The 56,581-nt window shown below is 71.1% G+C and carries 53 protein-coding genes, 3 tRNA genes and 1 pseudogene; 33 read left to right on the forward strand and 24 right to left on the reverse strand.

Going from position 1 to position 56,581, the window contains the following annotated elements; genetic code table 11:
* The 12 genes and pseudogenes from dnaA (at nt 1) to BN6_RS00055 (ending at nt 13,102) form a co-directional block, all read left to right on the forward strand.
* Nucleotides 1-1,557, forward strand: coding sequence for a chromosomal replication initiator protein DnaA (gene dnaA, locus BN6_RS00005; RefSeq protein ID WP_015097449.1), 1,557 nt, complete (start codon nt 1-3; stop codon nt 1,555-1,557).
* Nucleotides 1,558-2,532: 975 nt separating this feature from the next.
* A complete protein-coding gene (dnaN, locus tag BN6_RS00010) occupies nt 2,533-3,669 on the forward strand; it encodes a DNA polymerase III subunit beta (RefSeq protein WP_015097450.1) in 1,137 nt (378 codons plus the stop codon).
* A gap of 47 nt (nt 3,670-3,716) precedes the next feature.
* Entirely contained in the window at nt 3,717-4,631 is a 915-nt protein-coding gene (gnd, locus tag BN6_RS00015; RefSeq protein WP_015097451.1) for a phosphogluconate dehydrogenase (NAD(+)-dependent, decarboxylating), read from the forward strand.
* A gap of 3 nt (nt 4,632-4,634) precedes the next feature.
* The gene (gene recF / locus BN6_RS00020) at nt 4,635-5,750 is read left to right on the forward strand and encodes a DNA replication/repair protein RecF (RefSeq protein WP_015097452.1); all 1,116 of its coding nucleotides are present in this window, start codon (nt 4,635-4,637) and stop codon (nt 5,748-5,750) included.
* Nucleotides 5,743-6,369, forward strand: coding sequence for a DUF721 domain-containing protein (locus BN6_RS00025; RefSeq protein WP_015097453.1), 627 nt, complete (start codon nt 5,743-5,745; stop codon nt 6,367-6,369). Before recF ends, BN6_RS00025 begins: the two co-directional genes overlap by 8 nt.
* Nucleotides 6,370-6,608: 239 nt before the next feature.
* Complete coding sequence (gene gyrB, locus BN6_RS00030; protein ID WP_015097454.1) at nt 6,609-8,579, forward strand: DNA topoisomerase (ATP-hydrolyzing) subunit B; 1,971 nt, start codon at nt 6,609-6,611, stop codon at nt 8,577-8,579.
* Between the two features lie 76 nt (nt 8,580-8,655).
* A complete protein-coding gene (gene gyrA / locus BN6_RS00035; RefSeq protein WP_015097455.1) occupies nt 8,656-11,175 on the forward strand; it encodes a DNA gyrase subunit A in 2,520 nt (839 codons plus the stop codon).
* 28 nt (nt 11,176-11,203) lie between these two features.
* Entirely contained in the window at nt 11,204-12,037 is an 834-nt protein-coding gene (locus BN6_RS00040) for a DUF3566 domain-containing protein (RefSeq protein WP_015097456.1), read from the forward strand.
* A gap of 55 nt (nt 12,038-12,092) precedes the next feature.
* Nucleotides 12,093-12,166: transfer RNA gene (locus BN6_RS00045), tRNA-Ile, on the forward strand.
* 35 nt (nt 12,167-12,201) lie between these two features.
* Nucleotides 12,202-12,318 (forward strand): annotated as a pseudogene (locus tag BN6_RS48300) (DLW-39 family protein); the annotation flags it as partial.
* A 38-nt stretch (nt 12,319-12,356) separates the two neighbouring features.
* A tRNA-Ala gene (locus tag BN6_RS00050) sits at nt 12,357-12,429 on the forward strand.
* 76 nt (nt 12,430-12,505) lie between these two features.
* On the forward strand, nt 12,506-13,102 hold the full coding sequence (locus BN6_RS00055) for a dihydrofolate reductase family protein (protein ID WP_015097458.1): 597 nt from the start codon (nt 12,506-12,508) through the stop codon (nt 13,100-13,102).
* 125 nt (nt 13,103-13,227) lie between these two features.
* Here BN6_RS00055 and BN6_RS00060 read toward each other — a convergent pair whose 3' ends face one another.
* The gene (locus BN6_RS00060; protein WP_015097459.1) at nt 13,228-13,653 is read right to left on the reverse strand and encodes a DoxX family protein; all 426 of its coding nucleotides are present in this window, start codon (nt 13,651-13,653) and stop codon (nt 13,228-13,230) included.
* A gap of 128 nt (nt 13,654-13,781) precedes the next feature.
* Between BN6_RS00060 and BN6_RS00065 the strand changes: the two genes are divergently transcribed.
* Complete coding sequence (locus BN6_RS00065) at nt 13,782-14,336, forward strand: DUF2020 domain-containing protein (RefSeq protein WP_084672550.1); 555 nt, start codon at nt 13,782-13,784, stop codon at nt 14,334-14,336.
* Nucleotides 14,337-14,442: 106 nt separating this feature from the next.
* Here the strand turns inward: BN6_RS00065 and BN6_RS00070 are convergent, their stop codons facing one another.
* Nucleotides 14,443-15,087, reverse strand: coding sequence for a hypothetical protein (locus BN6_RS00070; RefSeq protein ID WP_148302662.1), 645 nt, complete (start codon nt 15,085-15,087; stop codon nt 14,443-14,445).
* A gap of 86 nt (nt 15,088-15,173) precedes the next feature.
* Here BN6_RS00070 and BN6_RS00075 point away from each other — a divergent pair, with 86 nt between their 5' ends.
* Together BN6_RS00075 and BN6_RS00080 are read left to right on the forward strand one after the other, a co-directional pair.
* On the forward strand, nt 15,174-15,731 hold the full coding sequence (locus tag BN6_RS00075; RefSeq protein WP_015097462.1) for a peptidylprolyl isomerase: 558 nt from the start codon (nt 15,174-15,176) through the stop codon (nt 15,729-15,731).
* Between the two features lie 3 nt (nt 15,732-15,734).
* Complete coding sequence (locus BN6_RS00080; protein ID WP_015097463.1) at nt 15,735-16,595, forward strand: rhomboid family intramembrane serine protease; 861 nt, start codon at nt 15,735-15,737, stop codon at nt 16,593-16,595.
* A gap of 66 nt (nt 16,596-16,661) precedes the next feature.
* Here the strand turns inward: BN6_RS00080 and BN6_RS00085 are convergent, their stop codons facing one another.
* Both BN6_RS00085 and crgA read right to left on the reverse strand, forming a co-directional pair.
* Nucleotides 16,662-17,075, reverse strand: a complete 414-nt coding sequence (locus BN6_RS00085; protein ID WP_041311483.1) for a PH domain-containing protein — start codon at nt 17,073-17,075, stop codon at nt 16,662-16,664.
* A gap of 214 nt (nt 17,076-17,289) precedes the next feature.
* A complete protein-coding gene (gene crgA, locus BN6_RS00090) occupies nt 17,290-17,556 on the reverse strand; it encodes a cell division protein CrgA (RefSeq protein WP_015097465.1) in 267 nt (88 codons plus the stop codon).
* Between the two features lie 141 nt (nt 17,557-17,697).
* On the opposite strand from crgA, the gene BN6_RS49905 reads away from it, so the two are divergent.
* Both BN6_RS49905 and BN6_RS47320 read left to right on the forward strand, forming a co-directional pair.
* Nucleotides 17,698-19,260 carry a class E sortase gene (locus BN6_RS49905; protein ID WP_015097466.1) on the forward strand — a complete coding sequence of 521 codons (1,563 nt, stop codon included), beginning with the start codon at nt 17,698-17,700 and terminating at the stop codon, nt 19,258-19,260.
* The gene (locus tag BN6_RS47320; protein WP_015097467.1) at nt 19,260-19,418 is read left to right on the forward strand and encodes a hypothetical protein; all 159 of its coding nucleotides are present in this window, start codon (nt 19,260-19,262) and stop codon (nt 19,416-19,418) included. The genes BN6_RS49905 and BN6_RS47320 overlap by 1 nt, the downstream gene beginning before the upstream one ends.
* A 110-nt stretch (nt 19,419-19,528) precedes the next feature.
* Here BN6_RS47320 and BN6_RS00100 read toward each other — a convergent pair whose 3' ends face one another.
* A complete protein-coding gene (locus tag BN6_RS00100; protein ID WP_015097468.1) occupies nt 19,529-20,875 on the reverse strand; it encodes an FAD-dependent oxidoreductase in 1,347 nt (448 codons plus the stop codon).
* A gap of 66 nt (nt 20,876-20,941) precedes the next feature.
* On the opposite strand from BN6_RS00100, the gene BN6_RS00105 reads away from it, so the two are divergent.
* Nucleotides 20,942-21,586: an aminodeoxychorismate/anthranilate synthase component II gene (locus BN6_RS00105; RefSeq protein ID WP_015097469.1), complete on the forward strand. Its 645-nt coding sequence runs from the start codon at nt 20,942-20,944 to the stop codon at nt 21,584-21,586.
* A gap of 68 nt (nt 21,587-21,654) precedes the next feature.
* On the opposite strand, the gene pknB is transcribed toward BN6_RS00105, so the two are convergent.
* The 7 genes from pknB to BN6_RS49440 all read right to left on the reverse strand — a co-directional run bounded on the left by pknB (nt 21,655) and on the right by BN6_RS49440 (nt 31,273).
* Nucleotides 21,655-23,640, reverse strand: a complete 1,986-nt coding sequence (gene pknB, locus BN6_RS00110; RefSeq protein ID WP_015097470.1) for a Stk1 family PASTA domain-containing Ser/Thr kinase — start codon at nt 23,638-23,640, stop codon at nt 21,655-21,657.
* A 69-nt stretch (nt 23,641-23,709) separates the two neighbouring features.
* Nucleotides 23,710-25,209 carry a serine/threonine-protein kinase gene (locus BN6_RS00115; RefSeq protein ID WP_015097471.1) on the reverse strand — a complete coding sequence of 500 codons (1,500 nt, stop codon included), beginning with the start codon at nt 25,207-25,209 and terminating at the stop codon, nt 23,710-23,712.
* Nucleotides 25,209-26,672, reverse strand: coding sequence for a peptidoglycan D,D-transpeptidase FtsI family protein (locus BN6_RS00120; RefSeq protein WP_015097472.1), 1,464 nt, complete (start codon nt 26,670-26,672; stop codon nt 25,209-25,211). The genes BN6_RS00115 and BN6_RS00120 overlap by 1 nt, the downstream gene beginning before the upstream one ends.
* Entirely contained in the window at nt 26,669-28,153 is a 1,485-nt protein-coding gene (locus BN6_RS00125; RefSeq protein ID WP_015097473.1) for an FtsW/RodA/SpoVE family cell cycle protein, read from the reverse strand. The genes BN6_RS00120 and BN6_RS00125 overlap by 4 nt, the downstream gene beginning before the upstream one ends.
* 4 nt (nt 28,154-28,157) lie before the next feature.
* Nucleotides 28,158-29,558, reverse strand: coding sequence for a PP2C family protein-serine/threonine phosphatase (locus BN6_RS00130; protein WP_015097474.1), 1,401 nt, complete (start codon nt 29,556-29,558; stop codon nt 28,158-28,160).
* On the reverse strand, nt 29,555-30,019 hold the full coding sequence (locus BN6_RS00135; protein WP_015097475.1) for an FHA domain-containing protein FhaB/FipA: 465 nt from the start codon (nt 30,017-30,019) through the stop codon (nt 29,555-29,557). The genes BN6_RS00130 and BN6_RS00135 overlap by 4 nt, the downstream gene beginning before the upstream one ends.
* 54 nt (nt 30,020-30,073) lie before the next feature.
* Nucleotides 30,074-31,273 (reverse strand): DUF3662 and FHA domain-containing protein, encoded by a 1,200-nt coding sequence (locus BN6_RS49440; protein ID WP_015097476.1) that lies wholly within the window; start codon nt 31,271-31,273, stop codon nt 30,074-30,076.
* Nucleotides 31,274-31,390: 117 nt separating this feature from the next.
* Here BN6_RS49440 and BN6_RS00145 point away from each other — a divergent pair.
* The 4 genes from BN6_RS00145 (at nt 31,391) to BN6_RS00160 (ending at nt 34,188) form a co-directional block, all read left to right on the forward strand.
* A tRNA-Leu gene (locus BN6_RS00145) sits at nt 31,391-31,473 on the forward strand.
* 446 nt (nt 31,474-31,919) lie between these two features.
* The gene (locus BN6_RS00150; RefSeq protein ID WP_015097477.1) at nt 31,920-32,201 is read left to right on the forward strand and encodes a hypothetical protein; all 282 of its coding nucleotides are present in this window, start codon (nt 31,920-31,922) and stop codon (nt 32,199-32,201) included.
* Between the two features lie 703 nt (nt 32,202-32,904).
* Complete coding sequence (locus tag BN6_RS00155; protein ID WP_015097478.1) at nt 32,905-33,522, forward strand: hypothetical protein; 618 nt, start codon at nt 32,905-32,907, stop codon at nt 33,520-33,522.
* Nucleotides 33,523-33,537: 15 nt separating this feature from the next.
* On the forward strand, nt 33,538-34,188 hold the full coding sequence (locus BN6_RS00160) for an NAD(P)H-binding protein (RefSeq protein WP_015097479.1): 651 nt from the start codon (nt 33,538-33,540) through the stop codon (nt 34,186-34,188).
* Here the strand turns inward: BN6_RS00160 and BN6_RS00165 are convergent.
* Nucleotides 34,125-35,441, reverse strand: a complete 1,317-nt coding sequence (locus tag BN6_RS00165; RefSeq protein WP_148302666.1) for a D-arabinono-1,4-lactone oxidase — start codon at nt 35,439-35,441, stop codon at nt 34,125-34,127. The two genes, BN6_RS00160 and BN6_RS00165, sit on opposite strands and share 64 nt — an antisense overlap.
* A gap of 70 nt (nt 35,442-35,511) precedes the next feature.
* Here BN6_RS00165 and BN6_RS00170 point away from each other — a divergent pair, with 70 nt between their 5' ends.
* Complete coding sequence (locus BN6_RS00170) at nt 35,512-36,699, forward strand: amino acid deaminase/aldolase (RefSeq protein ID WP_015097481.1); 1,188 nt, start codon at nt 35,512-35,514, stop codon at nt 36,697-36,699.
* Between the two features lie 73 nt (nt 36,700-36,772).
* Here BN6_RS00170 and BN6_RS00175 read toward each other — a convergent pair whose 3' ends face one another.
* A complete protein-coding gene (locus BN6_RS00175) occupies nt 36,773-37,387 on the reverse strand; it encodes a TetR/AcrR family transcriptional regulator (protein WP_015097482.1) in 615 nt (204 codons plus the stop codon).
* Nucleotides 37,388-37,507: 120 nt separating this feature from the next.
* Here BN6_RS00175 and BN6_RS00180 point away from each other — a divergent pair, with 120 nt between their 5' ends.
* The 3 genes from BN6_RS00180 to BN6_RS00190 are packed head-to-tail and all read left to right on the forward strand — an operon-like array spanning nt 37,508 to nt 40,785.
* Nucleotides 37,508-38,725, forward strand: a complete 1,218-nt coding sequence (locus BN6_RS00180) for a glycoside hydrolase family 1 protein (RefSeq protein ID WP_015097483.1) — start codon at nt 37,508-37,510, stop codon at nt 38,723-38,725.
* Complete coding sequence (locus tag BN6_RS00185; RefSeq protein WP_015097484.1) at nt 38,722-39,978, forward strand: MFS transporter; 1,257 nt, start codon at nt 38,722-38,724, stop codon at nt 39,976-39,978. The genes BN6_RS00180 and BN6_RS00185 overlap by 4 nt, the downstream gene beginning before the upstream one ends.
* 15 nt (nt 39,979-39,993) lie before the next feature.
* The gene (locus BN6_RS00190) at nt 39,994-40,785 is read left to right on the forward strand and encodes an SDR family NAD(P)-dependent oxidoreductase (protein WP_015097485.1); all 792 of its coding nucleotides are present in this window, start codon (nt 39,994-39,996) and stop codon (nt 40,783-40,785) included.
* A gap of 332 nt (nt 40,786-41,117) precedes the next feature.
* Here BN6_RS00190 and BN6_RS00195 read toward each other — a convergent pair whose 3' ends face one another.
* Nucleotides 41,118-41,480, reverse strand: coding sequence for a hypothetical protein (locus BN6_RS00195; RefSeq protein WP_041311488.1), 363 nt, complete (start codon nt 41,478-41,480; stop codon nt 41,118-41,120).
* A gap of 13 nt (nt 41,481-41,493) precedes the next feature.
* Nucleotides 41,494-41,841, reverse strand: coding sequence for a hypothetical protein (locus BN6_RS00200; RefSeq protein ID WP_015097487.1), 348 nt, complete (start codon nt 41,839-41,841; stop codon nt 41,494-41,496).
* A gap of 252 nt (nt 41,842-42,093) precedes the next feature.
* On the opposite strand from BN6_RS00200, the gene BN6_RS00205 reads away from it, so the two are divergent.
* From BN6_RS00205 to BN6_RS00215, 3 genes are all read left to right on the forward strand, one after another.
* The gene (locus tag BN6_RS00205) at nt 42,094-43,419 is read left to right on the forward strand and encodes a helix-turn-helix domain-containing protein (RefSeq protein ID WP_041311494.1); all 1,326 of its coding nucleotides are present in this window, start codon (nt 42,094-42,096) and stop codon (nt 43,417-43,419) included.
* Between the two features lie 50 nt (nt 43,420-43,469).
* Nucleotides 43,470-44,324, forward strand: a complete 855-nt coding sequence (locus tag BN6_RS00210) for an aminoglycoside phosphotransferase family protein (protein ID WP_015097489.1) — start codon at nt 43,470-43,472, stop codon at nt 44,322-44,324.
* A gap of 93 nt (nt 44,325-44,417) precedes the next feature.
* Nucleotides 44,418-44,711 (forward strand): hypothetical protein, encoded by a 294-nt coding sequence (locus tag BN6_RS00215; RefSeq protein WP_015097490.1) that lies wholly within the window; start codon nt 44,418-44,420, stop codon nt 44,709-44,711.
* Nucleotides 44,712-44,747: 36 nt separating this feature from the next.
* Here BN6_RS00215 and BN6_RS00220 read toward each other — a convergent pair whose 3' ends face one another.
* Nucleotides 44,748-45,545 (reverse strand): SDR family oxidoreductase, encoded by a 798-nt coding sequence (locus BN6_RS00220; protein WP_041311500.1) that lies wholly within the window; start codon nt 45,543-45,545, stop codon nt 44,748-44,750.
* A gap of 32 nt (nt 45,546-45,577) precedes the next feature.
* Here BN6_RS00220 and BN6_RS00225 point away from each other — a divergent pair, with 32 nt between their 5' ends.
* Together BN6_RS00225 and BN6_RS44710 are read left to right on the forward strand one after the other, a co-directional pair.
* A complete protein-coding gene (locus BN6_RS00225) occupies nt 45,578-47,575 on the forward strand; it encodes an NACHT domain-containing protein (RefSeq protein WP_015097492.1) in 1,998 nt (665 codons plus the stop codon).
* A gap of 137 nt (nt 47,576-47,712) precedes the next feature.
* Entirely contained in the window at nt 47,713-48,528 is an 816-nt protein-coding gene (locus tag BN6_RS44710) for a hypothetical protein (protein ID WP_015097493.1), read from the forward strand.
* Here BN6_RS44710 and BN6_RS00230 read toward each other — a convergent pair.
* The 4 genes from BN6_RS00230 to BN6_RS00245 are packed head-to-tail and all read right to left on the reverse strand — an operon-like array spanning nt 48,525 to nt 51,452.
* Nucleotides 48,525-49,547 (reverse strand): copper resistance D family protein, encoded by a 1,023-nt coding sequence (locus BN6_RS00230; protein ID WP_015097494.1) that lies wholly within the window; start codon nt 49,545-49,547, stop codon nt 48,525-48,527. The genes BN6_RS44710 and BN6_RS00230 overlap by 4 nt on opposite strands.
* The gene (locus BN6_RS00235) at nt 49,544-50,119 is read right to left on the reverse strand and encodes a copper resistance CopC family protein (protein WP_015097495.1); all 576 of its coding nucleotides are present in this window, start codon (nt 50,117-50,119) and stop codon (nt 49,544-49,546) included. Before BN6_RS00235 ends, BN6_RS00230 begins: the two co-directional genes overlap by 4 nt.
* Nucleotides 50,116-50,874 carry a YcnI family copper-binding membrane protein gene (locus BN6_RS00240; protein ID WP_015097496.1) on the reverse strand — a complete coding sequence of 253 codons (759 nt, stop codon included), beginning with the start codon at nt 50,872-50,874 and terminating at the stop codon, nt 50,116-50,118. The genes BN6_RS00235 and BN6_RS00240 overlap by 4 nt, the downstream gene beginning before the upstream one ends.
* 35 nt (nt 50,875-50,909) lie before the next feature.
* Nucleotides 50,910-51,452, reverse strand: coding sequence for a hypothetical protein (locus BN6_RS00245; RefSeq protein ID WP_041311503.1), 543 nt, complete (start codon nt 51,450-51,452; stop codon nt 50,910-50,912).
* A 100-nt stretch (nt 51,453-51,552) separates the two neighbouring features.
* Here BN6_RS00245 and BN6_RS00250 point away from each other — a divergent pair, with 100 nt between their 5' ends.
* Nucleotides 51,553-53,205 (forward strand): BCCT family transporter, encoded by a 1,653-nt coding sequence (locus BN6_RS00250; protein ID WP_051075913.1) that lies wholly within the window; start codon nt 51,553-51,555, stop codon nt 53,203-53,205.
* Here BN6_RS00250 and BN6_RS00255 read toward each other — a convergent pair.
* Nucleotides 53,183-53,617 (reverse strand): DUF6474 family protein, encoded by a 435-nt coding sequence (locus BN6_RS00255; RefSeq protein ID WP_015097499.1) that lies wholly within the window; start codon nt 53,615-53,617, stop codon nt 53,183-53,185. The genes BN6_RS00250 and BN6_RS00255 overlap by 23 nt on opposite strands.
* 114 nt (nt 53,618-53,731) lie before the next feature.
* On the opposite strand from BN6_RS00255, the gene BN6_RS00260 reads away from it, so the two are divergent.
* Nucleotides 53,732-55,369, forward strand: a complete 1,638-nt coding sequence (locus tag BN6_RS00260; protein WP_041311506.1) for a TM0106 family RecB-like putative nuclease — start codon at nt 53,732-53,734, stop codon at nt 55,367-55,369.
* Nucleotides 55,370-55,850: 481 nt separating this feature from the next.
* Here the strand turns inward: BN6_RS00260 and BN6_RS00265 are convergent, their stop codons facing one another.
* Both BN6_RS00265 and BN6_RS00270 read right to left on the reverse strand, forming a co-directional pair.
* Complete coding sequence (locus tag BN6_RS00265) at nt 55,851-56,159, reverse strand: hypothetical protein (protein ID WP_015097502.1); 309 nt, start codon at nt 56,157-56,159, stop codon at nt 55,851-55,853.
* Nucleotides 56,156-56,452, reverse strand: coding sequence for a hypothetical protein (locus BN6_RS00270; protein WP_015097503.1), 297 nt, complete (start codon nt 56,450-56,452; stop codon nt 56,156-56,158). The genes BN6_RS00265 and BN6_RS00270 overlap by 4 nt, the downstream gene beginning before the upstream one ends.
* Nucleotides 56,453-56,581: the final 129 nt, after the last annotated feature.

Consider the following 56,581-nt stretch of genomic DNA (forward strand, 5'->3'; position numbering starts at 1 on the left):
TTGTCCGACCACCAGGCCGACCTGGGTCGCGTGTGGGAGCAGGTCGTGCAGGAGCTGGCCGCCAGCACGTTGTCCCCGCAGCAGCGCGCCTGGATGCGCGTGACCCGCCCCATCGGTCTGCTCGACGGGACCGCGTTGCTGGCCGCGCCGTCCGATTTCGCGAAAGAGGCGATCGAGCGGGCGTTGCGCGAGCCGATCACGGCCGCGCTGTCGCGCCGGCTGGGCCGCGCGGTGTCCCTGGCGGTGAAGGTCGACTCACCCGAACCGGTGAACGGCCCGCCGACCACGCCGATCCCGGTGCCCGGCATCAAGCCGATGCCGATGCCCGTGCCGGGTCCGCCGACCAACGGCCTCGGCCCCGCCGAGCTCCCGCTCGGGTCCGAGGACTCCGAGACCGACGAAGAGGTGGACGAGGAGGGCGACGCGCTCGCCGCCGTCACCGAGATCTGGCCCACGTTCAGCGGCGGTGCGCCGAGCGGCACGCCGTTCACCCGGCCCGCGAACCCGGCCTCGTCGCAGACCCGGCTCAACGAGAAGTACAACTTCGACACCTTCGTGATCGGCGCGTCCAACCGGTTCGCCCACGCGGCGGCGGTCGCGGTCGCCGAGGCACCCGCCCGCGCCTACAACCCGCTGTTCATCTGGGGCGAGTCCGGGCTGGGCAAGACCCACCTGCTGCACGCGGTCGGGCACTACGCCCAGCGGCTGTTCCCCGGCATGCGGGTGCGGTACGTGTCGACCGAGGAGTTCACGAACGACTTCATCAACTCGCTGCGCGACGACCGGAAGGTCGCGTTCCAGCGGCGGTACCGGGACATCGACGTGCTGCTGGTGGACGACATCCAGTTCCTGGAGGGCAAGGAAGGCACCCAGGAGGAGTTCTTCCACACCTTCAACACGCTGCACAACTCGAACAAGCAGATCGTGGTCTCCTCCGACCGGCCGCCCAAGCGGCTGGAGACGCTGGAGGACCGGCTGCGCACCCGGTTCGAGTGGGGCCTGATCACCGACATCCAGCCGCCCGAGCTGGAGACCCGGATCGCGATCCTGCGCAAGAAGGCCGCCCAGGACCGGCTGGCCGCGCCCGCCGACGTGCTGGAGTTCATCGCCTCGCGGATCGAGCGCAACATCCGCGAGCTGGAGGGCGCGCTCATCCGGGTCACCGCGTTCGCGTCGCTGAACCGGCAGCCGGTGGACATCCAGCTGGCCGAGATCGTGCTGCGCGACCTCATCCCGGACTCGCACGCGCCGGAGATCACCGCGCCGACGATCATGGCCGTCACCGCCGAGTTCTTCAGCGTGTCCATGGACGACCTGTGCGGGCCCGGCAAGACGAAGGTGCTCGCCCAGGCCCGGCAGATCTCCATGTACCTGTGCCGCGAGCTGACCGACCTGTCGCTGCCGAAGATCGGCCAGACGTTCGGCGGCCGTGACCACACGACGGTCATGCACGCGGACAAGAAGATCCGCAAGGAGATGGCCGAGCGCCGCCGGGTGTACGAACAGGTGCAGGAGCTGACGTCGCGCATCAAGCAGCGCGCCCGCCACACCCCCTGAGTCGTCCCCACCGCCTCACCGACGGCCACCGCGGCCCGCCGCACCGCCCGGCGAGTCCGCACCGGACACCACCGACAGCCCCGCCTCCGACCCGGAGGCGGGGCTGTTCGCCGTCCGCCCGCGCCGCACCCGGGTGCGGCGTCCGGCACCCGGCTGCGGCCCGCGCGGACCCGTCCGGCACCCGGGTGCGGCCGGCGGTCGATCGCGGCGCACCCGGGTGCGGCCGGCGCGGATCGGTCCCGCACCCGGGTGCGGCCGGCCCGCGCACGGCTCGCACCCGGGTGCCGGACGGACCGGGCCGGGCCCGCCGCGGGGGTCCGGAAGGCGCTCGCGGAGGGCCGGATCCGGGCCCGCGACGGCCGTCCGGAGGGCCCGGGAACGGGCTGGGCGGCGGCTCGAACCCGGGGCGGAACCCGGGTGGCGGCGGGTGTTGCGCGGGTGAACCGGCGGCTTCGACGTTGTCCACAGGCCTGGAAAAGCACTGATCGGGCGAGATCCAGGCCACGATCACCCTGTGCAGCACCCGGGTACAACTCGGCCCACACCCGGGGATACACCCGGGGACAACTCGGCTCAACTGTGGACCGAACGGAGCACCGCCGTAGTTCTCCCCGGGTGCGGCGATCTGTCCCCGGGTGACAACCCGTGTTCGTCCACACCTCCATGGGGGTGACAAGCTGCGAGAACGCCTGTTGTCCACACAATCCACAGCCCCTACTGCTGTTGCTGTTGTCTTCCCTTGAAGAGAAGAACAAAGAAAAAACAGCGGGGGTCGGGCCCGGGGACAGCGCCCCGTCCCCGGGGGAACCCGGGTGTGGCCCCGAGGTGACGAACCGCGCCCCGACGCTCTACGGTTGAGCCTCCGCGCCGATGGTCGGAACGATCCGGCGAGGGACGCGGCTCCCCAACCCCCACCGCAACGCTCGCTGTTGTCGTGGACCATGCCGACTTGAGGACTTTGAGAGAGGACGCCTCATGAAGATCCGCGTCGAGCGCGACGGCCTGGCCGACGCCGTCGCCTGGGTCGCGCGCAGCCTGCCGTCCCGGCCGCCGGTCCCGGTGCTCGGTGGTGTTCTGCTCGACGCCGGGGCGGAGGACGGCTCCGGCGAGGCGCTCACCGTCTCCGGGTTCGACTACGAGGTCTCGGCGCAGTGCGGCGTGCCGGCCACGATCGCGGACGGCGGCAAGGCGCTGGTCTCCGGCCGGCTGCTCGCGGACATCACCAAGGCGCTGCCCAACCACCCGGTCGAGATCGCGGTGGACGGCTCCCGGATGACGATCAGCTGCGGCTCGGCGCGCTTCTCGCTGCCGACCATGCCGGTCGAGGACTACCCCCAGCTGCCGTCCATGCCGCAGGTCGCGGGCCAGCTCCCCGGCGAGGTGTTCGGCGAGGCCGTGTCGCAGGTCGCCGTCGCGGCGGGCAAGGACGACACGCTGCCGATGCTGACCGGTGTCCGGCTGGAGATCGGCGAGGGCAAGGTGACCCTGGTCGCCACCGACCGGTTCCGGCTCGCGATGCGCGAGTTCGACTGGCAGCCCGACGAGTCGCTCGGCGAGGTCGCCGTCCTCGTCCCGGCCAAGACGCTCAACGACGCCGCGAAGACGCTCGGCGCGTCCGGCGCGAAGATCGAGCTCTCGCTCGCCGCCAACGACGGCCTGCTCGGCCTGTCCGGCACCGGCCGGCGGACCACCACCCGGCTGCTCGACGCCGACTTCCCGAAGTACCGCCAGCTGCTGCCGACCGAGCACTCGGCGGCCGCGGTGATCGAGGTCGACTCGCTGGTGCAGGCGATCAAGCGGGTCTCGCTGGTCGCCGAGCGCGGCACGCAGGTCCGGCTGGAGTTCGCCGACTCGGCGCTCAAGCTCTCCGCCGGCGGTGACGACGAGGGCAGCGCCGAGGAGGAGCTCCCGGTCGACTACACCGGCGACGCGGTCACCATCGCGTTCAACCCGACCTACCTGCACGAGGGCCTCCAGGCCGTGCGCACCCCCAAGGCGCACCTGTCGTTCACCACCCCCAGCCGCCCGGCGCTGCTCAAGCCGGTGGACGAGGATGGCAACGTGGCGCCCGGCTACCTGTACCTGCTCATGCCCGTGCGCCTGCCCGGCTGATCACCCAGATCCGCTGATCACCCAAGACCCCAGGGGAGAACACGACCGTGCAGCTCGGACTCGTCGGCCTCGGCAAGATGGGCTTCAACATGCGCGAGCGGATCCGCCGCGCGGGGCACGAGGTGGTGGGCTACGACCGCAACCCGGACGTGACCGACGCCGACTCGCTGGCCGACATGGTGGACCGGCTCGCCGCGCCGCGCGTGGTGTGGGTGATGGTGCCGGCCGGTGACATCACCCGGCAGACCATCGCCGAGCTCGGCGACCTGCTGGCGCCCGGCGACCTGGTGATCGACGGCGGCAACTCGCGGTTCACCGACGACTCGAAGAACGCCGAGGCGCTGGACGCCAAGGGGGTCGCCTACGTCGACGCCGGCGTGTCCGGCGGCGTGTGGGGGCTGGAGAACGGCTACGGCCTGATGGTCGGCGGCGAGGCCGAGCACGTCGAGCGGGCGATGCCGATCTTCGACGCGCTGCGCCCGGAGGGTCCGCGCGAGGAGGGCTTCGCGCACGCCGGCAAGGTCGGCGCGGGCCACTTCGCGAAGATGGTGCACAACGGCATCGAGTACGGCCTGATGCAGGCCTACGCCGAGGGCTTCGAACTGCTGGAGGCCTCGAAGCTGGTCGAGGACGTGCCGGCGACGATCAAGGCGTGGCAGCGCGGCACCGTGGTCCGGTCCTGGCTGCTCGACCTGCTGGTCCGCGCGCTGGACTCGGACCCGGAGCTGGACGACCTGCGCGGCCACGTGGAGGACTCGGGCGAGGGCCGGTGGACCGTCGAGGAGGCGATCAACCACGCGGTGCCCGCGCCGGTGATCTCCGCCGCGCTGTTCGCCCGGTTCGCGTCCCGCCAGGACGACTCGCCCGCCATGCGCGCGGTCGCCGCGTTGCGCAACCAGTTCGGCGGCCACGCCGTGCAGGCTGCCGGTCCCTCTTCCGGTTCCGGCAGCACACAGAGCTGAGCCTTGTACGTCCGACACCTGCAAGTCGCGGACTTCAGATCGTGGGAGCAGGCGGACCTGGCGTTCGAGCCGGGGGTGAGCGTGCTCGTCGGGCGCAACGGCCAGGGCAAGACGAACCTGGTCGAGGCGCTCGGCTACGTGGCCACCCTCGGGTCGCACCGGGTCGCGACGGACGCCCCGCTGATCCGGCACGGCGCGCCGCGCGCGGTGGTGCGCGTGGCGGTGGTCAACGAGGGCCGCGAGCTGCTGGTCGAGCTGGAGATCACGGCGGGCAAGGCGAACCGGGCGCGGATCAACCGCGGTCCGGTGCCGCGGCCGCGCGACGTGCTCGGCATCCTGCGCACCGTGCTGTTCGCGCCGGAGGACCTGGCGCTGGTGCGCGGCGACCCCGGTGAGCGGCGGCGGTTCCTCGACGAGCTGCTCACCAGCCGGTCGCCTCGGTACGCCGGCGTGCGCAGCGACTACGAGCGGGTGCTCAAGCAGCGCGGCGCGCTGCTCAAGAGCATCCGGTCGGTGCGGTCGGCGGACGTGGGCACGCTCGACGTGTGGGACGGGCACCTGGCCCGGCACGGCGCGGAGCTGCTGGCGGGCCGGCTGGACCTGGTGGCCGACATCGCGCCGCACGTGGCGCGGTCCTACGCGGAGGTGGCCCCGGAGTCGCGGCCGGCGGTGATCGGCTACCGGTCGAGCCTGGGCGAGGCGTTCCCGGGCACGCACGACCGGGCGGAGCTGGAGGAGGCGTTGCTGGCCGAGCTGGGCCGGGTGCGCGGGCAGGAGATCGACCGGGGCGTGTGCCTGGTCGGTCCGCACCGCGACGACCTGGAGCTGGCGCTCGGCGAGCTGCCCGCGAAGGGCTACGCCAGTCACGGGGAGTCATGGTCCTTCGCCTTGGCGCTCCGGCTCGGCGGCTACGAGATGCTGCGTGTCGAGGGCGCCGAGCCGGTGCTCGTGCTGGACGATGTGTTCGCCGAGCTCGACCGGGGTCGGCGGCGGCAACTGGCGAAGGTGGCGGCGGCGGCGGAGCAGGTCTTCATCACCGCGGCGGTCGCCGAGGACGTGCCCGAGGAGCTCGTCGGCGCGCGTTTCGAGGTTCGCCACGGGGAGGTGCACCGTGCCTGACGAGATCCGCCAATCGGGTGTGATTGGACGCACATCTGGGGACAACCCTGTGGATGGTGTGGATAACTCGGCCACAGAAGGGCACCTGTCCACACCTGAAGTCGCACAAGAGGGTGGATTGAAGGGGTCCGACCTCGCTCGGGCTGCCTTGGAGGCCGCTCGGGCCTCGGCCAAGGAGCGCGGCACGCGGACCGTCCGCAAGGGCGGCGCCGGGGGTGCGGCCCGTCGCCGGCGGCGGCGCTGGTCGGGCGCGGGCCCGGACGACCGGGACCCCCAGCCGCTGGGCCGGCTGGCCTCGCGGATCGCCGCGGACCGGGGGTGGACCGAGCGGCTCGCCGGCGGCCAGGTGTTCGCCCGGTGGCCGAAGCTGGTCGGCGAGGACGTGGCCGAGCACGCGCAGCCCGTTGCGTTCAGTGACGGTGAGTTGACCGTGCAGGCCGACTCCACGGCGTGGGCCACCCAGCTCCGGCTGCTCCAGCGGGAGCTGTTGAAGCGCATCGCCGCCGGTGTCGGCAACGGCGTGGTGCACAAGCTCAAGGTGCAGGGGCCGGCGGCCCCCAGCTGGCGTTACGGCCCCAGGCACGTCCCGGGTCGCGGACCACGTGACACCTACGGGTGAGCTTCGCGAGGGCGTCAGCGGCGATTCTACGGCGCGGTGAGCGCTCAGCAGCCGATTCGCACCCCGGCAACCGCCGCGCGGACCCTTCCGTCTTCACTTTGGGCCGTCTGTGAGCAAACCAGAGGTGTCCTTGGTGGGTTTCTGGACGTCTCGCCCAGTAGAATCGAGGGGTATAGCGTGACCGCAGCGTCGCACCCTTCGGTGGCGAGTCGCTTGACGTCCGAGGAGACACCAGGCCCGTGGCAGCCAAGAAGAATGAGTACAGCGCGTCTTCGATCACCGTCCTAGAGGGTCTGGAGGCGGTCCGCAAGCGGCCCGGCATGTACATCGGGTCCACCGGCGAGCGCGGTCTGCACCACCTCATCTGGGAGGTCGTGGACAACTCGGTCGACGAGGCCATGGCCGGGTACGCGACCAAGGTCGACGTCACCCTGCTGGCCAACGGCGGCGTCCGGGTGATCGACGACGGCCGCGGCATCCCGGTCGGCATGCACCCCGTGGAGCAGAAGCCCACCCTGGAGGTGGTGCTGACCAAGCTGCACGCGGGCGGCAAGTTCGACAGCGACTCCTACGCGGTGTCCGGCGGCCTGCACGGCGTCGGCATCTCCGTGGTGAACGCGCTGTCGACCGCGATCGACGTGGAGATCAAGACCGACGGTTTCACGTGGAACCAGCGCTACGAGGCGACCAAGCCCGCGCACGAGCTGCGCCAGGGCGAGGCGACCGAGGAGACCGGGACGACCATCACGTACTGGGCGGACCCGGACATCTTCGAGACCACCGAGTACAACATCGAGACCATCTCGCGCCGGTTGCAGGAGATGGCGTTCCTGAACAAGGGCCTCACCATCATCCTGCGCGACGAGCGCGTGCAGGACGCCGACGTCGAGGCCGACGCCGAGGGCCACGTGGCGGCGGTGAAGGAGCGCAGGTTCCACTACCCCGGTGGGCTGGAGGACTTCGTCCGCCACATCAACCACACCCGCGAGGCCGTGCACGAGAAGGTCATCTCGTTCGAGGCCAAGGGCGAGGACCTCGAGGTCGAGGTCGCGATGCAGTGGAACACCGGCTACACGCCGTCGGTGTACACCTTCGCCAACACGATCAACACGCACGAGGGCGGCACCCACGAAGAGGGCTTCCGCGCCGCGCTGACCCGCGTGGTCAACGAGTACGCGCGCGAGAAGAAGCTGCTCAAGGAGAAGGACACCAACCTCACCGGCGACGACATCCGCGAGGGCCTGGCCGCGATCATCTCGGTCAAGCTCAAGGAGCCCCAGTTCGAGGGGCAGACGAAGACCAAGCTGGGCAACAGCGAGGCCAAGTCGTTCGTGCAGAAGTCGGCCAACGAGCACCTGGCCGACTGGTTCGAGCGCCACCCGAACGAGACCAAGACCATCGTCACCAAGGCGGTCTCGTCCGCGCAGGCCCGGATCGCCGCGCGCAAGGCCCGCGAACTGGTCCGCCGCAAGGGCGCGCTGGACATCGGCGGCCTGCCCGGCAAGCTCAAGGACTGCCGCTCCACCAACCCGGAGGAGTGCGAGCTCTACGTCGTGGAGGGCGACTCCGCGGGCGGCTCGGCCAAGGAGGGCCGGGACTCCATGTTCCAGGCGATCCTGCCGATCCGCGGCAAGATCATCAACGTGGAGAAGGCGCGCATCGACCGCGTGCTGAAGAACAACGAGGTCCAGTCGCTGATCACCGCGCTGGGCACCGGCATCCACGACGAGTTCGACCTGAGCAAGCTGCGCTACCACAAGATCGTGCTGATGGCCGACGCCGACGTCGACGGCCAGCACATCCGCACCCTGCTGCTCACCCTGCTGTTCCGCTTCATGCGCCCGCTGCTGGAAACCGGTCACGTCTACCTCGCGCAGCCGCCGCTGTACAAGATCAAGTGGCAGCGGCAGGAGCCGGAGTACGCCTACTCCGACCGCGAGCGCGACGGCCTGATGCAGCAGGGCCTGGCCGCGGGCAAGAGGATCGGCAAGGACGACAACATCCAGCGCTACAAGGGTCTCGGCGAGATGAACGCCGAGGAGCTGTGGGAGACCACGATGGACCCGGCCAACCGGGTGCTGCTCCAGGTGACCATGGACGACGCGGCGACGGCCGACGAGCTGTTCAGCGTGCTGATGGGCGAGGACGTCGAGGCACGCCGCTCGTTCATCACCCGCAACGCCAAGGGCGTGCGGTTCCTGGACGTCTGAGCGTCCGCGTTAGCCCACTTCGGGTCAGCCCACTCCGGGTCAGCCCACCCCGGCCGGCGAACAGGAAAGAAGAACCGTGACTGAGACGACGCTGCCTCCTGGCGGTGGTGACCGCACCGAGCCGCGCGATCTCCAGCAGGAGATGCAGAACTCGTACATCGACTACGCCATGAGCGTGATCGTCGGACGAGCGCTGCCCGACGTGCGCGACGGCCTCAAGCCGGTGCACGTCCGCGTCCTGTACTCGATGTACGACTCGGGCTTCCGCCCGGACCGCAGCTACAACAAGTGCGCCCGCGTCGTCGGCGACGTGATGGGCAACTACCACCCGCACGGCGACTCGGCGATCTACGACGCGCTGGTCCGCCTCGCCCAGCCGTGGGCGCTGCGCTACCCGCTGATCGACGGCCAGGGCAACTTCGGCTCCCAGGGCAACGACCCGGCAGCCGCCATGCGCTACACAGAATGCCGCCTCACGCCGTTGGCCATGCAGATGCTGGCCGACATCGAAGAGGACACGGTCGACTTCCGGGACAACTACGACGGGCGGATCCAGGAGCCGACCGTCCTGCCGTCGCGGGTGCCGAACCTGCTGATCAACGGGTCGTCCGGGATCGCGGTCGGGATGGCCACCAACATCCCGCCGCACAACCTGCGCGAGGTCGCGGACGGCGTGGTGTGGGCGCTGGACAACCCGGAGGCTCCCGACGAGGAGACCCTGGAGGCGATGATCGCCCGGATCAAGGGGCCGGACTTCCCGACCCACGGGCAGATCCTGGGCACCTCGGGCATCGAGGACGCCTACCGCACCGGGCGCGGCTCGGTGAAGATGCGCGCGGTGGTGGAGATCGACGAGGACGGCAAGGGGCGGACCATCCTGGTCGTCACCGAGCTGCCCTACCAGGTGAACCCGGACAACCTGGTGGAGAACATCGCGAACCTGGTCCGCGACCAGAAGCTGACCGGCATCGCGAACATCGCCGACGAGTCGAACAAGCGCATCGGCATGCGGATCGTGGTCACGCTCAAGCGGGACGCGGTCGCCAAGGTCGTGCTGAACAACCTCTACAAGCACACCCAGCTCCAGTACTCGTTCGGTGTGAACATGCTGTCGCTGGTCGACGGGGTGCCGCGCACGCTGCGCCTGGACCAGATGATCCGGCACTACGTGAAGCACCAGATCGAGGTCATCGTCCGGCGCACGCGCTACCGGCTGCGCAAGGCCGAGGAGCGCGCTCACATCCTGCGCGGCCTGGTCAAGGCGCTCGACCACCTGGACGAGGTCATCGCGCTGATCCGCCGGTCGCAGACGCCGGACATCGCGCGCACCGGCCTGATCGAGCTGCTCGACGTGGACGAGATCCAGGCCAACGCGATCCTGGAGATGCAGCTGCGCCGGCTGGCCGCGCTGGAGCGGCAGAAGATCATCGACCAGTTGGCCGAGATCGAGGTCGAGATCGCGGACCTCAAGGACATCCTGGACAAGCCGGAGCGGCAGCGCGCGATCGTGCGCGAGGAGCTGCTGGCGATCGTGGAGAAGCACGGCGACGACCGGCGCACGAAGATCGTGCCGTTCGACGGCGACGTGTCGATGGAAGACCTGATCGCGGTCGAGGACGTCGTCGTCACGATCACCCGCACGGGCTACGCCAAGCGCACCAAGACCGACCTGTACCGCTCGCAGAAGCGCGGCGGCAAGGGCGTGCAGGGCGCGCAGCTCAAGCAGGACGACATCGTGCAGCACTTCTTCGTGTGCTCCACGCACGACTGGATCCTGTTCTTCACCAACAAGGGCCGGGTGTACCGGGCCAAGGCCTACGAGCTGCCCGAGGCGAACCGCAACGCCCGCGGCCAGCACGTGGCGAACCTGCTGGCGTTCCAGCCGGACGAGGAGATCGCGCAGGTCATCCAGATCAAGAACTACGGCGTCGCGCCGTACCTGGTGCTGGCCACCAAGAAGGGGTTGGTGAAGAAGTCGAAGCTGTCCGACTTCGACTCCAACCGATCGGGTGGTCTTATCGGCATCAACCTGCGCGACGACGACGAGCTGGTGGGTGCGGTGCTCTGCTCGGCGGAGGACGACCTGCTGCTGGTGTCGGCGGACGGCCAGTCCATCCGGTTCCACGCCGGCGACGAGGCGCTGCGGCCGATGGGCCGCGCGACCTCGGGCGTCCTGGGGATGCGGTTCAACTCCGGTGACGAGCTGCTGTCGATGGGCGTGGTGCAGGAGGGCCTGTTTGTTTTGGTGGCCACCGATGGTGGGTACGCCAAGCGCACGCCGATCGAGGACTACCCGGTCCAGGGTCGCGGCGGCAAGGGCGTGCTGACCATCCAGCACGACCGCCGGCGTGGGAGGCTTGTCGGCGCGCTCATCGTCGACGTCGACGACGAGCTGTACGCCATCACCTCCTCCGGCGGGGTCATCCGGACCAGCGCCGTGGAGGTGCGCAAAGCGGGCAGGCAGACGAAGGGCGTCCGGTTGATGAACCTCGGTGAAGGCACCACTCTCATCGCGGTGGCACGCAACGCGGAAGAGGCCGGAGACGTCCCCAGTGGTGACGGCGGGGAACCGGTCGACGGCGACCCCGCCAACTAGCGCGCGAACGAGAGGTTGAGGACTGCTCGTGAGTTCACCCGAGAAGCCAGAGGACAAGACCGCGGTGATCACCCGGCCCAGTGCCGAGTCGACACCGGAGCAACCGACGGTGCAGGCCTCATCGGGTGGGTCCGCCGCGCCGCCCGCCACCCCGCCCGCCACGCCGGCGGGCGGGACCCCGGCGGCGGAGCCCGCGGCGGCCGAGCAGGAGGCACCGGCCGCGCCGCCGCCCTGGCAGCGCGTGACCAGCGACGCCCGCTACGGCGAGGCGCAGCAGGTCGGACCGGGTGACGTCGCGCCCGAGCAGGCCACGGTGGAGGTCGGGTCGCAGCCCGCGTACCCGGCCTCCGACCCGGACACGGTGGCGGTGGCCCGCCCGGCGGTGGGCGGGGCGGGCGCGCCGGGCGGGCTGCTCGGCTCGGCCCGCACGTCGGTGAACCTCGGTGCGGCGAACGGCCGGCCGGCGCAGTCCGGGCCGTCGACCCGCCGCCCCGGTCGGGGTCCGCGCCGGGCGAGTTTGCAGGTCAAGCGGGTCGACCCGTGGTCGGTGCTGAAGCTGGCGCTGGTGCTGAGCGTGGCGCTGTTCTTCGTCTGGCTGGTCGCGGTGGGCGTGCTCTACGGCGTGCTGAACGGCATGGGCGTGTGGGACAAGATCAACAACACCGCGAACGACCTGTTGCAGGGCAACGAGGCCACCGGTGACCCGTTGATCAGCGCGGGCCGGGTGTTCGGCGTGGCGGCGATCGTCGGCGCGGTCAACATCGTGCTGTTCACCGCACTGGCCACGGTCGGCGCGTTCGTCTACAACGTGTCGGCGGATCTCGCGGGCGGACTGGAAGTGACCTTGTCCGAACGCGAGTGACCCCGGATTTGGGGCCACGACAGTGGATCGTGTACTGTTGCGGTCGTTGCCCCGAGGGCCTATAGCTCAGGCGGTTAGAGCGCTTCACTGATAATGAAGAGGTCGGAGGTTCAAGTCCTCCTAGGCCCACCGGAAGTTCCGCAGGATTGCAGAGGGGAAATGCTGTGAAGAAGATCATCGCACTTGTCGCCGTCGCCGGTGCGGTCCTGTTCTTCGTCAAGCGCAACCGCTCGGCCAAGGCCGACGCGGACCTGTGGCGCGAGGCCACCGCTCCGACCGACTGAACCCGCGCCGGGCGGAGTGCTGCCGCTCCTCGCGAGGGGACGTAGCTCAATTGGCAGAGCACCGCCTTTGCAAGGCGGGGGTTAGGGGTTCGATTCCCCTCGTCTCCACGTACTCAAGGCTCGCGTACCGCGCGGGCCTTTTGTCGTTTTTGCCGGTTGCCGTGGAATTCACCCGGGAGTGCCCATGGGCTTGGTCACGTGCGGTGTCGCGGTGTCGGTGGACGGCTACGTCGCCGGTCCGGGCCAGTCGTTCGACACCCCGCTCGGCGCGGGCGGCGAGCAGCTGCACCGCTGGATGTTCGAGCAGGGCGACCGGCACCCCGCCGAGCTGCGCGCGTTGACGTCGGCCGGCGCGTACGTCATGGGCCGCAACATGTTCACGTCCGGCCGTGGCGAGTGGGACCTGGACTGGCGCGGCTGGTGGGGCGACGAACCGCCGTACCACGGGCCGGTGTTCGTGCTGACCCACTTCCCGCGCGAGCCGGTGGAGATGCTCGGCGGGACCACGTTCCACTTCGTCACCGACGGCATCGGGTCGGCGCTGCGCCAGGCCCGCGCGGCGGCGGGCGACCGGGACGTGTCGATCGCGGGCGGCGCGGCCACCGTGAACCAGTACCTGGCCGCCGGTCTGCTCGACGAGCTGTGGCTGCACATCGCGCCGGTCGTCCTCGGATCGGGTGAGCGGCTGTTCACCGACGTCGGCGACCTGGCGCTGGAACCGGTCGAGGTGCGCGGCACCGACCTCGTGACGCACGTGCGCTACCGGATCGGGCAGAAGTAACCGGCCGGGAGAGCTAAGGCCGCCGGGGCAGCGACGCCGGCCGGGAGCAGGTGGGCGGGCCGAGGTCCGCCGGACGCGGAAGGGGCGGGCGTCCGGTGACGCCCGCCCCTTCCGCGTTCAGCAGGTCAGGCGTTGGCCAGCGTGGCCGAGCGGTTGTCCTGCTTGCGCGAGGCGATCACCTTGTCCAGCGCCCAGGAGCCGGGGCCGGTGAACACCAGGAGCAGGAAGACCCAGGCGTACACGGCGGCGAGTTCGCCGTGGTTCTGGATCGGCAGCAGCCCCTCGGGCTGGTGCACCACGAAGTAGGCGTACGCCATCGCGCCGGACGAGATCAGCGCGGCGATCCGCGTGCCCAGCCCGAGCACGATCAGCGCGCCGCCGACGAGTTCGATCAGCCCGGCCGGACCCGCCGGCCAGGAGGTGATGGACACGCTTCCCTTCGAGCCCAGCACACCGAACAACTTCTGTGCCCCGTGACACACGAACAACACGCCGACGACGATCCGGAACACAGCAAGGGCGTGGTCACGACCGCGGTCAATGACGTTCATCAGGGTCAGTCCTCACATCGCAGGGCGGCCTTGGCAGGGGTAAGGACAAGCTAACCCTCCTAACGTTGCGTGCCTAGGTCGTCACCCTGTCGATTCGCTGTTGGGATTGATGATTGACTGGCAGCCCTATGAACCAAGCGCTGCGCATTGCCCTGCCATCCCTGCTGGTCCTCGGCGCGCTGACCGCGTGCGGCTCCGGGGAACCGGCCAAGACCACCTCGCCCGCCCCGCCGGCCACGTCGGTTGCGCACTCCTCCGCGCCCGCGCCGGCCGGCCCGCCGCCGGTTCCGGAACCGGCCGCGGCCGGAACGTGCCCCTACCTGGAGAAGTCGTTCGTCGCCGAGGCCAACGGCCAGTTGGTGCGCGAGGTCCGGCTGTCGGCCGACCAGCCGCGACCGGCGTGCTTCTTCTACGCGAACGCGACCGACGTCCAGCTCTCCGTCTGGGTGTTCGAGGGCGACGCGAAGACCGCGAAGGCGGTGGTCGACCGGGCCGCGCCGGTCGCCGACTCCAGCCCCGCGTCCGCGCCCGCCGGCTGGGCGGGCGGCTCGCTGAGCGGTGCGCAGGGCGCGGTGTACGCGGTCGCGAAGGACGGCGCCGCGGTGGTCGTGACCAGCAACCAGCAGCAGAGCATCAAGGCGAAGCGGATCGCCGAGACCGTGATCGGGAACCTGGGCCTGTGACCCGAGCGACCGCGCCGGCCGCCTCGGGGTGAGGTGGTCGGCGCGGTGCGGGGGACCGGCGTCCGCGCCGGTCGGGTGCTTTCGGCGGACGTCCGCGACCGGCGCGTCAGTGCCGGTCGGAGACGCCCTGGTCGGCCGGGCGGCCGTTGCGGGCGGCGTGCTCGGCGGTCGTGCGGTCGGCGGTCGTGCGGTCGGTGCTCGTGCGGTCGGTCACGGGCGGCTCGACCTGCTCGTCGACCTCCTCCAGGTGGACCTCCTCCGGGCGGCGGGTCAGCGCCACGTACCCGGCGACGGCCACCGCGGCCACCAGCCCGAGCAGCCACGGCCACTTGCGGCTCTTCTTCGGCCGCTGGGCGGCCGCGAAGTCCTTGCGGGCCTGCTTGGCGGCCTTGCGCACGTCCTTGGCCCGGATCCTGGTCTCCTTGCGGGCCCGGTCGGCGACCTTGGCCACGTCCTTGCGGACGCCCTTGGCCTTCTTCGCCAACCGCTTGCGGCTCTTGCGGGTCGACTTCTCGACCTCCTCGGCCTTCTCCACCAGCGCGCCGGCGCGGTCCGCGACCACGCCGCGCACGTGCTCGGCGGTGACGCCGCGTTCGGCGAGCTTGCCCTCCGCCCGTTCGGCCCACGTGACGGCGGCATCGGCACCGGCGTGACCAGCGCGGACCGCACCGCGGCGAACGGCGCGCAGGCCTGTGCCGACCGCCTTGCCCACCGACTCCCCGGCTCGGGCCATTGCGTCCACCTCGTCCATGTCGCGCTCCACAAGCTGTCGGTCAGTCACCCTCCGGCAATACCCATCCTGCCCCTTCCCGAACCTTCCCGCTCCCGGATGGCACGATGGTGTGCGTGGCAGACAGCAACGACTCGCTCGTCGGGACCAAGTTGACGGCCACCCTGCACACCTCGCAGGGTGACATCAAGATCAACCTCTTCCCCGACCACGCGCCCAAGACCGTGGCCAACTTCGTCGGCCTGGCCGAGGGGACCAAGGACTACACCGAGCCCAACGCACGGGGCGAGAACTCCGGCCCGTTCTACGACGGCTCGGTCTTCCACCGCGTCATCGCGGGCTTCATGCTCCAGGGCGGCGACCCGACCGGTACCGGCCGCGGCGGTCCCGGCTACAAGTTCGCCGACGAGTTCCACCCGGAGCTCCAGTTCAGCAAGCCGTACCTGCTGGCGATGGCGAACGCCGGGCCCAACTCCAACGGCTCCCAGTTCTTCGTCACGGTCGCGCCGACCACGTGGCTGAACTTCAAGCACACGATCTTCGGCGAGGTGGCCGACCAGGACTCGGTCAACGTGGTGAACGCGATCGGCAACGCGCCGACCGGTTCCGGTGACCGCCCGGTCACCGACGTGGTGATCGAGAAGGTCTCGATCGAGCGCGCCTGAGCGATGACCTCGCCTGCTGCCCCCGGTGACCCGGTCGGTGCCGCCGCCTGCGTGCGGCACCCGGACCGGGCCACCGGGTTGCGGTGCGCCCGGTGCGACCGCCCGGCGTGCCCGGAGTGCCTGCGGGAGGCCTCGGTCGGCTTCCACTGCGTCGACTGCGTCGCCGAGGGCCGCAGCACGGTCCGCCGCGGCCGGACGTTCGTCGGGGCGGAGTTCTCCCCGAAGCTGATCGCCACCCCGGTGCTGATCGTGCTCAACGTGCTGGCCTACGCGGTGACGGCGGTCCAGGCGGGCAGCGTGTCGAACAACGCGGCCTCGCCGCTGTTCGCGGACTTCGTGCTGTGGCCGGTCGGCATCTTCTACGGCGAGTGGTGGCGGCTGCTCACCTCGGGGTTCCTGCACTACGGGCCCGCGCACCTCGGGCTGAACATGATCGCCCTGTACGTGCTGGGGCGTGAGCTGGAACCGACGTTCGGCAAGATCCGGTTCCTGGCCCTCTACCTGGTCTCGCTGCTCGGCGGCGGGGTCGCGGTGTACCTGTTCGGCCACGTCAACACGCCCGTGGCCGGTGCGTCCGGCGCGGTGTACGGCCTGATGGGCGCGATGCTGGTGGCGGTGCTCAAGCTCAAGCTCAACCCCGGTTCGGCGCTCGGCGTGATCGGCCTGAACCTGGTGCTGAGCTTCACGCTGCCGGGCATCTCGCTGCTCGGCCACCTCGGCGGGCTGCTGGTCGGCGCGGCGGTGGCCGCCGGGCTGGTCTACGCGCCGGCCGCCAACCGCGACCGGTACCAGATCATCGCCGTGGTCGGCGCGGTCGTGCTGCTCGTCGTGATGGCGTACGTGCGGACCGGCCAGCTGGGCTGACCGGTCCGCACGGACCACCACGCAAACGCTTGGCCCTGTGGGCTCAGGTCGGGGTCGTGGTCGACCTCACGGCCTGAGGGCGTGCAGCACGTCGGCCACGTCCCGCGGGTCCGCGCCCAGGTCGGTGATGGTCAGCACGTAGAGCTGCTCGTCCTCGCCGCGCTCCCAGTCCAGCTCCAGCGTGGTCATCTCGCGACCGAGCCGGCGGGTGTGCGCGAGCTTGACCTTCACCTCGTGCCACGGCAGGTGGCGCGGTCCGGTGACGGTGCGGACGGTCAGCCCGGTGTCGTCGACGGCCAGCTTGGGCCGCAGGAACGTCCCGTAGGCCGCCAGAGCGGCCAGGAACGCGGTCGCGGTGCCCAGGAGCAGCCTCGTGGTGGGTTCGGCGCTCAGCAGGGCCGTCAGGAGCGCGGCGGCGGCCAACGCCCAGGCGACGCCGACGACGGCAGGTCTCGGGGACCAGGAACGGGGTTCGGTCACGCCTTCGAGTGTTCCCCATGTGGACAACTGGAGGGCTCTACCTCCGCTTGTGCAATCTGGCGCAAAGTTGTCCACAGGAGTTGTCCCCATTGGGGATGAGTTACACCGCTGTGCTTCGGTGACCCTCGGGTGAACTGGGTGAACGACCGGTTGACGCACGACGGCCCGGACGTGGTGCACGTCCGGGCCGTACGCCACGTGGCGTAGCGAGTGGTCAGCGCCACCGCATGGTCATCAGCAGTCCCACGATCATCAGGGCGAACCCGATGCCGAAGTTCCAGCTCCCGAGGTCCATCATCACCGGGACCTGCTCGCCCGCGATGTAGTTGACCACCAGCCACGCCAGGCCGAGCAGCATCAGACCGAGCATCACGGCGATGTAGACCGGGTGGGACGGACCGGCCGCCTTCACCTTCACCGGGGTGCGGCGATCGGTCGGCGCCGTGTACACGGCCTTCTTGCGGACCTTGGACTTGGGCATTCTGTCCTCGCCTGACGGGGGTGGATGAGCTCCCAGTGGCGCGAGTTTACGTCCACTGCTGGATGAACACGTTAACGTAGCCGAGCAGGTCACTGAAGAGCACTGCGCAGTTCTGGAACGTTCGGACCGGGAGGATTTTCGGTGAGCCACGACCCGCCCCCGCCGCAAGGCGGCCCGTCGGGCCCGCCGCCGGGCCGGCCGCCCCGTCCCAGGCCAGGGGACCGCCGACCCGTCGCACCGCCGCCGCCGGGGCCCGAGGAGGTCACCCGGATCTCGTCGGGGAGCTGGGACGAGCCTTCGGTCCGCGGCCCGCTCGTACCCCCGGACGGCCCACCGCGCGCCGTCGACCCGCGCGCTCCCGGCCCCCGCCCGGACGGCCCGTCGCTGAGCGGCCGGCTCACCGGCGACGACCGCGGCCCGCGCGGCGAGGCCGTGCCGCCGCCCGGTCGCGCGCCCCGGCCCGAGCCGCCGGCCGACGCCACCCGGTACACCAACGCGTTTTCCGGCAGCCTCCCGCCGCCCCCGGGCCCGAACCAGACCGGCCCGCACCGCGCCCGACCGCCGCACCCCGGGCCGGCGCACCCCGGACCGGCGCACCCCGGGCCGCCCCAGCCGGGATCGGCCCAGCCGGGATCGGCACCGCTCGGATCGGCACCGCTCGGGCCTGCCCAGGCCGGACCTCTCCACGCCGGACCTCCCCGGGCCGGGCTCGGGCCGGCCGGCGCGGTGCCGCCCGGTGCGCGGCCGGCACCGCCGCGCCGGCCCCGGCCCGTCGACCCGCCGACCGAGGTCATCGCCCCGGTCGTGGACGAGTACGACGACGAGTACGACGACTACGACGACAGCTACGACGACGAGTACTACGACGACGTGGAAGACGACCACGAGGAGCCCGCCACGCCACCCAAGGACAGCGCCGCCCGCAAGACCGTCCGCGCGGTGGGCGAGCTGCTGATCACGGCCGGCCTGGTGATCCTGCTGTTCGTGGTCTACGAGGTGTACGTCACCGACCTCATCTCGGCCGGCAAGCAGGACGACGCCACGCACGCCCTGGACGACAAGTGGGGCGCGAACACCGTCGAGCCGACCGACGAGCAGCGGCAGGCCAAGTACGACCTGATCGCGGGCCAGGCGTTCGCCAAGATGTACATCCCGGTGTTCGGCCCGGACTACAAGTTCTCCGTGGTCGAGGGCACCACCGACAAGGACCTGGAGATCGGGCCCGGCCACTACGTCAACACCGCGCTGCCCGGCAACCCCGGCAACTTCGCCGTCGCCGGCCACCGGGTCGGCAAGGGCGCGCCGTTCAACGACCTCGACCTGCTGGAGTCGTGCGACGCGATCGTGGTCGAGACGCAGACCGACTGGTTCGTCTACCGGATGCTGCCGAAGTCCGCGGAGATCGCCGGGTGGGCGCAGAGCGACAAGGCCAAGGCGAAGACCTGCGAGAAGGTCTCGCCGCTGGGCGGGTCCTACGACAAGACCGTCGGCCAGGAGATCGTGCTGCCCACCCAGGGCGAGGTGATCAACGCGGTGCCGCACTTCACCGGGACCGCGCCCGAGGCGCAGCAGGCGGCGCTGATGACGCTGACCACCTGCCACCCGAGGTTCTCCGACAAGCAGCGGCTGATCGTGCACGCGGTGCTGACCCAGGCCTACCCCAAGGCACCCGGGTTCGTGCCCGAAGAGCTCAAGGAGCAGTGATGTACGGCTGGATCTGGCGGCACCTGCCCGGCCCGCTGCCGGTGCGCGTGCTCGAAGCCCTGGTGCTGGTGGCCGGGGTGGTGGCGCTGCTGATGTTCGTGGTGTTCCCGTGGGCGGAGCCGAAGCTGCCGTTCAACAACGTGACGACCGCCCAGTGACGACTGCCCAGTGACGCCCGCCCGGTAAGGGCGCGACAAGACGGCCGGAGCCCTCGTGCGGGCTCCGGCCGTGGCGTGCGGGTCGGGCGGTGCGGGTCAGGCAGCAGGCGTCAGGCGCGGGAGACGTCGGTCATGGTCGCCCGGTCCACGACCTTGACCCGGTCGCGGCCCTGCTCCACGCCCAGCGCGATCTCGTGCGCGTCGAGCTTGCGCCAGCCGTCGACCGTGGTGAACGGGATGGCGCGCTGCTCCAGGAACCGGACCACGGCGTCCGGGTCGGCCACCGGGGCCTCGGGCAGGTTCGGCGCGTCGGCGAGCAGGCTGGTCACCGTCTCCAGCGCGTCGCCCTTGGTGTGGCCGATCAGGCCGATCGGGCCGCGCTTGATCCAGCCGGTGACGTAGACCCCGGTGATGGCCTGGTCGTCCAGGTCGAGCACCCGGCCCGCCTGGTGCGGCACGGTGCCCGAGGTGTGGTCGAACGGCAGGCCCGCGAGGTGCGTGGACAGGTAGCCGACCGCGCGGTAGACCGACTGGACCGGCCAGTCGGTGAACTCGCCGGTGCCCTCGACGCCGCCGTCACCGGTCAGCCGCATCCGCTCGGTGCGCAGGCCGGTGACCGAGCCGTCCGGGCCGAGCACCTCGACCGGGGCCTCCAGGAAGTGCAGGTGCAGCCGGCGCGGCCGGTCGCCGACGTCGCGGATCGCCCACTCCTGGAGGGTCTTGACCACCATCTCGACCTGCTTGTTGGACCGGATGGAGGCCATGCTCGCGGCGCAGAAGTCGATGCCCTCGGGGTGCACGATGACCTCGACGTTGGGCGAGTGGTCGAGTTCGCGCAGCTCCAGCGGGGTGAACTTGGCCTGGGCGGGCCCACGCCTGCCGAACACGTGCACGTCGGTGACGGGGCTGGCCTTGAGGCCCTGGTAGACGTTGTCCGGGATCTCGGTGACCAGCAGCTCGTCGGCGGTCTTGGCCAGGATGCGGGCCACGTCGAGGGCGACGTTGCCGACGCCGAGCACGGCGACCTGGGACGCGGTCAGCGGCCAGTCGCGCGGCACGTCCGGGTGGCCGTCGTACCAGGAGACGAAGTCGGCCGCGCCGTACGAGCCGTCCAGGTCGATGCCGGGCAGGTCGAGCGCCCGGTCCTTCTCCGCGCCGGTGGAGAAGATGACGGCGTCGTAGAGCTGGCGCAGGTCGTCGAGCTTGAGGTCCACGCCGTACTCGACGTTGCCGAAGAACCGGATCTCCGGCCGGTCGAGCACCCGCTGGAGGGCGGTCACGATGCCCTTGATCCGCGGGTGGTCGGGTGCGACGCCGTACCTGATCAGGCCGTAGGGCGCGGGCATCCGCTCGAACAGGTCGACGGAGACGTCCGCGTCCGACTTGGTCAGGATGTCGGCGGCGTAGATGCCCGCGGGGCCCGCGCCGACGACGGCGACGCGCAGAGAACGTGTCATGAGTATAGGTTAGGTGAGCCTAAGCTCACTTCTGACGAGAGGTTGGTCACGGCTACGCTGACGCCCATGCGCGTGCTCGTGGTCGACAACTACGACAGCTTCGTCTACAACCTCGTCCAGTACCTGGCCCAGCTCGGGGTCGAGTGCGTGGTGCGGCGCAACGACGCCGTGGAGCTCGACGAGATCGGCGAGGTCGGCGGTGTGCTGGTCAGCCCCGGCCCCAGCACCCCGGACAAGGCCGGCCGGAGCATGGAGGTCATCCGGCACTGCGCCGACCGCGGCGTCCCGGTGTTCGGCGTGTGCCTCGGCCACCAGGCCATCGGGGCGGTGTGGGGCGGCACGGTCGACCTCGCGCCGGAACTCCTGCACGGCAAGACCTCGGTCGTGCACCACGACGGCGTGGGCGTGCTGGCCGGTGTGCCCAGCCCGTTCACCGCGACCCGGTACCACTCGCTGACCGTGCTGCCCGACACCATCCCGGCGGAGTTCGAGGTCACCGGCCGCACCGACACCGGCGTGGTGATGGCCATGCGGCACCGCGAGCTCCCGGTCGAGGGCGTCCAGTTCCACCCCGAGTCCGTGCTCACCGAGGGCGGCCACCGGATGCTCGCCAACTGGCTGCGCGTCTGCGGGTTCGAGGTCCCCGAGGGGACGGTGTGCCAGCTGGAGAACGGGATGCGCGAACTGGCCGCGGCGGCCCGCCAGGTCTGACCCCGGCCCACCCGACGACGAAGGCCCCTCGCTCCGCGGAGCGAGGGGCCTTCCCACGTCCGCCGCGGCTACCGGCTCGTGGGGACGATCTTGAAGTCGAACACCTTGACGTTGATCCGGGCGTTCTTGGCCAGCGGCTGGTCGGGCCTGATCTCGGCCTCGGCGATCTTCTTGTCCTGGCCGATCTCGGTGGTCGGGATCCGCTCCGAGACGTTCAGGTCGCCGGTCCAGCCGAGCTGGCTGAGCTTCGAGCGCGCCTGACCCTCGGTCATCCCGGTCAGGTCCGGCATCAGGAACTGGTTGCCCTTCGACACGCTCAGCGTGACGATCGAGCCCTTCTCGGCCCGGCCGGGGGCCGGGTTCTGGGCCACCACCTCGCCCTGGTCCTTCGGGCTGTCCACGTCCTTGGCCTGCACCCTGAACCCGTTGCCCTCCAGCGTCTCCTTGGCCCGCTGGAGGGTCTGGCCGGTGACGTCGGGCACCTGCACGGTGTCCGGGCCCTTGCCCAGGGTGATCGTGATCGTGCTGCCCTTGGCCGCCTTCGTGCCCGGCGCCGGGTTCTGGTCGGCGACCTTGCCGATCAGCTTCGCGTCCTCGACCTCGGTCGGCTCGGCGGCCTGCTTGAAGACCCAGTTGCCCTCTTCGAGCTTCTTCTGCGCGTCCGCGGGCGAGAGGCCCCGCACGTCCGGGACCTCGACCGCCTCGGCGGGCGCGCCGACCACCACGGTGATCTTGGAGTACTTCTCGACCTCGCGGCCCGACGCCGGGTCGGTCTCCAGCACCTGGCCGATCTGCTCGGCCGCGCAGGTCGGCGTCCCGGTCGGCGCGGGCTGGCACGGCCGGTTCACCAGCACCGGCTCCAGGCTCAGCCGGCGCAGCTCGTCGGACGCGGACGCCGCGGTCTGGCCCTTCAGGTCCGGGATCGGCACCTTGACCGTGCCGGCGGTGTTGTCCTTGTTCAGCAGCGAGGTGGTGATCCAGGCGGCCAGCGCGAGCACCGCGACGCAGAGCAGGACGACCAGCGTGATCATGATCGTCTTCTTGCGCCGGGCCTTGCGCTCCGCCTCCTCCTCGGCGATCGGGTCGTAGTCGTCGGGCTCCTCGCGCAGCGCCGACGGGCGGTGCCGGCCACCGGAGGCCACCTCGGTGCGCGGCGACTGGTTCAGCACCGCGGTGCGGTCCTCGGGCGTCATCACCGCGGGCGCCGACGGGCGCTGGCCGGACAGCACGCGCACCAGGTCCGCGCGCATCTCGGCGGCCGACTGGTAGCGGTTGGCCGGGCCCTTCGCCATCGCCTTGAGCACGATCGCGTCCAGCGCGGGCGTCACCTTCGCGTTCAGCGACGACGGCGGCTTCGGGTCCTCGCGCACGTGCTGGTAGGCCACCGCCACCGGCGAGTCGCCGGTGAACGGCGGTTCGCCGGTCAGCAGCTCGAACAGCACGCAGCCCGACGCGTACACGTCGGACCGGGCGTCCACCGCCTCGCCCCGGGCCTGCTCGGGCGAGAGGTACTGCGCGGTGCCGATCACCGCGGCCGTCTGGGTCACCGCCGCCTGGCCGTCGTGCACGGCGCGCGCGATGCCGAAGTCCATCACCTTCACCGCGCCGGACCGGGTGATCATCACGTTGGCCGGCTTCACGTCCCGGTGCACGATCCCGTGCCGGTGGCTGAAGTCCAGCGCCGCCGAGACGTCGGCCATGATCTCCATGGCGCGCTTGCCGGTCAGCGGCCCCTGCGTCTTGACGATGTCGCGCAGCGTCCGGCCGTCGACGAACTCCATCACGATGTAGGGCAGCGGGCCGTACTCGGTGTTGGTCTCACCGGTGTCGTAGACGGCGACGATGGCGGGGTGGTTCAGCGCCGCGGAGTTCTGGGCCTCCCGCCGGAACCGCTCCTGGAACTGGGTGTCGCGGGCGAGGTCGGCACGGAGCACCTTGATCGCCACGTCCCGGCCGAGCCGCACGTCGCGGCCCTTGTGGACCTCCGACATACCGCCGTAGCCGAGGGTCTCACCCAGTTCGTAGCGGTTGGAGAGCAGTCGCGGAGTGCTCATCAGTGCTTCGTCCCGCTCCTCGTCAACGGTCCTGCCATCGCTTCCGTCCGCCTTAGTACCGTTCGGCCGTTACGTCGGTACACACGTCACCGTCACCCGTGAGCCGATCGCAACCTCACCGCTCGGGCTCACGTCCGACACCAGGCACCTCCGCTGGTCCCGCGGGGCGCCACCCTGGTCGGCGTGCACCTCCGGTTCCAGGCCGTACCCGGAGAGCTTCTTCGCGACCTCGTCGGCCGGGAGGTCGACGAAATCGGCCGTCGCGATCGTGACCGTCGGTCTGCCGGGGAGACGATCGGTCGAGTCCTGCGGGGACGTGTGGGCACTCGTGGTGCCCTGCTGGCTCGTCCCACCGGGCCCCTCGTCGTCCTTGCCCAACCCGCGCAGGATGACCACGCCGAGTACCAGCAGCACAGCCACCAGCACAGCGACCATAACCCACAGCAGGGCGCGATTGCGCCCCGGTGGTCGCGGCGGCGGTGGCAACGGACCGAAAGCGCCCGTGCGCGGAGTGTTCACCTGCGACGGCGGCACCGGCTGGATCCCGGGCCGGGATCCCGGGTTGCTCAGCGGCATCGACGGGTGGGTCGGCTGTCCCATCGACTGGGACACCGCCTGCGGCGGCGGGGCCGGCATCGGCTGCTGGGGGATCGGGACCTGTGGGGGGATCGGGGCCGGCTGCGGGATCGGCACCGGGCCGACCGCCATGGCGAGCCCGGTCGGCGCGGGCAGCGGCTGGCCGGCCCGGATCGCGCCCACCGCCGCCGCGAACTCGCCGCCGTTGCGGTAGCGCTGGCGCGGGTCCTTCACCAGGGTCGCCTCGATCAGCGCGCGCGGGCCCGGCGGCACGTCCGGCGGCAGCGGCGGCGCGATGTCCCTGATGTGCATCATCGCCACGGTGACCGCGTTCTCCGACAGGAACGGCCGGTGCCCCGTGAGGCACTCGTACCCGCACACGGCCAGCGCGTACACGTCGCTCGCGGGCTCGGCGGCGTGGCCGAGCGCCTGCTCCGGCGCGATGTAGTGGGCGGTGCCCATCACCATGCCGTTGTGCGTGACCGGCACCGCGTCGGCGGCCTTCGCGATGCCGAAGTCGGTGATCTTCACCTTCCCGGTCGGCGTCACCAGGATGTTGCCCGGCTTCACGTCCCGGTGCACCAGGCCGCGCTCGTGCGCCGCCTGCAACGCGTTGCCCGCCTGCTCCAGCACGTCCAGCGTGCGCTCGGCGGTCAGCCGGCCGCGCGCGATGACCGCCGCCAGCGGCTCGCCCTCGACCAGCTCCATCACCAGGTAGGCGGTGTCCTCCGGCCCGTCCGGCACCGCCGCGGTCTCGCCGTAGTCGTGCACGGCGGCGATCCCCGGGTGGTTCAGCGACGCCGTCGTGCGCGCCTCGATCCGGAACCGGTTGAGGAACTCCGCGTCGCCGGAGAGCTCCGCCTTGAGCACCTTCACCGCGACCCGGCGGTCCAGCCGGGTGTCCGCGGCCTCCCAGACCTCGCCCATGCCGCCCACCGCGATCCGCTTGGACAAGCGGTACCGCTCGGCGAGCAACTGGCCGGAGGTCAGCATCATCGGCTCCCGAGGTACGCGCCGATGACCGCCCGGCCGATCGGCGCGGCGACCCGCCCGCCGGTCGCGGCCAGGCCCACGTCACCACCGTTCTCGATGATGACCGCGATCGCGATCTCCGGCTTCTCGGCCGGCGCGAACGCCACGTACCAGGCGTTGGGCTTGGTCGCCTTCACGTCCTCGCCGCGCTCGGCGGTGCCGGTCTTGGACGCGATGGTCACCCCGGACAGCCGGCCGCCCTGGAAGGTGTTCTTCTCCGACTCGATCATCATGTCGCGCAGCGCGCGGGCGTGCTCGACCTCCATCGCGTCGTCGACGTCGTCGCCCTTGTCCTCGCTGATCACCGACAGGTCGGGCGCGAGCACCTTGTGGATCAGGTGCGGGCGCATCCGCACCCCGCCGTTGGCGATGGTGGCCGTGACCACCGCGTTCTCCAGCGGCGTGACCAGCACGTCGCGCTGGCCGATGCCGGTCTGGTAGATCGACGGCCGGTCCTTCATCGGGCCCAGCGTCGAGGTCTCCACCGACAGCGGCACCTTCAGGTCCGGGTCGTCGAACCCGAACTTGGCCGCCTGCTTGTTCAGCTTGTCCTTGCCCAGCTGGTCGGCCAGCACCGCGAACGCGGTGTTGCACGACTTGGCCAGCGCCTCCTGGAGGGTCGCCGTCACGCCGTTGCCGCAGTTGGTGTCGTTGAAGTTCGGCAGCGTGGTGTTGGTCCCCGGCAGGGTGATCACCGGGCGGCCGTCGACCTCGCTGTCCTTGGTCTTGCCGTCGGCCAGCGCCGCCGCCGCCACGACCAGCTTGAACGTCGAGCCGGGCGCGTAGAGGCCCGCGACCGAGCGGTTGAGCAGCGGCAGGCCCGCGTCCGGGGCGTTGAGGCCCTTCCACGCGGTCTGCTGCTCGTCCACGTCGTGGCTGGCCAGCGTGTTCGGGTCGAACGTCGGGGTGGACGCCATCGCCAGGATCTCGCCGGTCTGCGGCCGGATCGCCACCACCGCGCCGGTCACGCCCTGCAGGTTGTCGTAGGCGGCCTGCTGGAGGGCCGCGTCCACGGTGAGCTGGAGGCTGCCGCCCTTCGGGTCGCGGCCGGTGATCAGGTCCGACACCCGGCGGGTGAACAACCGGTCGTCCGAGCCGTTGAGCAGGTCGTCCTCGGCCCGCTCCAGGCCGCCCGCGCCGTACACCGTGGAGAAGTAGCCGGTCACCGGCGCGAACGCCGGGCCCGCGTACTTGCGCAGGTAGCGCAGCCGGTCGGTGGTCTTCTCCACGGTCGCCAGCGGCTCGCCGCCGGCGGCGATGATCTGGCCGCGCTCGCGCGAGTACTGGTCGAGCACCACCCGCCGGTTGAGCGGGTCCTTGCGGTAGTCGTCGGCCTTGATGACCTGCACGTACGTGGCGTTGGCCAGCAGCAGGAGCATCATCGCCATCATGGCCATGCCGACGCGGCGGAGCGGTGTGTTCATTTGGGACGCTCCACCATGACTGTGAACTGGTCGGCGATCGCGGGCTGCTGCGGTCTCGGCTTGGGCGTGGCCTTCGGGGAGCGCGCGGCGTCGGAGATCCGCAGCAGCAGCGCCACCAGGATGTAGTTCGCCAGCAGCGACGACCCGCCGTAGGACAGGAACGGCGCGGTGATGCCGGTCATCGGGATCAGCTTGGTGACACCGCCGATGACGATGAAGATCTGGAACGCCACCGCGAACGCCAGACCGCCGCCGAGCAGCTTGCCGAACGTGTCGCGCACGGCCAGCGCGCCGCGCATCCCGCGCATCGCGAACACGGTGTAGATCAGCAGCACCGCGGCCAGGCCGACGAAACCCAGCTCCTCGCCGATCACCGCGGTGATGAAGTCGGTGTTGGCCTCCGGGATCTGGTCCGGCCGGCCGCCGCCCAGCCCGGCGCCGAACAGGCCGCCGGTGCCCAGGCCGAACAGCGACTGGACGATCTGGTAGCCCTTGTTCGTCGCGTCGGCGAACGGGTCGAGCCAGTTGGCCACCCGGATCTGGACGTGGCCGAACATCTTCCACGCCGCGAACGCGCCGACGCAGAACAGCAGGACGCCGATCACCACCCACGCCGCGCGCTCGGTCGCCACGTAGAGCAGCACGAGCACGATGCCGAAGAACAGCAACGACGAGCCCAGGTCCTTCTGGAAGACCATGATCCCGACGCCGACCAGCCACGCGCCCAGCAGCGGCCCCAGGTCACGCGCGCGCGGCAGGTCCAGGCCCAGCAGCCGGCGGCCCGCCGTGGTGAACAGCTCGCGCTTGGACACCAGGAACGCGGCGAAGAAGACCATCAGCAGGATCTTCGCGAACTCGCCCGGCTGGATGGAGAACGCGCCGAAGCTCAGCCAGATCTTCGCGCCGTTGATCTCCGGCGCGATGAAGCTGGGCAGCACCCCCGGCAGGACCAGCGCGATCAGGCCGATGAACCCGAAGGTGTAGCCGTAGCGGGCCAGCGTGCGGTGGTCGGAGAGCACCTTGAGCGCGGTGCAGAACAGCACCAGCGCGATGGCCGTCCAGAGCACCTGCTTGGGCGCGGCCGGCGACCACACCGCGTTGTTGGGCAGCTTCACGTCGGCCATGGCCAGGTCGATCCGGTGGATCATCACCAGGCCCAGCCCGTTGAGCATCGCCACGCACGGCAGGATCACCGGGTCGGCGTAGGGCGCCCACCAGCGCACCGCGAGGTGCGCCACGGTGAGCAGGCCCATGTAGGCCAGGCCGAGCCACACGATGTTCATCGTGAGCTCCTGCTCCTGGTTCGCCTCCACCAGGATCAGCGCGATCGTCACCAGGCCGGCGGCGAACGCGAGCAGGAACAGTTCCGTGGACCGCTTCGTGGGCGGCTTCAGCCCCGGCGAGGTGCTTGCCGCGAGCGGAGTGCTGCCTCCCGCCGTCGCGGGCGGCGTGCCTTCCGCGCCGGGGACGGGCGAACCCATGCGTCTACTGACCCTTCCGGCAATCCGTGCCCGGCTTCTGCACGGGCGAGGGCAGCGGGGTGCCCTCCGCAGTGGTGGACGTGGTCGGTGCCGTCGAGGTTGCCGACGGGTCCACCGGGGTGGTCGTGGTCGGGGTGGTCGTCGGCGAGGTGCCGGACGTCTGCTCCTTCGGGCAGAACGGCAGCGTCTGCTCGGTGCGCAGCCGGCGGATGGCCTCCCGCGCGCCCTCCAGGCCGTCCACGTCGGTGATGCCGTTGCGCACCACGTCCCGGGTCGAGACCTTCAGGTCGTCGACCGTGATCGGCTCGCACGCCTGCGCGCCCGGCGGGCACGAGCCCTCCACCGGGGTGTGCAGGTCGAAGCCCAGGAAGCTGCCCGGGACACCCCGGAACACCGAGACCTGGCCGTCGGAGCCCGCGCCCACGTAGTACTGGCGCAGCACGTACCAGCGGGTGCCCAGACCGGCCGCGACCAGCAGCAGGAGCAGGAACACCACCAGGGCCAGCGCCTTGATCCGGTTGCCGCGCGCCCGGCGCGGGTCCACCGGCGGCTGCGGCGGCTCGACCCGCTGCGGGACCGGCCGGGGTCCCGTTATCGAACTCGCCCGCGAGGCGGGCGAGTCGGGGGGAGGTGGGTCCTCGCTGCCGTCGCCGGCCGCGCCGCCCACTATCGGGACGTCCTCCCCGAAGTCGACGTCGACCACGTCGGCGATCACGACCGTCACGTTGTCCGGTCCGCCGCCCTTGAGCGCCAGCTCGATCATCCGGTCCGCGCAGGCCTGCGGGTCCTGGATGCGGATGGCCTCCTCCAGCGTCTCCTGGCTCACCACGCCGGACAGGCCGTCGGAGCACAGCAGGTAGCGGTCGCCGGGGCGGGCCTCGCGCACCATCAGCCGCGGTTCCACCTCGTGGCCGGTCAGCGCGCGCAGCAGCAGCGACCGCTGCGGGTGCGTCGCCGCCTCCTCCTCGGTGATCCGACCCTCGTCGATCAGCGACTGGACGAACGTGTCGTCGTGCGTGATCTGGGTGAACGTGCCGTTGCGGGCCATGTAGGCGCGCGAGTCGCCGATGTGCACCATGCCCAGCCGGGAGCCCGCGAACAGCACGGCGGTGAGCGTGGTGCCCATGCCGTCCAGGTCGGGGTCGGACTGCACCAGCTCGGAGATCGCGCCGTTGCCGGCGATCACCGCCTCGCGCAGCTGGCCGAGCAGGTCGTCGCCGGGCTCGTCGTCGTCGAGCGGGGCCAGGGCGGCGATGACCACCTTGCTGGCCACCTCGCCCGCGGCGTGACCGCCCATGCCGTCGGCGAGCGCGAGCAGTCGGGGGCCGGCGTACACGGAGTCCTGGTTGTTGGAACGAACCAGGCCCCGGTCGCTGCGGGCCGCGTATCGAAGGACGAGGGTCATGAGCGCAGCTCGATCACCGTTTTGCCGATCCGGATCGGGGAGCCGAGCGGGACCCGGAGTGGGGCCGTGACCTTCGCCCGGTCGAGATAGGTGCCGTTCGTGGAGCCCAGGTCCTCCACGTACCAGTCGGTACCGCGCATGGACAGCCGCGCGTGCCTGGTCGACGCGAAGTCGTCGTCCAGGACGAGCGTGGAGTCGTCCGCGCGGCCGATCATGATCGGCCTGCCGTCCAGGGAGATGCGGGTACCCGCCAGCGCGCCGTGCGTGACGACGAGTTGACGTGGTGCTTTGTTCCCCTTGGCGGCCTTCTTGGCTCCTCTACGCAGTACTCCGGGCGTCGGAACGCGTTGTCCCGACGCCGCGTACAGGTCGGACCGGACCACCCTCAGCGCAGCCAACACGAACAACCAGAGCAGGACGAGGAAGCCCGCTCTGGTCAGCTGCATCACCAGCTCTGGCACCGGTTGTAACCGCTCCTGCCTTGAGTGCCGTCACGCCTTCGCCCGTCTCGACCACTAGCCCTGGGTGCGGAAAACCAGCGAGGAGTGGCCGATGCGGACGACGTCGCCTTCCGCGAGCTGCCAAGTCTGCACCGGAGTGCCGTTCACCGTGGTCCCGTTTGTCGAACCGAGATCAGCGAGCATGGCACTGTGCCCGTCCCAGGTGATCTCCAGGTGCCTCCTGGAGACCCCGGTGTCGGGCAGCCGGAAGTCCGCCTCCTGGCCGCGGCCGACCACGTTGCCGCCCTGCTTGAGGTTGTACGTCCGGTTCGAGCCGTCGTCCAGGTGCAGGGTGGCGTTGAGCTGACGCGGCCCGGACTGGACCGCCGGCGGGGCGTAGCCCTGCGCCGGGTCCTGGTAGCCGGCCTGGCCGTAGCCCTGGTCGTAACCCGGCTGGCCGTAGCCCGGCTGCTGGCCGTATCCCTGGTCGTAGCCCTGCTGACCGTAGCCCTGGTCGTAGCCCGGCTGCTGCGGCTGCTGGCCGTAACCCTGGTCGTAACCCGGCTGCTGCGGCTGCTGGCCATAGCCCTGGTCGTAACCCTGCTGGCCGTAGCCCTGGTCGTAGCCCTGGGGCTGCTGGCCGTAGCCCGGCTGCTGCTGCTGGCCGTAACCCTGGTCGTAGCCCTGTTGCTGGCCGTATCCCTGGTCGTAGCCCGGCTGCTGCTGGCCGTAGCCCGGCTGCTGCTGCTGGTCATAACCCTGCTGCTGGCCGTAGCCGCCCTGCGCGTAGGGGTCGTAGCCGGGTTGGCCCTGTCCTTGTCCGTAGCCGGGAGGCTGGCTCATGGATCCGTCTCCTGTGCGAGGTGGTGCTGACCGTCGGCTGGAAACTTTCACATCGGGGTCGACGGACGAGCTGGTTCGGAACTGTCCGGTGTGCAGCGCGTCGGAGCGCTCCAGGGAGACTACGACGTCACCATAGGTATCCCATCCGCTCTCTTCGAGGTGCTCCCGGACGGAGTCCCCGAGAAGCTGGGTGATGCGTAGTTCATCCTGGCCGTCACCGGCAAGCCGATCGTGGTCCTGGGGACCCAGCAGGACGATGAAGTGGTTCGGCGCGAGCAGCCTGCCACCCGCGAGTTCGCGGATGTTGACCTCCGCCTCCCGTTCGAGGGCCTGGGCCACTTCCTGCGGAACGACGCTGCCGCCGAACACGCGCGCGAAGGTGTTGCCGACGATGCCTTCGAGACGGCGCTCGAAGCGCTGTACGCGGCCCACGGCAACCCTCCGACTCGGTCGACTTCTCGGCACCGATCGTATCCGGGGTGACGTGGCGGTACACGGGGCAATTGGTAACCCGGACGAGGGCCGTGCTAGTGTTCTCCACGTCGCTCCGGGCGAGTGGCGGAATGGCAGACGCGCACGGTTCAGGTCCGTGTGTCCGAAAGGACGTGGGGGTTCAACTCCCCCCTCGCCCACGTGCAGCCGGGATCGAGTCCTGGTTCCGAGAGTAGAAGCAGCAGGTGAGGCCCCGCAACAGCGGGGCCTCACTTGTTTTTCCGGGTCGGTTCGCCGGCCGGTGCCGGCTGTGGCGTAGACCACTCGTTCGGGCTAGTGCTTTGGCGGCCTGGTGCGGCTGTTCGGGGGCGCGGGCCGGTGCCGAGTGCCCTTGCGGGTCGGCGTGCCGTCGCGGTGCGTGTGATGTGGGTTGCGCCACTTCGGGGAGGCGCAGGGCGTGCCGTTTCCCCGTCCGGCCCTGATTGTCACGGAGTGCTCACGATCGATTGCGGTAGGTGCGCCTCGGTCTGGTGATCTTCGTCGCAGTGCCGGCGCTCGCCGCCCGTTGATATTCCGGGACTCTTCGAATTCGCGGGGACCGGCGCTGTGCAGGGGATCTGGTTGTTGAGCACGAGTACGGTGTCCGGTGGCGACCGACGAGGAGCCGATCCGCCGCGGGCACGTTCTCCAGTGGCACGCCGAGTCCGGTTGGGGCGTCGTCGGTTCGCCGGAATTCGACGGCGCGGTCTGGGTCCACTTCTCCGTCATCGACCCGACCGACCGGAACACCACCGGCGGGTACCGGGCGCTGCGCGTGGACGAGGCCGTCGACTTCACGGCCGAGCGCGCGGACCAGGACGGGTACCGCTGGCGGGCGACCTGGGCGCGGACCGCGGACCGTCATCGGCCTCGCGGCCGGCACGGCTAGCGCCGACCACCACACGTTCACCGCAGAACACCGAGTCGTTCGACGATTGCCTGGGAACCGGGTCGACCACACTAATCAAGACCTGTGGGAATTTGTACTTTCCAGGTGTCGGTCGGTGGTCGGACGGGAACCGCGAATCTCCTGCGACGACGAACTCGCGGATGCTGCCTGGCCGATTCGCCGAATAGCCGTGGGAGCTGATCCTGCCCGCTTCCGGTGATGTGCGTCACCCTTCGTCCGGCCGCCTCCCGTGAACGCCGGCTTGGTCAGCGGGCCCAGTCAGTGGCGTGGTTGTCGGTGCTGCCCGACGGGGCCGATGGGGTGCCCGCTCCGCCGGGCGCACCGGTTTTCCCAGCGTGGCCGGGCCTGGCGAGGCCGGTCGGTCGGTTTCGGGCGATGAACGGTCGGTGCGACGGGGGTGTCTGTGGTGGCGCGCGTCACTTCCGTGGCCGGCGCGTGGGTGGGCCGAGCACGCTGAGCACCTTTTTGCGGAGTCGAGGGCTGCACATGTCACCCGGACGGCAGCATGGCCGGGCAGAACTCCCTCTTGGCGGTATCGACCGGTTACCGATGCGTCCCCGCCGCCGATCGCAGGGGGCCGCTGAGCTGGGGGGCGGCGCACTTGACGGGTGGTAGGTCTTATGCAGAGCACGAGTCGAAACGCGGCGGGGCCCACCGCCGTGGTTGCCGAGGAGGCCCTGGCGTGAGCAGCACACCAGCACGGATCGCGGACACCGGCGACGCACGGGCGCTGTCGTCCATCGCGATCCCGGTTCCGGAACTGCCCGGCTCGGCGGAGGAACTGGCCGCCGCCGCGGCGGTGCGCCTCGGCTGGCACGGTGTGGTGCTCCCCGAGATGGTGCTGATGGGCCGCAAGGTCATCGTCGTCGCCGAGCTGCTCGCCGACGCGCACGCCGAGCGGGTCTGCCTGAGCGCCGGCCCCGAGTCCGACCGCACCACGGTGTCCACCTGGGTGTGGCCCGAGATGGACGGCCGGGTGCCACCGGCCGCCGTGCGGATCATCGGGGTGCTGGCGGTGGCCCGCCACTGGCGGACCGCGCTGGCCTCGGCGGTGCCCTTCGCCCGCTTCGGCAACGCCGCCGCGGTGCTGCCCTCCTCGGTCGCGTTCACCCACGACTACCTGGCGAACTGCCTGCCCCGGGTCCGCCGCTACGGCGTCTCGGTGCTGCTGGCCGACGAGCAGTGCGAGCTGTCCACGGACGTCTCCGGGCGCAACGAGACCGTGCCGGTCGAAGACACCGCGACCACCCGTTGGGTGAACGAACTGGTCTACGAGCAGCTGCTGACCGCCGCTTCCTGATCTACCGTCGAGCCCATGCGTCTGGTGATCGCGGGTGGGCACGGCAAGATCGCACTGCTGACGACCGGGCTGCTCGCCCGGCGAGGTGATCAGGTGGTTTCGCTGGTGCGCAACCCCTCGCACTTCGGCGACGTGCGCGCGGCCGGCGGTGAGCCGGTGCTGTGCGACCTCGAATCGACCACGGCGGAGGAACTCGCCGCGGTGCTGGGCGGCGCGGATGCCGCGCTGTTCGCGGCCGGCGCGGGCCCCGGCAGCGGCGTGGCCCGCAAGGACACCGTCGACCGGGGCGCGGCGCAGCAGTTCGCGGTGTCCGCCCTGGCCGCCGAGGTGCCCCGGTTCGTGCAGATCAGCACGACCGGCATCGGCCGGGTGACCGGCGACGAGGTGTTCGACGCCTACCTGCGGGCCAAGGGCGCGGCCGAGGACGGGCTGCGCGAACTGGCCCTGGCGTGGACGATCCTGCGGCCCGGCCGGCTGACCGACGACCCGGGCACCGGGCTGGTCGAGGTGTCCGAGGAGCCGTTGCGCGGGTCGGTGCCGCGCGCGGACGTGGCGGCGGTGGTCGCGGAGCTGCTGCGCCGGCCGGACACCGCCGGGCGCACCTACGAGCTGGTCTCCGGGTCGACGCCGGTCGCCGACGCCTTCCCGAGCACCCGGTCCAGGTAGTCGTTGGCGAACTTGCCGGTCGGGTCCAGCTCGGCGCGCAGGGCCCGGAAGTCGGCGAAGCGCGGGTAGGCCGGGGCCAGGTCGGCGGCGGTGCGGGTGTGCAGCTTGCCCCAGTGCGGCCGGCCGCCGACGGCGGTGGCGATCTTCTCGAACGCGTCGAAGTACTGCCGGTAGGGCATCCCGAGGTACTGGTGCACGGCGATGTACGCGCTGTCGCGGCCGTTCGCGGTGGAGAGCCAGATGTCGTCGCCCTGCGCGACCCGCACCTCGACCGGCACGATCACGCCGTGGTCCAGCTTGGCGACCGCCTTGCGCAGCTCGGTGAGCACGCCGTGCAGCTCCTCGCGCGGGATCGCGTACTCGGACTCCACGAACCGCACCCGGCGCGGGGTGACGAACACGCGGTGCGAGTCGTCGCGGTAGACCCGTTCGGAGATCAGCTTGCCGCACAACCGGTTCAGGCCCCGGGTGGTGGTCGGGAAGGTCTTGGCGACCCGGCACACCAGGCCGAACGCGCCGTTCTCCAGCACCTCGTACTCGTAGAACCGGCGGAGCTTCGACAGCGGGGCGGCGGGCTCGTCCACCCGGTTGTTGCGCTTGACGATCACGTCGTCGCTGTGCGGGAACCAGTGGAACTCGACGTGGTCCTCCACCGAGGTCAGGTGGTCGAACTCGGCCAGGACCGCGTCGAGCCGGCCGGGCGTCTCGCGGGCGTGCAGCACGAACGCGGGCACGCAGCGCAGGGTGATCGTGCTGATCACGCCGAGCGCGCCGAGGCCGACGCGGGCGGCGGCGAACAGGTCGGGGCGCTCGGTGGCCGAGCAGCGAACCTGCTCGCCGTTCGCCAGGACCAGTTGCAGCGCGGTGATCTGGGTGGCCAGGCCGCCGAGCTTCGCGCCGGTGCCGTGGGTGCCGGTGGCGGTGGCACCGGCGATGGTCTGCGCGTCGATGTCACCGAGGTTGGGCAGGGCCAGGCCGAGGGTGTCCAGCAGGGCGTTGAGCTGCCGGAGCGTGGTGCCGGCGCGGACCGTCACCAGGGTGCCGGTGACCTCGGTGACGCCGGTCCAGCGGTCCAGGTCGAGCGCGGTTCCGGGGGCGACGGCGATGCCGGTGAACGAGTGGCCGCTGCCGCGCGGGCGCAGGTGCGAGGCCGCCGCGACGGCGTCGGCGATCTCGTCCGCGCTCGCCGGGTGCTCCACCCGGTGCGGGGACGCGGTCGCCGTGCGGGCCCAGTTGGTCCACGGCGTACCCATGACACCTCCGGTGTGAGCTGGTCCACGAACCGTAGGTGAAAGGAATTCACCTTTCAAGTACCGTAGGCCCATGCAACCCCGTAGCCGCCTCGACGGCGCGACGAAGGCGCTCGACCCTCCGTTCGCGGTCGTCGACCTGGGCGCGTTCGACCACAACGCGGCCGAGCTGGTCCGCCGGTCCGGCGGCAAGCCGGTGCGGGTGGCCAGCAAGTCGGTCCGGGTCCGCTGGTTGCTCGAACGAGTGCTCGACCGGCCGGGTTACGCCGGGGTGATGTGCTACTCACTGCCGGAGGCGCTGTGGCTGTCGTCGCTGGACGTCTCCGAAGACCTCCTGGTCGCGTACCCGACCGTGGACCACGGCGCGCTGCGCGAACTCGCGCGGGACGAGAAGGCCCGCCGGCGGATCACCATCATGGTCGACTCGACCGCCCACCTCGACCTGGTCACCGCCGCGCTCGGCTCCGCCCACCCGGAGGTCCGGGTGTGCCTGGAGCTCGACGTGTCGTGGCGGCCGGTGCCCGGCCTGCACGTCGGGCCGCGCCGCTCGCCGGTGCACAGCGCGCGCGACGCCGGGTCGCTGGCCGGGCGGATCGCCGAGCGGCCGGGGTTCCGGCTGGTGGGCGTGATGGCGTACGAGGGGCAGATCGCCGGGCTCGGCGACACCCCGCCCGGCCGGCCGCTGCGCGGGCTCGCCGTGCGGTGGATGCAGAAGCGGTCGGCGGCCGAGCTGGTCGACCGGCGCGGCGCGGCCGTGGCGGCGGTGCGCCGGGTGGCGGAGCTGGAGTTCGTCAACGGCGGCGGCACCGGGAGCCTGGAGGTGACCGGGGCCGACGAGTCGGTGACCGAACTGGCCGCCGGGTCCGGGCTGATCGGGCCGACCCTGTTCGACGGGTACCGGGGTTTCCGGCCGGAGCCCGCCGCGCTGTTCGCGCTGCCCGTCGTGCGCAGGCCGAAGAAGCACGTGGCCACCCTGTTCTCCGGCGGGTACCCCGCCTCCGGCACGGCCACCCCCGACCGCCTCCCGACGCCGCACCTGCCGCCGGGGTTGACGTTGCTGCCGCTGGAAGGCGCGGGCGAGGTGCAGACGCCGGTCGTCGGCCGGGCCGCCGACTCGCTGGTCCTCGGCGACCGGGTGTGGCTGCGGCACGCGAAGGCCGGCGAGCTGGCCGAGCGGTTCACGCACTACCACGTCGTGGACGGGGACGTGGTGGCGCGGACCGTGCCCACGTACCGGGGCGAAGGGCAGTGCTTCGGCTGACCCGGGCCGGCCGCTCGGGTCAGCCGGGCCGGTCGGGTCAGCCGGGCCGGTCGAGTCAGTCGGGCCGGTCGGGTCAGTCGGGCAGGCGGGTCGAGAGGTAGCCGCGGACCAGGGCCTTGGCCTCGTCCAGGATGCGCTGGTCACCGGCCTGGTCGCGGCGGAAGGCCAGGTTCAGCACCCCGTCCGCCGCCTCGACCGCGATCGAGATCGGCAGTTGCAGCTCGGCCAGCGGGATGTCGAACTTGGTCGAGATCATCTCGGCGATCCGGTCGGAGATGACGGTGTTGTTGTCCCGCCGGTCGTCCAGCAGGCGCAGGTCGACCACGTCGCCGAAGTGCAGCTTGCTGAACGCGGGGACCTCGCGGTGCATCGAGACGTAGACGTCGAAGATCGAGTCGACGGCGTCCCACCAGTGCTCCAGCGTGGTCGAGGTGAAGCGGGCGTCCACGGCCTGGACGAACTTCTCCAGGTTGCGCAGGGTCAGCGCCTGCACGACGGCCCGCTTGTCGGGGAAGAACTGGTAGAGCGAGCCGACGGCGACCCCGGCCCGTTCCGCGATCAGTGTCGTTGTCACGCCGTCGTAGCCGACCTCCTCGATGAGCGAGGCACAGGCTTCGAGCATCCGCTCGACGCGCTTGGCGCTGCGCTGCTGCACCGGTTGCCGGCGCAGTGGGGTCGAACTCGTCACGGCGACTCCTGGTCGGTGGTGTGCGGGGTTCCATAGTGCCCGTTCGTCGGCATCCGCACTTCCAGTTGGGGCGCAACACGCCTACGATCCGAATCAATTTCATGTTTGGGAGGCGGCACCGTGACCTTGCCCGACGGTTTCCTCTGGGGTGTCTCGACATCCGCGTTCCAGATCGAGGGCGCGCTGCGCGAGGACGGCCGGGTGCCGTCGGTCTGGGACGCGTTCCCCGTTCCGGGCGGCGACACCGGGGCGGTCGCCTGCGACCACTACCACCGCCACCCCGAGGACGTCGCCCTGCTGCGCGAACTCGGCGTCGGCGCCTACCGGTTCTCGGTGGCCTGGCCCCGGATGGCCGACCTCGGGTTCTACGACCGCCTCGTGGACTCCTTGCTGGCAGCCGGGATCGCACCGGTCGCGACGCTGTACCACTGGGATACCCCGCTCGCGGTCGAGGAAACCGGCGGCTGGCTCAACCGCGACACCGCCCACCGGTTCGCCGAGTACGCGGCGGTCGTCGGCGACCTGCTGGCGGACCGCGTCGCGATGTGGATCCCGATCAACGAACCCGCGATGGTCACCCTCCAGGGCTACGCCGTCGGCGAGCACGCACCGGGCAAGACCCTGCTCTACGACGCGCTGCCGGTCGCCCACCACCTCAACTTCGCGCACGGCCTGGCGGTCCGCGCGCTGCGGGCCGCCGGCGCGCGGGCCGTCGGCACCGCCAACAACCACACGCCCGCCTGGCCCGCCGGACCGGACGACGTCGAAGCCGCCGCCGCCTATTCGGCACTGCACAACTGGCTGTTCGCCGACCCGTTGCTCACCGGCAACTACCCGGCGGAGCTGGCCGACCGCTTGCCGCTGCTGGACGGCGATCCGGCGATCACCGCCGAGCCGCTGGACTTCTACGGCGTCAACTACTACAACCCGACCCGGCTGCGCGCGCCGGGCGAGGGCAACCCGCTGCCGTTCGAGCTGGTGGACATCGACGAGTACCCCCGGACCGACTTCGGCTGGCCGGTCGTGCCGGCCGGGCTGGGCGAGGTGATCGCCGAGCTGCGCGACCGGTACCCGAACCTGCCGCCGGTCTACGTGACCGAGAGCGGGTGCAGCTACGCCGAGGTGGACGACCAGGACCGGATCTCCTACCTGGACGGCCACATCGCCGCCGCCGAGGGGGCCGGCGCGCGCGGGTTCTTCACCTGGTCCCTGATGGACAACTTCGAGTGGGACGCCGGCTACTCGCAGCGCTTCGGCCTGGTCCACGTCGACTACGGGACGCAGAAGCGCACGCCCCGCTCGTCGTTCGCCTGGTACCGCGACCGGATCCGTCGATGACCGCCCGCGACGCCACACCCGGCTCGGACACCGACCCGGACACCGACCCGCTCGGCGAACCGGTCGTCCCGGTCCGCCGGTCGTGGATGGCGCTGCTGTTCCTGGCCAACCTCGGGCTGTGGCTGGGCATCTACGCGCCCATCCAGGTGCTGCTGCCCCAGCAGGCCGAACTGCTCGCCGGCACCTCCAAGGAGGCGGTGTTCGGGCTGGTCACGGGGGCCGGCGCGCTGGTCGCGCTGGTGGTGAACCCGCTGGTCGGGCTGTCCTCGGACCGCACCACCGCGCGGTTCGGCCGGCGGCACCCGTGGACGCTGGGCGGCGCGCTGGTCGGCGCGCTCGGCCTGGCCGTGCTGTCCACCGCGTCGTCGGTGCCCGTCCTGGTGGTCGGCTGGTGCCTGGTGCAGGCCGGGCTGAACGGGATGCTCGCCGCGCTGACCTCCGCCGTGCCCGACCGGGTGCCGGTGCGGCAGCGGGCCAGGGTCGGCGGCCTGGTCGGCATCAGCCAGATGCTCGGCACGGTGCTCGGCGCGATCGTGGTGACCGTGCTGGTCAGCGGCCTGACCTCGGGCTACCTGGCGTGCGCGGCGGTCGTCGTGCTCGGCGCGCTGGTGTTCGTGCTGCGCACGCCCGACGCGCGGCTGACCGCCCGGCCGGTGCTGCGGTGGCGCGAGCTGTGGGTGTCGCCGCGCCGGCACCCGGACTTCGCCTGGGCCTGGGGCTGCCACTTCATGATCAACCTCGGCAACGCGTTCGGCACCCTCTACCTGCTCTACTTCCTCGGCGACGAGGTGCACCACCCGTCGCCCGAGGACGGCCTGCTGGTGCTGATGCTGCTCTACGGCGTGGCGCTGGCCGGCGGCGCGTTCTGGTTCGGGGCCTGGTCGGACCGCAACGGGCGGCGCAGGCCGTTCGTCCTGGCCGCCGCCGGCGTGATGGCGGTGGCCGCACTGCTGCTCGCGGTGTGGCCGACGTGGGTGGCCGCGCTCATCGCCGCCCCGCTGCTGGGCGTCGGGTTCGGCGGGTACTGGGCGGTGGCGCTCGCGCTGCTCACCCAGGTGCTGCCCGCCGCGTCCGACCGGGCCAAGGACCTGGGCGTGGTGAACATCGCCAACTCGCTGCCGCAGGTCGTCGCGCCGCTGCTGACATCGTTCGTGCTGGCCGGGTTGGGCGGGTACCGGGGGCTGTTCCTGGTGTCCGCGCTGGCCACGCTGTGTGCGGCCGGACTCGTCGTGCGGGTCCGGTCGGTCGCCTAGGAGAAGAGGGTTCCCGTGCAGGTGGAAGGTCGGACCGTCGTGGTCACCGGCGCGTCGCAGGGCATCGGCGCGGCCGCCGCCGAGGCGTTCGCCCGGCGGGGAGCGGTCGTCGTGCTGGTGGCCCGGGGCGCCGAAGCGCTCGACGCGGTCGTCGAGCGGATCTCCGGGTTCGGCGGCCGCGCCACCGCGATCCCGGCGGACCTGTCGGACGTCGACCGGATCCACGCGCTGGCCGAAGAGGTCGTGGCCGCACACGGCGTGCCGGACGTGCTGGTCAACAACGCGGGCGCGGGGCGGTGGCTGTTCCTGGACGAGACGCCGCCCGCGGAGCTCGACGCCATGACCGCCCTGCCGTTCACCGCGGCGATGCACCTGACCCGGGAGTTCCTGCCCGGGATGCGGCGGCGCGCGACCGGGCGGATCGTCAACGTGAACTCGCCGGTCTCCCGGCTGCCGTGGCCCGGCGCGACCGGTTACGCCGCGTCCCGCTACGCGCTGCGCGGGCTGACCGCCGCCCTGCGGCTGGACCTGCGCGGCACCGGAGTCGGGGTGAGCGAGGTGGTGCCCGGCAAGGTGAGCAGCCGGTACTTCGACAACAACCCCGGCGCGGAGGAGCGGATCCCGGCCATCGCCCGGCTGATCCCGACCGTGACACCGCGACGGGTGGCGACCGAGATCCTCCGGGTGGTCGAACGCGACCGCGCCGAACGGGTGTTCCCGTGGCAGTTGAAGGCTTTCGAGCTCTCCGGCCGGCTGCTGCCCGGCCTCACCGGCCACCTGACCTGGCTCACCGGCACCCGGCGCTGACCACCCGGCGCTGACCACCCGGCGCTGACCACCCGGCGCTGACCACCCGGCGCTGACCACCCGGTCGGGCCCGGACGTGGAACCGGCCCCGAATGTCTGCGCGGGAGGGGCAGACATTCGGGGCCGACGTGGTGCCCGCGGACCAGTGCCGGTCGGGGAGGGAGGTGCACAACACCGGCCCGCGGATGCTTTGTGGAGTTGTCGGTCGTGAAGTTGTAGCCGGCCGGCGGTCCGTTCGTCGCGGTCGGGGGTTCGCACGTCCCGGACCGCCGGCCAGTAGGCGGGTGCTCGACCGTGTCGCGTCGGGGGAACGACAGGTCGGGACCGCCCGTTCAGTGGGCTCGGGCCACCGCCGCACGTCGCGACCGGGTGACCGGAGGGGTCACCGGCGCGGAGCGCAGGTGCCGAGCGGGACGCGGGGCCAGACCGCCCGCGACCAGGTGTTCGTACGCCGCCCGCCATACCGAGCACGGGCTCTTCTGCTGCCGCCACCGGCCGGAGCACTCCGGGCAGTTGCCCTTCTCGTCCGGTTCGTGCGAGGCCAGCAGCGCCCGCCACCCCTCGGTCAGCCGGGGCAGCTCGGAGCGCGCCACCGAGAGCAGGGACGGGGCGTCGGCCTCGTTGGCCAGCTCGTTGAGCAGGTCCAGCCGCTCCCACACCGCGTTGCGAAGAACTTGTCCGAGGATCTCGTCCACCGAAACGTCACCGTCACCTTTCCGCCTGCTCGGCGGCTTCACGTAGCGCGGCCCTGAGCTGCACGAGCTGGTCGGCCGAGAGCACCGCGGTCTCACCCGGCGGGCCGACCAGGACCACGCGGCCCTGGTCGACCAACACGGTGAGGCAGCGTTCCCGGTCCACCACGTCGCTGCAGCGAATCCGCCACCAGCGACGCTGCCCGGTCGAGCCGCGCCATCCGGAGTCGAGGTCGGTCGACTCCTGGACGTTCAGGGGAGCCGGGGCGGAGCCGGCCGTGGCGACGGCGCGCGCTGCCGACCCACCTGAGGTGGTCACCGCCCGCTCGATCAGGTCCACAGCCGAGTTCCTCTCCGTGCTCACTCGCTTACCGGATCCCAGATTGCGATGATTCAACCCGGATCGGGACGTCACAGCGCTAGCCGGTGGTCGTTCCACGGTGAGCGGTCAGTGGAGTTCGGCAGGGCCGATCAGCCTCGCCGATCGGTACTTCCTGCACTTGGGGGAGTGCCCCTACTCTGCCGATGACGCCCAAAGGACTGTGAGGGGGCGCAATTGAACACCATCGGTTCGCAAAGCTCTCCTGTTACGCCGGATGTCTGGGACCAGCAGGAGATGCGGGATGCGCTGGCCAGGCGCGAGATCAGCTCGGTGTACCGGCTGCTCCGACGGCACGGCGTGTCGCAGCGCCAGATCGCGGCGCTGACGGGCCAGTCGCAGTCCGAAGTCTCGGAGATCCTGAAGGGGCGTCAGGTCATGGCCTACGACGTCCTCGCCCGGATCGCCCAGGGCTTGGGTGTCCCCAGGGGATACATGGGCCTCGCCTACGACGAGGCCACGGCAGTGCGGGTGGCCGCGACCGCGGAGGCACCCCAGTCTGAGGAGGACGAGTCGGTGAAGCGAAGGAAGTTCCTCGCGCACGCCGCCGCCATCACCGTGGGTGCGGCCGTGTTCGGCACGGACTCCGGGTCTTGGGCATCGTCGCCCGCGCAGACACCGGCCCCCGGCCGGATCGGCATGACCGACGTCCGACAGGTCGAAGCCGCGACCAGGGCACTGCGCACCCTGGACTACCAGTACGGCGGCGGCTCGTGCCGCGACGCCGTCGTCGCCCAGCTCTCGTGGGGCCAGCAGATGCTCGGCGCCAACGCGACCGACCTGGTCAAGGAGAGGCTCTACGTCGCCCTCGCCGACCTGCACAACCTGGCCGGCTGGACGTCGTTCGACACCGGCCTGTACGACTCCGCGCGCAACCACTTCGGCCAGGCCCTCGGGCTCGCGAAGCAGGGCCGCAAGGAGGAGCTGGTCGCGAACATCCTGTACCGGATGGGCCGCGTCTACCTGCACCAGAACGCGCCGGACGACGCGCTCAAGGTGTTCCAGCTCGGCCAGCTGGCGGCGCAGAACTCCGGTTCGAAGCTGGCGGTCGGCATCCTGTGCGCCAACGAGGCGTGGGCCTACGCCAAGATGGGCTCCGACGACCAGGCGCTCAAGCTGCTCGGCCGGGCGCGCGACGAGTTCGCCCGCGCCAACATCAGCGAGGCGCCCGCGTGGGCGAAGTTCTTCGACGCCAACGACTTCTCGGCGATGATCGGCACCGTGCACACGGAGCTGGCGCTCACCGTCGACGCGAAGAAGTACACCCGCATCGCGATCCCGGCGCTGTCCAAGGCCATCAACGGCTTCGGCGAGGACATGAGCCGCAGCCGCTCGTTCAACCTGACCTCGCTGTCGATCAACCACCTGCTGGAGGGCGACATCGACCACGGCGCCCGGGTCGGCAAGCAGGCGATCGACCTGTCCGAGGGCCTCAAGTCGGTGCGCACCAAGGACCGCATGATGCCGTTGCAGGCCGAGGCGGAGAAGCGCCGCAACAACCCGGACGCACGTGAACTGGCCGACCGCGTCGCCAAGTTCACCGGCACGGACAGCGCGGCCTGACCCTGGGCGTCGCGCTGGATGGCAGGTTCACCCCCGCCACGCTGACCGCCGTGCTGGAGCGGATCTGCGGCGACCTCGGGTTGGCGCACCGGGACGCCCGGCTGGTGAAGTTCACCTCGAACGCCGTGTTCGACCTCCCCGCCGACCGGGTCGTGGTCCGGATCGTCGGGTCGATGGGTCTGCGGCACCGGGCCGCGAAGGTCGTGCGGGTGGCCCGCTGGCTGGCCGCCCACGACGTGCCCGCGGTGCGCCTGGTCGAGGAGTTCCCGCAGCCCCTGACCATCGGCGAGCACCAGGCCACCATCTGGCACTCGGTGCCGTCCTCGGGCCCGCCGGTCGACGGCCGTGACCTGGGGAACCTGTTGCGCCGCCTGCACTCGCTGCCCGCACCGCCGTTCGACCTGCCGCGCTGGTCGCCGCTGGACGACGTGCGCGGGCGCATCGCGGACGCCGAGGAGCTGTCGACGTCGGACCGGGTCTTCCTGGAGGAGCGGGTCGCGGTGCTGGCGGAGCGGCTGGCGGGCCTGGCGACCGCGCTGCCGGAGGGCGTGGTGCACGGCGACGCCCACCTGGGCAACCTCATCCCGAGCCCCGCCGGGCCGGTGCTCTGCGACTTCGACTCGACCAGCCTCGGCCCGCGCGAGTGGGACCTGAGCACGCTGCCGGTCGGCGTCGCCCGGTTCGGCCACCCGGCGCGGTGGCACCGGCAGTTGGTCCGGGTGTACGGGTTCGACGTCACGCGGTGGGCGGGTTTCCCGGTGCTGCGCGACGTGCGCGAGCTCAAGCTGACCACCAGCGTGCTGCCGATCCTGCGCAGCCACCCCGACGTGCGCGACGAGCTGCGCGGGCGGCTGGCGGCGCTGCGGGTCGGCGATACCAGGGCCCGGTGGTCGCCCTACCGGTGAACCCGCGCGAGTGGGGGAACGAAGCGGTAACGCTCGGGCCGTCGATTCCGACTCACGCAGCGACGGGGGCTGCGTGACTGCGGTGAGGTGCACGTGATCGGACAGTGGGTGGGTGCTCGGCGCAGGCGCACGAAGCGCGCGCTGAAGGCGGCGCGGATGCTGGACGAGGTAGTGGACACCCAGCTGCCGCTGCTCGCGTCGTTCGACGAGGACCGGCGTCGCCGCTCCGCCGACTACCTCGCCGAACTGGTCAAGCTCGCCCAGGACTACCGGTACTTCGCGCACGGCTGGATCGACGCGAAGGAGCTGGACCGGCGCGGCCACCGGGCCGTGGCGACCCTCGGCAAGCTGCGCGCGGACCCTACAGCGCGACTGATCACCGACTAGCCCGCCCGGCGCAGCTCACCGCACCGAACGGTCCACTCACCGCACGGGGCCCCAGACCCGCGTGGCGTAGTCGGCGAAGTCGATCGCCGTCCGACCCGTCACCTCGGGAACGGCCTCGGTGGTGGTCGCGGGTCGCAGCCGTGCGAAGGCGGCGATCTCGCCCTCGGTCTGCTCGGCGGGCATCCCCAGACCCCGTTGCTGCGCCCGGTAGCCGTCCGGTGTGCCGTCGAACGCGAGCCGGCGTCCGGCCGCCTCGCCGATCAGCGCGAACGCCTCGGCGAAGCTCAGCGCGCGGGGCCCGGTCACCTCGTAGGTGCGGCCTTCGTGGCCGGGCGTGGTCAAGGCGACGGCGGCGACGGCCGCGATGTCGTCGGCGTCCACGAACGCCTGCGGGGTGTCGCCGAGGGGGACGGCCAGCGCCCCGGCCTCGACGGCGGGGCGGAAGAAGCCCTCGTCGAAGTTCTGGTCGAACCAGTCCGCGCGCACGATCGTCCAGTCGGCGCCCGAGGCTTTCAGGTCGCGTTCGGCGGCGAGCAGCCGCTCGTCCCCCATCTCCTCGATGCCGCGGCTGGAGAGCAGGACGATCCGGCGGACGCCCTGGTCGACGGCCTCGTGGACGAAGGCGGGGTCGATCGGGAGTTCGTGCGGGGCCATCAGGTAGACGGCGTGGGTGCCGGCCAGGGTCGGCCGCCACGTGTCGCGGTCGGTCCAGTCGAACCGCACGTCGCCGCTGCGCGACGCCCGCCGGACGGGGTGGCCCTGCTGCGCGAGCCGGCCGGCCACCCGTCGTCCGGTCGAACCGGTGGCTCCCAGTACCAGGATGAGTCGGTCCATGCCGTCGAGTAGATCAGGCGCGTACGACATTTTTGCGGCGGCGATCGCCGGCCGGTCGGTTATGCATCAAGCCGACGGGGGAGGCGGACATCGTCGGGTTGGAGAGCGCCGCGCTGAGGGTGGGCGGCACGATCGCGTCGGCGGGCGCGAAGTCCTGGTTGCGGCGGCGCAGGGCGGCGTTCGAGCGCTCGGCGAGCCTGGCGGAGCTGGCGCAGGCGGAGCTCAAGGGGCCGTTGCAGCAGCGGAAGCTGGACAACCTGGTCGGCCGCATCGGCCAGCAGGTGGCCGAGCAGTTGGCACCGGTGCTGTCGGGCCGGTTCGCCGACGTGCCCTCGGACGAGGCCGAGGCGGCGGTGCTGGCCGTGGTCGACGTGCTGGAGGACGTGGACCTGTCGGACGAGGCCCTGCTGGCGGTCGACGCGGATGCCGAGGTGCTGGCCAAACGCATCCGTGCGCAGTTCCCGCGCCGGGCGGCGTCGCTGTCACCGCGCGCCGAGGAGCTGCACGAACTCGCGCTGGACCTGGCGTGCCGGCACCTGGTGCAGGTCGTCCGGCACCTGCCGTCGTTCCAACCGGTGGCCTTGGCCGAGGTGCTGAGCCGCCTGACGTCCCAGGCCGACCAGCTGGAGAACCTCCTCGCCCGCACCCCCACCACCAGCCTCTACGCCCCGGCCGGCACCAACCGCGACGAGCTGTTCCGCGTCGAGTACCTGGCCACACTGGCCGCCACCCTCGACCGGTTGGAACTGCTGGGCCTGCCCGGCGACGAACAGCCGACCTTGGCTCTGACGGTCGCCTACCTGAGCCTCAGCGTGTCCGGCTCCTCGGGTTCGGCGAAGGCGAAACGCGGCCGGGTGCAGGTGGAGAACTGGTTCGACCCGTTGGCCAGGAACGATTCCCAGGACGCCGAGGGCGTTCCGGTCGAAGCCGCCATCGGCGACAACCCACGGGTGTTGCTGCGCGGCGATGCGGGTTCCGGCAAAACGACCCTGGTGAACTGGCTCGCGGTACGTGCCGCCCGAGCCGAACTCTCCGACGCACTGGCCGGCTGGAACGACCGGGTCCCGTTCATGGTCCGGCTGAGGACGTTCGCCGACGGCGACCTGCCCAACCCCGAGAACTTCGTTTCACGATGCACGCCCATGATCGCCCAGGTGATGCCGGAGGGTTGGGTGCACCGGCAGTTGGTGGCCGGCCGGGCGATGTTGTTGGTGGACGGTGTGGACGAGGTGCCGGCGGGTCGGCGTCGCGAGGTGAAGTCGTGGCTGCGGGACTTGTTGGCGACGTTCCCGGACACCCACGTGGTGGTGACGGCTCGTACGGCGGCGGCGGACAGCCGGTGGCTCGCGGCCGAGGAATTCCAAGCGGTCACCTTGGAGCCGATGAACCCGCTGAACATCGTCGACTTCGTCGAGCGCTGGCACCAGGCCGCAGAGCTGTCCGGCGCGGAAATCGGCGATGCCGAACGTCGGTTGCGCGCCCAGTTGGAACGGCCGCACCTGCGGCAGTTGGCGGCGAGCCCGTTGCTGTGCGCAATGTTGTGCGCGCTGAACCTGTCACACCGCTCGGAGTTGCCGCGAAACCGAATGGACTTGTACGCCAAGGCGCTGGCGATGCTGCTGCACCTGCGCGACGCGGAACGCGGAATCCCGGTCCTGCTGGGTGACGTGGAGAAGCGGGTGCTGCTGCGGGATCTGGCGTGGCGATTGACGCTGGCGGACAAGGTGGAACTGTCGGCGGCGGATGCGTTGGAGCACATCGGGCGCAAGCTGCCCGGGATGCCGAACGTCACCATCGAACCCAAACCGATCTTCGACCACCTGCTGGAACGCAGCGGCGTCCTGCGCGAACCGGTTCCCGGCCGAATCGACTTCGTGCACCGGACGTTCCTGGAGTACCTGGCGGCGGATGAGGCGATCCAACAGCACCACGTACCGACCTTGATCTCCCACGCCCACTTGGACACCTGGTGGGAAACCGTCGTGATGGCGTGCCTGCCACCTCAGGCTGTTGGCAGCTGCCTGCCTTGAAACCGTGCGCGACATCGCACCCGAAGTGAGCGCCCGGATCGACGCTCTGGTGCAGGACAAACTTGTGCCACCGCGCAGCCTGAAGGAGACGAGGTTGCTGTCCTCGATCGGTCACCGCGTGCTGCGCTACCTGCGATGTGAAGGCCGCCGCCTCGGTCCGGGTTGCGGCCCTCACCGGCACAGCGGACGCGTTGCCGCTGCTCGCCGAGTACGCCCAGGACACCCGGTACATGGTGCAGAACGAGTTGAGTGCGGGGTCCCCGCTGAACAACGGAGGCCTGACGATCAGGTCTCGGAAACTGCTCCGCCATACCCGACGACTACCCGCGCTGACCCGACTGAAAATCAACTTGGGGCCCCACGAAACGGTCGAAGACCTCTGGTTCTTCGCGGACATCCCGGAATTGGTGGGTTTGGGCGTGACCCTTGATCCGTCAAAGGACCATGACCTGGTCGCGTTGGGTTCCAGTCGGCACTTGCAGCGCCTCTCCCTGTTTGGCGTGGAGAGTACTGAAGATTTGTCGCCCATCGCCGACTTCCGCGAACTCGGGCACCTGTCGCTGGCGGGATACTCCGACGCCAGGCTGTCCGATTTCGACTGCATTCCGTCAGTGTGGGGCATAAGCCTGCACCGGCCACTGGAGGCGAAATTGGGCAACGCCTCACGGGTGTTTGGTCAGATCGGAAGTCTCAACCTGTCCAGCTTCGACCACGTCGATCTCGGTCTGCTGCCGGAGTCGCTGCATTTTCTGGTGTTGCAGGACATGCGAGTCCGGAACCTGGCCCCGCTCGCCCGGCTCGTGCTGCTGAAATCGCTCTACCTGTTGGACCTCAAGGATTTCGATGGCGACTTCAGGCCGTTGGCAGCACTCGATCTCCAAATTCTGGGAATCGACCGCGAAGATGGCTGCACGGGTCTCGAAGGGATATCCGGAAAGATCCAAATCGGCTAGGCCACCGGGGCGCGGGAGAGGACGACGGCGAGGCCGAAGGCCACGCCCATCACGGCCAGTTCGAACGCCGCCCAGCCCACGATCGCGGTCGTCTTGTGCTGTGCGATGTTCGGCAGCATCCGCCATCGGATGTTCGCGCCCAGGACCGCCAGCACGGCCGCGCACACGATCTTCCCGACCAGGATCAGGCCGTACGACGTCGTGAACAACGACCCCGGCAACGTGATCACCGGGTTCAGGGCCAGTTCCAGCAGGCCGTTGAACAGTCCTGTCACCGACACCACGGCCAGGCTCACCGTGGCCAGTTTCGAGAACTTCGGCAACGCCTCCGCCAGCAGGCCCCGGCGGTGGGCCACCAGGGCGATCAGCGCGGCCAGGCCGCCGGTCCACGCTGCCGCGCCCAGGACGTGCAGCTCCATCGAGATCATGGAGTAGTCGTGGTACTTCCAGTTCGACGCGTGGCCCGTCACCGGCAGCGGCAGCAACCCGAACATCGACACGAGGATGCGCAGTTCGGCCGGTACCGACTCGCCCTTGCGGACCGCCAGGACGCCGATCCACAAGTAGATCAACGCGCACACCGCGCTGAACAACAACCCCTGCCCGGCGCCGACGCGTTGTACGTAGTCGACCACCGAACCCATGGTCACCGGCACGTCCGGCCGGGTTTCGTAGGCTCGGACGACGATCGACAGCAACGCCGTGAACACCCACACCGCCGCGCCGACGACGGCGGCCGGGCGGGCCACGCGCATCACCGGTTCGGTCAGGGTGGGGCGGGAGAAGCCCAGCAGCTTGGGCAGCAGGCTCAGCCCGACGACCACCGTGGCGGCCAGGTCCAGCAACGTCCTGACCAGCGGTTGGGCGAACTGGACCACCACCCCCGGCTCGGCGACGCCGACGGCCACCGGGGTCGTCGACAGGCCGAGGCCCAGGAACGCTCCGACGGCTCCGCCGCCGAGCAGGCCGCCCAGTACCCAGTACCGGTTGGCGGGGGTGGTGGTCCGGTTCGTCGTCATCGCCGCGTGGACTCCCCGGAACCCGGGCCGGAGCCGGCACCCGAGCCGCCGCGCAGGGCGAAGAACACGCCGCCGCCCAGCAGCACGACCGCGCCGATGATCCACACCCAGATCGGCACGCCGCCGCCCTCGTCGGACGACGACTCGCCCGCCTTGGCGGTCTCGGTCGCCGCGTTCGGGGTGCCGCCGCCGGCCTTGGTGGTGCTGAACTTCAGGTTCCCGGACACCGGGTGCCCGTCGGCGGACAGGATCCGGTAGCCCACCTGGTACTCGGCCGCCGGGCCGAGCGGGCGGACCTTGAAGACCACCGAGTTGTTCCGGACGACGGGCTCGCCGCCGTCCTCCCAGCGGGTGTCGTCCGGGCCCTTGACGGTGATGGTGTTGAACTTGTCACCGCCCTGCACCGGCTGGTCGAACACCAGGGTGATCTCGGCCGGGCCGGCCTCCAGCGCCTGGCCGTCCTTCGGGTCGCTGCTGACCAGCACGTTGTGCGCGGACGCGGTCCCGGTGCCGAGCAGCGCCAGGCCGCCCGCGAGGAACGCGGCCAGGGTCAGCGAGAGCGCGCGCCTCATGCGTTCGGCTTGCCCGCGCGCCGCGACCGCAGCACGGCCCCGGTGCCGAAGCCCAGCCCCAGCGCGCCCACGGCCAGGCCCGCGCCGCCGAGCCAGCGGGCGGTGTTGTCCGTGCCCGACGTGCTCGCCGCGTGGTCGTCGGTCTTGGCCGACGCGTTGGTGGCGTCACCGTGGTGGTCGGCGCCCTCGGTCTTCTTGACCAGGTTGAGCACCGGCGCGGGCTTCTCCGGCTCCTCCGCGCCCTCGGCGGGCGGCGGGGCGTTCCAGTCCACGACCTCGCCGTTGTCGTAGGTCTGCTTGGTCGGCATGATCAGCTTGTCGGTGTTGTCCGGCAGCGGGCCGATGGACAGGTCGAACTCGTTGAACTGGCCGGGCTCGATCCGGACGCCCGGGTCGGCGGTCCACACGACCGAGCGGACCGCCTCGGTGATCTCGCGGCCGTGGCTCTGCACCGGCTTGTCGAGCTTGCCCTTGACGGCCTCGACCTTCCAGCCCGCGGTGGGCTTGGTGCTCACCGACGCCAGCGGGTACTCGGCGGGCAGCGTGAGCTCCAGCTTCACGGTGCCGTTGGCCGGCCGCTCGTTGGGCACCCGGATGGTGACCTTGGTGTAGCCGCCCTGGACGGCGTCCTTGGGGGTGGACGCGGTCACGTGCGCCGACGCGAGGCCCGCCGTGCCCAGCGCGAGGAAGGCGGCGACCGCGAGCACGGCACCGCCCTTGGCGAACGTGCGCGCGCCAAAACGATTTGTCGACATGGAGTTGTGTCTCCTGATTTGACCAGAGGGGTGTGTCAACCGGGTCGGGTGATCAGGAGTACGGGCGGCCCCCGACGGCCGTTCACGCGCCGCAGCACCACGGCGGTCAACGTGTCCGGCGTCGGGGACGACGGCAGCGGGCACGTCCGGTGCTCCACGGGCGTGAACGAGACCAGGACCGGCCGCAGCCGGGACGCCGCCGACACCAGGGCGGACAGCGCGCTGTCCGCCCTGGCCAGCAGCAGGCCGGTGAGCAGCCCGGCGACCACGTGCGCGGCGGTCATGGTCAGCGGGCCGAAGCCCAGTCCGGGTCCGTCGGGGGCGTGGTGGCCCAGGCTGAGCAGCGTGTGCTGACCGACCTGCGCCGCGCCGAGCGTGGCCAGGACCGGCCACGGGCCGCGCCGGCGCTCGGCGAGCGCGGTGCCGGCGAGGGCGATCAGCGCGGTCAGCGGGAGCGCGGGCGCGAACTCGGTCAGATCGCCCCCGGCCGCCCCGTGAGCCGCCACGCTGAGTGCTGCGGACGTCACGGCCAGTAGAACGGCCCGCGCGAGGCGGGTCGAGGCCGGACGTCGGGTCATGCACAGAGCGTAGGAGACCGGCGCCCGAAGGTGTGAGCCGCTCCGGTGGTCGGGGGGTTTGTGTTGCGCCGAACGGGGGTAAGGGCTACCCGTGAAGACCGTGCCTGAACCCATCGAACAGCCGCTGCCAGGTGAACCGCGGGCCGAGCGGCCCAGCCGGATCGACCCCGTCGTCTTCGGCGTCGCCGCCGCTGTCGCGCTCGGTTTCCTGGTGTGGGGGGTCTTCGGCACGGAGTCGCTGGCCTCGGCCGCCAAGGCCGCCCTGGACTGGGTCATCGGCCACCTCGGCTGGGCGTTCGTGCTGGTCGCGTCCGGTTTCGTGCTGTTCGCGGTGTGGTTGGCGGTCAGCCGCTACGGTCGGATCCCGCTCGGTCGCGACGACGAGCGGCCCGAGTTCAGGACGGTCTCCTGGATCGCGATGATGTTCAGCGCGGGCATGGGCATCGGCCTGATGTTCTACGGCGTCAACGAGCCGCTGTCCCACTTCGTGAAACCACCACCGGGCACGGTCGCCGCCGAGAGCGACGCGGCCCTGCAGACCGCCATGGCGACCACCCTGTTCCACTGGACGGTCCACCCGTGGGCGATCTACGCCGTGGTCGGCCTGGCCATCGCCTACGGCAGCTTCCGGCGCGGGCGCAGCCAGCTGATCAGCGCCGCGTTCGCCCCGCTGCTCGGCGAGCGCCGGGCGGGCGGTCCGGCGGGCAGGGCGATCGACGTGCTGGCCATCTTCGCCACCCTGTTCGGCTCGGCCGCCTCGCTGGGGCTGGGCGCGCTGCAGATCGGCAGCGGGCTCACCTCGGCCGGCTGGGACGTCGGCAACGCCGTGCTGGTGGGCATCATCGCGGTGCTGACCGTGGTGTTCGTCGCGTCGGCGGTGTCCGGGGTGGCCAAGGGCATCCAGTGGCTGTCGAACACCAACATGGTGCTGGCCGTGGTGCTGGCGGCGTTCGTGTTCGTGGTCGGGCCGACGGTGTTCGTGCTGAACCTGGTCCCGGCCGCGATCGGCGACTACTTCCGCGACCTGGCCGACATGGCGGGCCGCACCGCCGCGTCCGGCGGCGACGCCACCGAGGCGTGGCTGTCCGGCTGGACGATCTTCTACTGGGCGTGGTGGATCTCGTGGACGCCGTTCGTCGGCATGTTCATCGCCCGGATCAGCCGGGGCCGCACCATCCGGCAGTTCGTGACCGGCGTGATCGGCGTGCCCAGCGCGGTCAGCCTGATCTGGTTCTGCGTGTTCGGCGGCACCGCGATCCACCTCCAGCGGACCGGCACCGACCTGGCCGGGCAGTCGTCGGCGGAGAGCCAGTTGTTCGGGATGCTCGATCAGTTCCCGCTGGCCGGTGTCGCCTCGGTGCTGGTGATCGTCCTGGTGGCGATCTTCTTCGTGTCCGGCGCGGACGCCGCGTCGGTGGTGATGGGCACGCTCTCGCAGCGCGGCTCGATCACGCCGTCGAAGGGCGTCGTGGTGTTCTGGGGCGTGCTGACCGGTGCCGTCGCGGCGGTGATGCTGCTGGTCGGCGGCTCGAACGCGCTGACCGGGCTGCAGAACCTGACGATCATCGCCGCGCTGCCGTTCGCGGTGGTCATGGTCGGGCTGTGCGTGTCGCTGGCGCGCGACCTGCGCAGCGACCCGATGATCCGGCGCGAGGAGCGGGTGGCCGAGGTGATGGAAGAGGTCTGCTTCGGGCCCGAGGAGACCGCGCTGCTCACCGTCGAGCAGATCGTCAGGACACGCCCAGGCGCCTGAGCAGCTCGGCTTCCAGCACGTCGAGGTCCGCGCCCACGGCCCGGTGCGCGGCCTTGCGGCGCGGTGTGGGCATCCGCTCGGACGCCCGCACCGCCGCCGTGAGCTGGGTGAGGCGCGCCTCGGTCGACTCCACGTACTCGCGGTCTTGGCCGCGTACGTCCTCCAACGCCTGCGCGAACCCGGTGATCCGGGCGTAGAGGCGCGCGCCGTGCCCCGAGTACCGGGACAGCTCGTCCACCGGAACGCCCAGTTTGCGGGCCCGGTACTGGTCGTAGCGGTCGCTCACCGCGGCCGCGGCGCGGGCCGCCAGCGGCGCCACCACGGGGATCAGCGCGGGCGCGACGACCTTGGCCACACCGACCAGGTTCTTCGCCCGGCCGGGCGTGAAGCCCTTGCTCCGTTCGCGTGCCATCGCCGCACCTCCTGACCGGAACACTAGAGGTCGGTCGGGTGTCGCGCACGGAAGATCGACCCCGGCGATCAGGTTGCCGGTACAAGCGTCGGCGCGGCGGCATACCCTTTTGCCGTGACTTCCCAGGTGCAGTTGGACGCCGGCGTGGTCACTCGTTGCCGGCGGCGGGTGCACCTCGAACACGATCCAGCGATGCGCGACGCCCCGAAAGCGCCGCCGGACCCGACCGGTCAACTGCGCAAGGCCGACGCGACCGAGCACCGGCGGGTCGTCGCCGAGGCGCTCGGCCGGGTCGTCGGCTCGGAGCTGCTGGAGGTCCCGCAGGACGTGCCCAGCGCCGACCGCGAACGGGTCACCGCCGCCGCGATGGCCGCCGGCGCCCGGTTCATCTGGGGCGCGGCGCTGCCCCGCGACGAGCGCGGCGGCCGGCGCGGCGGCATCGACCTGCTGGTCAAGGACACCACCGGGTACGTGCCGGTGCTGGTCGTGCGGCACAAGGTCACCGACCCGGGCACCGGCGCGCGCACGTCGCCGCTGTCGCACCCGCTGCCCGGCGGCGCGCGCGTCGACCCGCTGCGCAAGGTCCGCCCGCAGCCCCGCGACCAGCTCCGCCTGGCCCACGCCCAGCGCCAGTTGCAGGCCTCCGGGTTCGCCGCGGCAGGCCGCTCCTACGGCGGCGTGGTCGGCATGGACGGCGACGTCGTCGTGTGGCACGACCTCGAATCGCCCACCTGGCCCGGCGGCCGGACCGCGCTGGCCGAGTACGACTCCCGGTTCTCCGACCGGCTGGCCGTCGCCACCGCCGCCACGACCGGCGCGCACCCGCTGGCCCGGCCGTCGCGGATCGTGGAGTGCCGGTCCTGCCCGTGGTGGCCGGTGTGCGAGGTCGACCTGAAGGACGCGCGGGACGTCAGCCTGGTCGTGCGCGGCGAGGACGCCGTCGCGCTGCGCAAGATCGGCGTGTCCACGGTGGACGACCTGGCCGCGCTCGACCCGCAGGTGCCGCCGGCCACCCCGCTGGTCGGGATGCTCTACCCGGACGCGGTGATCCTGGCGCGGGCGTGGCTGCGCGACCTCACGGTGGTGCGGCGGTTCCCGTACATGGACGTGCCGCGCGCGGACGTCGAGGTGGACGTCGACATGGAGAGCTTCGGCGACCTCGGCGCGTACATGTGGGGCTGCTGGCTGTCCGGCGCGGACGTCGGCGAGGAGCCCGGCTACCGCGCGTTCGCCACCTGGGACCCGCTGCCGTGCGACGACGAGGCCCGGTCGTTCGCCGAGTTCTGGGGCTGGCTGACCGGCGTCCGGCTGCGCGCCCGCGCCCGCGGCCTGACCTTCCGCGCGTACTGCTACAACGAGCTCGCCGAGAACCGCTGGCTGCTCGGCTCGGCCGAGCGGTTCAAGGGCCGGCCCGGCATCCCGACCGTCGCGCAGGTGCGCGAGTTCATCACGTCCGACTCGTGGGTGGACCTGTTCGGCATCGTCCAGGAGCAGTTCCTGTGCGCCCACGGCAAGGGCCTCAAGACGATCGCCCCGGTCGCCGGGTTCTCCTGGCGCGACCCGGAGGCGGGCGGCGAGAACTCCATGCGCTGGTACCGCGACGCGGTCGGCATGGACGGCCCGCCACCCGAACCGGACCAGCGCCGGCGGCTGCTGGAGTACAACGAGGACGACGTCCGCGCCACCCACGCGCTGCGCGAGTGGATGACCTCGGACGCGATGGCCGGCCTCCCGTTCGCCGGCGACCTCTGACGCTCCCGGCGAAGGCGGCACGTCCGGCCGCGATTCGCCGGCTGCTCCGACACCGGACGCGACCGGCCGCCGGGTCGGACGCGGTCGTCCGCGTCGTCCTCGGGGGCGGAACTCCGAGTGGCCGGAGCGGTCGACCTGGCCACCCTGACCCCGCACCACGAGTCCGAGGGCGCGGCCGACCGGAGCGTGGCCGACGTCGTCGTGGGGACGGGCTTCGTCCTGGCGAACGTCGGCAGTTTCCCTCAGGCGTGGGCCGCCGCTGAGGTCGCCCACCGGTCCGGCCTCGCTTCGGCCACCCCTGACGTGTTCCCGCAGCTGTCACCCGCCGGTGCCGAGCCCGGAGGGCACCTTTCCTGGCGGGGGCCATCCGCTCAGCACCGTCACCAAGGGCACATCAACTGCGGAAGAGGCCGCGCCGACTGCGGTACAGGGGGCCTGTGGCAACCATTGCGGAGGCATGTCCTGTCGAAGCGCAGGGTGTTCACGGGTGCGGGCCGACCGTCACAATCGTGATTTGATCTTCCCCAAGGCCGTAGATCCACCATATCCGCCAAGCTGAGGGAGTGTTGTTCTCGACGTAGGACTCCCACAGCTGAGCGCCGTTCGGCCCTGGCACCGACTGGTATTGGTGCGAGCGCAACGCCGGGTAGCGCGGACCCAACTGCTCCAGCTGGGTCAGCGCTTTCCGGATCTTCTTGAGCTTCTTGGCGTACTGCTGCTTCCCTCGAAGATGCTCCAGAACTGCTGAAGCCTCGGCCGTGTACAGGAGTTCGTAGGGTGGAGCGCTCACTCGTCCTCTTCGTCGATCTCGACGTCGGCGGTGACCCAGTCGAGCTTCTGCACCTTGCCCTCTGCGGCGTCCGCCAGGCCGCGGAACAGTGATGCCCTCAGCTCGTCGTTCTGCCAGACCATCAACTCGCGCTTCGGGATGCTGGCCAGCGGGGTGAGCAGGATAGCGCCTTCGTCGTTGATCGAGACGGCGTAGCGGTCGTCTTTGTGGACTCCCGCCTTGCCGAATGCGATGCGCGAGCGCTCGTCGGCGGCTACTTCGGCGATGGGGCGGAATCCCTCGAGTGTCGTCATGGTGAGCCCCTCGATCAAGTTGCGAGCAGGGCCGAGCAAGCCGTCACTGTCACCCCAGTAACTCGCTCGTGAAGGCCTGGGGATGGTGCAGTGGTGGCTGGATGGTGTCGGCGGCTGTCTTGAGCCTAG

The sequence above is a fragment of the Saccharothrix espanaensis DSM 44229 genome, assembly GCF_000328705.1.
Lineage (GTDB): Bacteria > Actinomycetota > Actinomycetes > Mycobacteriales > Pseudonocardiaceae > Actinosynnema > Actinosynnema espanaense.

What these genes read in the sequence shown, in the direction of transcription:
- dnaN (WP_015097450.1), top strand. Translation starts at nt 2,533, where the DNA reads ATGAAGATCCGCGTCGAGCGCGACGGCCTGGCCGACGCCGTCGCCTGG.
- BN6_RS00055 (WP_015097458.1), top strand. Translation starts at nt 12,506, where the DNA reads ATGGGCTTGGTCACGTGCGGTGTCGCGGTGTCGGTGGACGGCTACGTC.
- BN6_RS00060 (WP_015097459.1), bottom strand. Translation starts at nt 13,653, where the DNA reads ATGAACGTCATTGACCGCGGTCGTGACCACGCCCTTGCTGTGTTCCGG.
- BN6_RS00065 (WP_084672550.1), top strand. Translation starts at nt 13,782, where the DNA reads ATGAACCAAGCGCTGCGCATTGCCCTGCCATCCCTGCTGGTCCTCGGC.
- BN6_RS00070 (WP_148302662.1), bottom strand. Translation starts at nt 15,087, where the DNA reads ATGGACGAGGTGGACGCAATGGCCCGAGCCGGGGAGTCGGTGGGCAAG.
- BN6_RS00075 (WP_015097462.1), top strand. Translation starts at nt 15,174, where the DNA reads ATGGTGTGCGTGGCAGACAGCAACGACTCGCTCGTCGGGACCAAGTTG.
- BN6_RS00080 (WP_015097463.1), top strand. Translation starts at nt 15,735, where the DNA reads ATGACCTCGCCTGCTGCCCCCGGTGACCCGGTCGGTGCCGCCGCCTGC.
- crgA (WP_015097465.1), bottom strand. Translation starts at nt 17,556, where the DNA reads ATGCCCAAGTCCAAGGTCCGCAAGAAGGCCGTGTACACGGCGCCGACC.
- BN6_RS47320 (WP_015097467.1), top strand. Translation starts at nt 19,260, where the DNA reads ATGTACGGCTGGATCTGGCGGCACCTGCCCGGCCCGCTGCCGGTGCGC.
- BN6_RS00100 (WP_015097468.1), bottom strand. Translation starts at nt 20,875, where the DNA reads ATGACACGTTCTCTGCGCGTCGCCGTCGTCGGCGCGGGCCCCGCGGGC.
- BN6_RS00105 (WP_015097469.1), top strand. Translation starts at nt 20,942, where the DNA reads ATGCGCGTGCTCGTGGTCGACAACTACGACAGCTTCGTCTACAACCTC.
- pknB (WP_015097470.1), bottom strand. Translation starts at nt 23,640, where the DNA reads ATGAGCACTCCGCGACTGCTCTCCAACCGCTACGAACTGGGTGAGACC.
- BN6_RS00115 (WP_015097471.1), bottom strand. Translation starts at nt 25,209, where the DNA reads ATGCTGACCTCCGGCCAGTTGCTCGCCGAGCGGTACCGCTTGTCCAAG.
- BN6_RS00120 (WP_015097472.1), bottom strand. Translation starts at nt 26,672, where the DNA reads ATGAACACACCGCTCCGCCGCGTCGGCATGGCCATGATGGCGATGATG.
- BN6_RS00125 (WP_015097473.1), bottom strand. Translation starts at nt 28,153, where the DNA reads ATGGGTTCGCCCGTCCCCGGCGCGGAAGGCACGCCGCCCGCGACGGCG.
- BN6_RS00130 (WP_015097474.1), bottom strand. Translation starts at nt 29,558, where the DNA reads ATGACCCTCGTCCTTCGATACGCGGCCCGCAGCGACCGGGGCCTGGTT.
- BN6_RS00160 (WP_015097479.1), top strand. Translation starts at nt 33,538, where the DNA reads ATGCGTCTGGTGATCGCGGGTGGGCACGGCAAGATCGCACTGCTGACG.
- BN6_RS00165 (WP_148302666.1), bottom strand. Translation starts at nt 35,441, where the DNA reads ATGGGTACGCCGTGGACCAACTGGGCCCGCACGGCGACCGCGTCCCCG.
- BN6_RS00170 (WP_015097481.1), top strand. Translation starts at nt 35,512, where the DNA reads ATGCAACCCCGTAGCCGCCTCGACGGCGCGACGAAGGCGCTCGACCCT.
- BN6_RS00185 (WP_015097484.1), top strand. Translation starts at nt 38,722, where the DNA reads ATGACCGCCCGCGACGCCACACCCGGCTCGGACACCGACCCGGACACC.
- BN6_RS00205 (WP_041311494.1), top strand. Translation starts at nt 42,094, where the DNA reads ATGCGGGATGCGCTGGCCAGGCGCGAGATCAGCTCGGTGTACCGGCTG.
- BN6_RS00220 (WP_041311500.1), bottom strand. Translation starts at nt 45,545, where the DNA reads ATGGACCGACTCATCCTGGTACTGGGAGCCACCGGTTCGACCGGACGA.
- BN6_RS00230 (WP_015097494.1), bottom strand. Translation starts at nt 49,547, where the DNA reads ATGACGACGAACCGGACCACCACCCCCGCCAACCGGTACTGGGTACTG.
- BN6_RS00235 (WP_015097495.1), bottom strand. Translation starts at nt 50,119, where the DNA reads ATGAGGCGCGCGCTCTCGCTGACCCTGGCCGCGTTCCTCGCGGGCGGC.
- BN6_RS00240 (WP_015097496.1), bottom strand. Translation starts at nt 50,874, where the DNA reads ATGTCGACAAATCGTTTTGGCGCGCGCACGTTCGCCAAGGGCGGTGCC.
- BN6_RS00245 (WP_041311503.1), bottom strand. Translation starts at nt 51,452, where the DNA reads ATGACCCGACGTCCGGCCTCGACCCGCCTCGCGCGGGCCGTTCTACTG.
- BN6_RS00255 (WP_015097499.1), bottom strand. Translation starts at nt 53,617, where the DNA reads ATGGCACGCGAACGGAGCAAGGGCTTCACGCCCGGCCGGGCGAAGAAC.
- BN6_RS00270 (WP_015097503.1), bottom strand. Translation starts at nt 56,452, where the DNA reads ATGACGACACTCGAGGGATTCCGCCCCATCGCCGAAGTAGCCGCCGAC.